53 protein-coding genes and 1 other RNA gene are annotated in these 56,705 nt (G+C 62.9%); 15 read left to right on the top strand and 39 right to left on the bottom strand.

Features of this window, described 5'->3' with window-relative positions; all coding sequences use genetic code 11:
• Positions 1-141: 141 nt before the first annotated feature.
• The 5 genes from AC788_RS10830 (at position 142) to AC788_RS10810 (ending at position 7,481) form a co-directional block, all read left to right on the top strand.
• Entirely contained in the window at positions 142-2,211 is a 2,070-nt protein-coding gene (locus tag AC788_RS10830; RefSeq protein ID WP_049860649.1) for a putative bifunctional diguanylate cyclase/phosphodiesterase, read from the top strand.
• 127 nt (positions 2,212-2,338) lie between these two features.
• Positions 2,339-3,691, top strand: a complete 1,353-nt coding sequence (locus tag AC788_RS10825) for an imelysin family protein (protein ID WP_049860648.1) — start codon at positions 2,339-2,341, stop codon at positions 3,689-3,691.
• Positions 3,692-3,851: 160 nt separating this feature from the next.
• Positions 3,852-5,279: a di-heme oxidoreductase family protein gene (locus tag AC788_RS10820; protein ID WP_049860647.1), complete on the top strand. Its 1,428-nt coding sequence runs from the start codon at positions 3,852-3,854 to the stop codon at positions 5,277-5,279.
• 25 nt (positions 5,280-5,304) lie between these two features.
• Positions 5,305-6,369, top strand: a complete 1,065-nt coding sequence (locus tag AC788_RS10815) for an imelysin family protein (RefSeq protein WP_049860646.1) — start codon at positions 5,305-5,307, stop codon at positions 6,367-6,369.
• A gap of 2 nt (positions 6,370-6,371) precedes the next feature.
• Complete coding sequence (locus AC788_RS10810) at positions 6,372-7,481, top strand: DUF1513 domain-containing protein (RefSeq protein WP_049860645.1); 1,110 nt, start codon at positions 6,372-6,374, stop codon at positions 7,479-7,481.
• 20 nt (positions 7,482-7,501) lie between these two features.
• On the opposite strand, the gene AC788_RS10805 is transcribed toward AC788_RS10810, so the two are convergent.
• From AC788_RS10805 to AC788_RS10765, 9 genes are all read right to left on the bottom strand, one after another.
• Positions 7,502-7,729: a hypothetical protein gene (locus AC788_RS10805; RefSeq protein WP_049860644.1), complete on the bottom strand. Its 228-nt coding sequence runs from the start codon at positions 7,727-7,729 to the stop codon at positions 7,502-7,504.
• Positions 7,729-8,445: a lipopolysaccharide kinase InaA family protein gene (locus tag AC788_RS10800; RefSeq protein ID WP_049860643.1), complete on the bottom strand. Its 717-nt coding sequence runs from the start codon at positions 8,443-8,445 to the stop codon at positions 7,729-7,731. The genes AC788_RS10805 and AC788_RS10800 overlap by 1 nt, the downstream gene beginning before the upstream one ends.
• A 5-nt stretch (positions 8,446-8,450) precedes the next feature.
• The gene (locus AC788_RS10795; RefSeq protein ID WP_049860642.1) at positions 8,451-9,131 is read right to left on the bottom strand and encodes a class I SAM-dependent methyltransferase; all 681 of its coding nucleotides are present in this window, start codon (positions 9,129-9,131) and stop codon (positions 8,451-8,453) included.
• A 147-nt stretch (positions 9,132-9,278) separates the two neighbouring features.
• On the bottom strand, positions 9,279-10,568 hold the full coding sequence (locus AC788_RS10790) for a sensor histidine kinase (RefSeq protein ID WP_049860641.1): 1,290 nt from the start codon (positions 10,566-10,568) through the stop codon (positions 9,279-9,281).
• Positions 10,558-11,241, bottom strand: coding sequence for a two-component system response regulator ColR (gene colR, locus AC788_RS10785; protein WP_043186890.1), 684 nt, complete (start codon positions 11,239-11,241; stop codon positions 10,558-10,560). The genes AC788_RS10790 and colR overlap by 11 nt, the downstream gene beginning before the upstream one ends.
• 134 nt (positions 11,242-11,375) lie before the next feature.
• A complete protein-coding gene (gene groL, locus AC788_RS10780) occupies positions 11,376-13,022 on the bottom strand; it encodes a chaperonin GroEL (protein ID WP_049860640.1) in 1,647 nt (548 codons plus the stop codon).
• 45 nt (positions 13,023-13,067) lie between these two features.
• Positions 13,068-13,361 carry a co-chaperone GroES gene (locus tag AC788_RS10775; protein ID WP_043186886.1) on the bottom strand — a complete coding sequence of 98 codons (294 nt, stop codon included), beginning with the start codon at positions 13,359-13,361 and terminating at the stop codon, positions 13,068-13,070.
• A 248-nt stretch (positions 13,362-13,609) separates the two neighbouring features.
• On the bottom strand, positions 13,610-14,101 hold the full coding sequence (locus tag AC788_RS10770) for an FxsA family protein (RefSeq protein WP_049860639.1): 492 nt from the start codon (positions 14,099-14,101) through the stop codon (positions 13,610-13,612).
• Positions 14,102-14,257: 156 nt separating this feature from the next.
• On the bottom strand, positions 14,258-15,265 hold the full coding sequence (locus tag AC788_RS10765; RefSeq protein ID WP_049860638.1) for a DUF481 domain-containing protein: 1,008 nt from the start codon (positions 15,263-15,265) through the stop codon (positions 14,258-14,260).
• Between the two features lie 81 nt (positions 15,266-15,346).
• On the opposite strand from AC788_RS10765, the gene AC788_RS10760 reads away from it, so the two are divergent.
• Both AC788_RS10760 and AC788_RS10755 read left to right on the top strand, forming a co-directional pair.
• Positions 15,347-15,715, top strand: a complete 369-nt coding sequence (locus AC788_RS10760) for an MGMT family protein (RefSeq protein WP_049860637.1) — start codon at positions 15,347-15,349, stop codon at positions 15,713-15,715.
• Between the two features lie 41 nt (positions 15,716-15,756).
• Entirely contained in the window at positions 15,757-17,295 is a 1,539-nt protein-coding gene (locus tag AC788_RS10755; RefSeq protein WP_049860636.1) for an AmpG family muropeptide MFS transporter, read from the top strand.
• Between the two features lie 57 nt (positions 17,296-17,352).
• On the opposite strand, the gene AC788_RS10750 is transcribed toward AC788_RS10755, so the two are convergent.
• Both AC788_RS10750 and AC788_RS10745 read right to left on the bottom strand, forming a co-directional pair.
• Positions 17,353-18,201 (bottom strand): mechanosensitive ion channel family protein, encoded by an 849-nt coding sequence (locus AC788_RS10750; protein WP_049860635.1) that lies wholly within the window; start codon positions 18,199-18,201, stop codon positions 17,353-17,355.
• Between the two features lie 100 nt (positions 18,202-18,301).
• The gene (locus AC788_RS10745; protein WP_049860634.1) at positions 18,302-18,781 is read right to left on the bottom strand and encodes a YajQ family cyclic di-GMP-binding protein; all 480 of its coding nucleotides are present in this window, start codon (positions 18,779-18,781) and stop codon (positions 18,302-18,304) included.
• Between the two features lie 203 nt (positions 18,782-18,984).
• Between AC788_RS10745 and AC788_RS10740 the strand changes: the two genes are divergently transcribed.
• The 3 genes from AC788_RS10740 (at position 18,985) to AC788_RS10730 (ending at position 22,750) form a co-directional block, all read left to right on the top strand.
• The gene (locus tag AC788_RS10740; RefSeq protein ID WP_152965739.1) at positions 18,985-19,896 is read left to right on the top strand and encodes a putative 2-dehydropantoate 2-reductase; all 912 of its coding nucleotides are present in this window, start codon (positions 18,985-18,987) and stop codon (positions 19,894-19,896) included.
• A gap of 266 nt (positions 19,897-20,162) precedes the next feature.
• The gene (locus tag AC788_RS10735) at positions 20,163-22,178 is read left to right on the top strand and encodes an ATP-binding protein (RefSeq protein WP_049860632.1); all 2,016 of its coding nucleotides are present in this window, start codon (positions 20,163-20,165) and stop codon (positions 22,176-22,178) included.
• Positions 22,179-22,180: 2 nt separating this feature from the next.
• Entirely contained in the window at positions 22,181-22,750 is a 570-nt protein-coding gene (locus tag AC788_RS10730) for a cob(I)yrinic acid a,c-diamide adenosyltransferase (protein ID WP_049860631.1), read from the top strand.
• 42 nt (positions 22,751-22,792) lie between these two features.
• Here the strand turns inward: AC788_RS10730 and AC788_RS10725 are convergent, their stop codons facing one another.
• From AC788_RS10725 to secA, 3 genes are all read right to left on the bottom strand, one after another.
• The gene (locus AC788_RS10725) at positions 22,793-23,737 is read right to left on the bottom strand and encodes a Nudix family hydrolase (RefSeq protein ID WP_049860630.1); all 945 of its coding nucleotides are present in this window, start codon (positions 23,735-23,737) and stop codon (positions 22,793-22,795) included.
• A gap of 68 nt (positions 23,738-23,805) precedes the next feature.
• Positions 23,806-25,023, bottom strand: coding sequence for a bifunctional glutamate N-acetyltransferase/amino-acid acetyltransferase ArgJ (gene argJ / locus AC788_RS10720; protein WP_049860629.1), 1,218 nt, complete (start codon positions 25,021-25,023; stop codon positions 23,806-23,808).
• A 144-nt stretch (positions 25,024-25,167) separates the two neighbouring features.
• Positions 25,168-27,909 (bottom strand): preprotein translocase subunit SecA, encoded by a 2,742-nt coding sequence (gene secA / locus AC788_RS10715; RefSeq protein WP_049860628.1) that lies wholly within the window; start codon positions 27,907-27,909, stop codon positions 25,168-25,170.
• 308 nt (positions 27,910-28,217) lie between these two features.
• Here secA and AC788_RS10710 point away from each other — a divergent pair, with 308 nt between their 5' ends.
• On the top strand, positions 28,218-28,673 hold the full coding sequence (locus tag AC788_RS10710; protein ID WP_049860627.1) for a DUF721 domain-containing protein: 456 nt from the start codon (positions 28,218-28,220) through the stop codon (positions 28,671-28,673).
• Between the two features lie 110 nt (positions 28,674-28,783).
• Here AC788_RS10710 and lpxC read toward each other — a convergent pair whose 3' ends face one another.
• The 18 genes from lpxC to rsmI all read right to left on the bottom strand — a co-directional run bounded on the left by lpxC (position 28,784) and on the right by rsmI (position 48,236).
• Positions 28,784-29,695 carry a UDP-3-O-acyl-N-acetylglucosamine deacetylase gene (gene lpxC / locus AC788_RS10705; RefSeq protein ID WP_049860626.1) on the bottom strand — a complete coding sequence of 304 codons (912 nt, stop codon included), beginning with the start codon at positions 29,693-29,695 and terminating at the stop codon, positions 28,784-28,786.
• Positions 29,696-29,807: 112 nt separating this feature from the next.
• Complete coding sequence (ftsZ, locus tag AC788_RS10700; protein ID WP_049860625.1) at positions 29,808-31,001, bottom strand: cell division protein FtsZ; 1,194 nt, start codon at positions 30,999-31,001, stop codon at positions 29,808-29,810.
• Positions 31,002-31,053: 52 nt separating this feature from the next.
• Complete coding sequence (ftsA, locus tag AC788_RS10695; protein ID WP_043186854.1) at positions 31,054-32,310, bottom strand: cell division protein FtsA; 1,257 nt, start codon at positions 32,308-32,310, stop codon at positions 31,054-31,056.
• A 14-nt stretch (positions 32,311-32,324) separates the two neighbouring features.
• Positions 32,325-33,194, bottom strand: coding sequence for a cell division protein FtsQ/DivIB (locus AC788_RS10690; RefSeq protein ID WP_049860624.1), 870 nt, complete (start codon positions 33,192-33,194; stop codon positions 32,325-32,327).
• Positions 33,195-33,198: 4 nt separating this feature from the next.
• Entirely contained in the window at positions 33,199-34,158 is a 960-nt protein-coding gene (locus tag AC788_RS10685; RefSeq protein ID WP_049860623.1) for a D-alanine--D-alanine ligase, read from the bottom strand.
• The gene (murC, locus tag AC788_RS10680; RefSeq protein WP_049860622.1) at positions 34,155-35,600 is read right to left on the bottom strand and encodes a UDP-N-acetylmuramate--L-alanine ligase; all 1,446 of its coding nucleotides are present in this window, start codon (positions 35,598-35,600) and stop codon (positions 34,155-34,157) included. Before murC ends, AC788_RS10685 begins: the two co-directional genes overlap by 4 nt.
• The gene (murG, locus tag AC788_RS10675; protein ID WP_049860621.1) at positions 35,593-36,669 is read right to left on the bottom strand and encodes an undecaprenyldiphospho-muramoylpentapeptide beta-N-acetylglucosaminyltransferase; all 1,077 of its coding nucleotides are present in this window, start codon (positions 36,667-36,669) and stop codon (positions 35,593-35,595) included. The genes murC and murG overlap by 8 nt, the downstream gene beginning before the upstream one ends.
• The gene (gene ftsW / locus AC788_RS10670; protein ID WP_049860620.1) at positions 36,659-37,873 is read right to left on the bottom strand and encodes a putative lipid II flippase FtsW; all 1,215 of its coding nucleotides are present in this window, start codon (positions 37,871-37,873) and stop codon (positions 36,659-36,661) included. Before ftsW ends, murG begins: the two co-directional genes overlap by 11 nt.
• Positions 37,870-39,216 (bottom strand): UDP-N-acetylmuramoyl-L-alanine--D-glutamate ligase, encoded by a 1,347-nt coding sequence (gene murD, locus AC788_RS10665; protein WP_049860619.1) that lies wholly within the window; start codon positions 39,214-39,216, stop codon positions 37,870-37,872. Before murD ends, ftsW begins: the two co-directional genes overlap by 4 nt.
• Positions 39,217-39,221: 5 nt before the next feature.
• Positions 39,222-40,304 (bottom strand): phospho-N-acetylmuramoyl-pentapeptide-transferase, encoded by a 1,083-nt coding sequence (mraY, locus tag AC788_RS10660; protein ID WP_043186836.1) that lies wholly within the window; start codon positions 40,302-40,304, stop codon positions 39,222-39,224.
• A complete protein-coding gene (locus AC788_RS10655; protein ID WP_049860618.1) occupies positions 40,304-41,671 on the bottom strand; it encodes a UDP-N-acetylmuramoyl-tripeptide--D-alanyl-D-alanine ligase in 1,368 nt (455 codons plus the stop codon). The genes mraY and AC788_RS10655 overlap by 1 nt, the downstream gene beginning before the upstream one ends.
• A complete protein-coding gene (locus tag AC788_RS10650; protein ID WP_049860617.1) occupies positions 41,664-43,127 on the bottom strand; it encodes a UDP-N-acetylmuramoyl-L-alanyl-D-glutamate--2,6-diaminopimelate ligase in 1,464 nt (487 codons plus the stop codon). Before AC788_RS10650 ends, AC788_RS10655 begins: the two co-directional genes overlap by 8 nt.
• On the bottom strand, positions 43,127-44,872 hold the full coding sequence (locus tag AC788_RS10645) for a peptidoglycan D,D-transpeptidase FtsI family protein (RefSeq protein WP_161804298.1): 1,746 nt from the start codon (positions 44,870-44,872) through the stop codon (positions 43,127-43,129). Before AC788_RS10645 ends, AC788_RS10650 begins: the two co-directional genes overlap by 1 nt.
• Positions 44,872-45,165, bottom strand: coding sequence for a cell division protein FtsL (ftsL, locus tag AC788_RS10640; RefSeq protein ID WP_049860615.1), 294 nt, complete (start codon positions 45,163-45,165; stop codon positions 44,872-44,874). Before ftsL ends, AC788_RS10645 begins: the two co-directional genes overlap by 1 nt.
• Positions 45,162-46,109 carry a 16S rRNA (cytosine(1402)-N(4))-methyltransferase RsmH gene (gene rsmH / locus AC788_RS10635; protein WP_049860614.1) on the bottom strand — a complete coding sequence of 316 codons (948 nt, stop codon included), beginning with the start codon at positions 46,107-46,109 and terminating at the stop codon, positions 45,162-45,164. The genes ftsL and rsmH overlap by 4 nt, the downstream gene beginning before the upstream one ends.
• Entirely contained in the window at positions 46,106-46,561 is a 456-nt protein-coding gene (gene mraZ / locus AC788_RS10630) for a division/cell wall cluster transcriptional repressor MraZ (protein ID WP_049860613.1), read from the bottom strand. Before mraZ ends, rsmH begins: the two co-directional genes overlap by 4 nt.
• Before the next feature lie 324 nt (positions 46,562-46,885).
• An RNA gene (rnpB, locus tag AC788_RS11455) (RNase P RNA component class A) lies at positions 46,886-47,258 on the bottom strand.
• Positions 47,259-47,333: 75 nt separating this feature from the next.
• Entirely contained in the window at positions 47,334-48,236 is a 903-nt protein-coding gene (gene rsmI / locus AC788_RS10625) for a 16S rRNA (cytidine(1402)-2'-O)-methyltransferase (RefSeq protein ID WP_082223640.1), read from the bottom strand.
• A 164-nt stretch (positions 48,237-48,400) separates the two neighbouring features.
• Between rsmI and AC788_RS10620 the strand changes: the two genes are divergently transcribed.
• From AC788_RS10620 to AC788_RS10605, 4 genes are all read left to right on the top strand, one after another.
• Positions 48,401-50,176 carry a penicillin-binding protein activator gene (locus tag AC788_RS10620; protein ID WP_049860612.1) on the top strand — a complete coding sequence of 592 codons (1,776 nt, stop codon included), beginning with the start codon at positions 48,401-48,403 and terminating at the stop codon, positions 50,174-50,176.
• Positions 50,176-50,547, top strand: coding sequence for a YraN family protein (locus AC788_RS10615; protein WP_049860611.1), 372 nt, complete (start codon positions 50,176-50,178; stop codon positions 50,545-50,547). Before AC788_RS10620 ends, AC788_RS10615 begins: the two co-directional genes overlap by 1 nt.
• A gap of 123 nt (positions 50,548-50,670) precedes the next feature.
• Positions 50,671-51,264 carry a phosphoheptose isomerase gene (locus AC788_RS10610; RefSeq protein WP_043186809.1) on the top strand — a complete coding sequence of 198 codons (594 nt, stop codon included), beginning with the start codon at positions 50,671-50,673 and terminating at the stop codon, positions 51,262-51,264.
• The gene (locus AC788_RS10605; RefSeq protein WP_049860610.1) at positions 51,261-51,839 is read left to right on the top strand and encodes a BON domain-containing protein; all 579 of its coding nucleotides are present in this window, start codon (positions 51,261-51,263) and stop codon (positions 51,837-51,839) included. Before AC788_RS10610 ends, AC788_RS10605 begins: the two co-directional genes overlap by 4 nt.
• Positions 51,840-51,908: 69 nt before the next feature.
• On the opposite strand, the gene AC788_RS10600 is transcribed toward AC788_RS10605, so the two are convergent.
• The 7 genes from AC788_RS10600 to rplM all read right to left on the bottom strand — a co-directional run bounded on the left by AC788_RS10600 (position 51,909) and on the right by rplM (position 56,577).
• Positions 51,909-52,343: a ClpXP protease specificity-enhancing factor gene (locus tag AC788_RS10600; RefSeq protein WP_049860609.1), complete on the bottom strand. Its 435-nt coding sequence runs from the start codon at positions 52,341-52,343 to the stop codon at positions 51,909-51,911.
• Positions 52,344-52,360: 17 nt separating this feature from the next.
• Positions 52,361-52,978: a glutathione S-transferase N-terminal domain-containing protein gene (locus AC788_RS10595; RefSeq protein ID WP_049860608.1), complete on the bottom strand. Its 618-nt coding sequence runs from the start codon at positions 52,976-52,978 to the stop codon at positions 52,361-52,363.
• Positions 52,979-53,065: 87 nt separating this feature from the next.
• Positions 53,066-53,791, bottom strand: a complete 726-nt coding sequence (locus AC788_RS10590; protein ID WP_049860607.1) for a cytochrome c1 — start codon at positions 53,789-53,791, stop codon at positions 53,066-53,068.
• The gene (locus tag AC788_RS10585) at positions 53,788-55,002 is read right to left on the bottom strand and encodes a cytochrome b (RefSeq protein ID WP_049860606.1); all 1,215 of its coding nucleotides are present in this window, start codon (positions 55,000-55,002) and stop codon (positions 53,788-53,790) included. The genes AC788_RS10590 and AC788_RS10585 overlap by 4 nt, the downstream gene beginning before the upstream one ends.
• Positions 55,002-55,610, bottom strand: coding sequence for a ubiquinol-cytochrome c reductase iron-sulfur subunit (gene petA / locus AC788_RS10580; RefSeq protein WP_049860605.1), 609 nt, complete (start codon positions 55,608-55,610; stop codon positions 55,002-55,004). The genes AC788_RS10585 and petA overlap by 1 nt, the downstream gene beginning before the upstream one ends.
• A gap of 131 nt (positions 55,611-55,741) precedes the next feature.
• Positions 55,742-56,134 carry a 30S ribosomal protein S9 gene (gene rpsI / locus AC788_RS10575; RefSeq protein WP_049860604.1) on the bottom strand — a complete coding sequence of 131 codons (393 nt, stop codon included), beginning with the start codon at positions 56,132-56,134 and terminating at the stop codon, positions 55,742-55,744.
• Between the two features lie 14 nt (positions 56,135-56,148).
• Positions 56,149-56,577 (bottom strand): 50S ribosomal protein L13, encoded by a 429-nt coding sequence (rplM, locus tag AC788_RS10570; protein WP_043186791.1) that lies wholly within the window; start codon positions 56,575-56,577, stop codon positions 56,149-56,151.
• Positions 56,578-56,705: the final 128 nt, after the last annotated feature.

The raw sequence follows: 56,705 nt of genomic DNA, 5'->3' as shown, positions 1-56,705 counted from the left end.
AGGCCGGCCGACACACTGGCGCGCCTGTCGCCATTCGAGACAATCGGTACGATTCGCGTTCATTTGTGGCTTTACGGCCCACGGTAAGTTGCCAATACTCGTGGCATCTTGATGCCAAGCGTTCGACACAAGGAATTGCCATTGAAGCTGGAAGTCAGGAACAGCTTGTCCGTCAAGTTGCTTCGCGCGGTGCTGGTGTCGGCCCTGGTCGTGGGCATGGTGCTCAGCTGTGCGCAGATCGTCTTCGATGGCTACAAGACCCGCCAGGCCATCTCCGCCGACGCCGAGCGGATCCTGGCCATGTTCCGCGACCCTTCGACCCAGGCGCTCTACAGCCTGGACCGGGAAATGGGCATGCAGGTGATCGAAGGGCTGTTTCAGGATGAAGCGGTGCGTCAAGCGTCCATCGGCCACCCCGACGAAGCCATGCTGGCCGAACGCTCGCGCCCACTGCAGAGCTTGAGCAGCCGCTGGCTGACCGATCGCATCCTGGGCCAGGAGCGCAGCTTCAGCACACGCCTGGTCGGTCGCGGCCCGTTCAGCGAATACTACGGCGACCTGCACATCACCCTGGACACCGCCACCTATGGCGAGGACTTCATCGTCAGCTCGGTGATCATCTTCATTTCCGGCACCTTGCGCGCCCTGGCCCTGGGTCTGTTGCTGTACCTGATCTATCACTGGCTGCTGACCAAGCCGCTGTCACGAATCATCGAACACCTGCTGCAGATCAATCCCGACCGGCCCGGTGAATACCAACTGCCGTTGCCACGCGGTCATGAGCACAATGAGCTGGGCCTGTGGGTCAACACGGCCAACCAGCTCCTGGCGTCCATCGAGCGCAACACCCAGCTGCGCCACGAAGCCGAAGACAGCATGTTGCACATGGCCCAGCACGACGTGCTGACCGGCCTGGCCAACCGCGTGCAACTGCAGCAACAACTGGACAAGGTCCTGCTTGACGCCCATCGCCTGCAGCGTCGGGTCGCGGTCTTGTGCGTCGGCCTGGATGACTTCAAGGGCATCAACGAGCAGTTCGGCTACCAGACGGGCGACCTCCTGCTGCGCGCCCTGGCCGACCGCCTGCGGGCCCACAGCGGCAGGTTCGGCAACCTGGCACGCCTGGGCGGCGACCAGTTCGCGCTGGTTCAGGCGGACATCGAACAGCCCTACAAGGCAGCGGAGCTGGCGCAGCGCATTCTCGACGACCTCGATGCCCCTTTCGCGCTCGACGAGCATTCAATCCGCCTGCGCGCCACCATCGGCATCACCCTGTTTCCTGAAGACGGCGACAGTACCGAGAAGCTGCTGCAGAAAGCCGAGCAGACCATGACCCTGGCCAAGGTCCGTTCGCGCAACCGCTACCAGTTCTACATCGCCAGCGTCGACACCGAGATGCGCCGACGCCGCGAGCTGGAAAAGGACCTGCGCGAGGCACTGGCGCGCAATCAACTGCACCTGGTCTACCAGCCGCAGATCAGCTACCGCGACCACAGTATCGTCGGCGTCGAGGCGCTGCTGCGCTGGCAGCACCCGGAACACGGCCTGGTTCCCCCCGATCAGTTCATCCCCCTGGCCGAGCAGAACCGCAGCATCATCGCCATCGGCGAATGGGTCCTCAATCAGGCCTGCAGCCAGTTGCGCGAGTGGCATGACCAGGGCTTCATCGGCCTGCGCATGGCAGTCAACCTGTCCACGGTGCAGTTGCACCACAACGAACTGCCCCGCGTAGTCAGCAACATCCTGCAAATGTATCGTCTGCCGCCGCGCAGCCTGGAGCTGGAGGTGACCGAAACCGGCCTCATGGAAGACATCAGCACGGCCGCGCAGCACCTGCTGAGCCTGCGCCGCTCGGGCGCACTGATTGCCATCGACGACTTCGGCACTGGCTATTCATCGCTCAGTTACCTGAAGTCGCTGCCTCTGGACAAGATCAAGATCGACAAGAGTTTTGTCCAGGACGTGCTCAGCGACGAGGATGACGCGACCATCGTGCGGGCCATCATCCAGCTGGGCAAGAGCCTGAACATGCAGGTCATCGCCGAAGGTGTCGAAACTCTGGAGCAGGAGGCCTATATCGTCGCCCAGGGTTGCCACGAAGGTCAGGGCTACCTCTACAGCAAGCCGCTGGCGGCGCGTGAGTTGACGGCCCTGCTCAAGCAATCGGAGCGCAGCCGTACCCACCTCACCTCGGCGCCGTCGCAGAGTTAGCGCAACGCGTCAGCCTGAAGCTTTTTTCACATTAGCCCTTTACAGAAAATGCATATCTTTCGCATTATGGCGCAGTTTTGCGCGCCCTCCGCGCGCCCGCTCGCCACTCTTGACGCAGGATTTCGCCATGATTCGTACGCCCCTGGCCACCGCCAGTCTGCTGGCCATCGCCATCGCTCTTGCCGGCTGCGACAGCAAGGACAAGCAAACCACCACCGCCGCCCAGACCCCAGCCCCGGCCGCCTCCGCGCCGGCGGCCCCGGCTGCGGTGCCCACGGCTTCCGGCACCCTCGACGAAGCTGCGGCCAAGGCCGTGGTCGCCCACTACGCGGACATCGTGCACGCCACGTTCGAAGATGCCCTGACAACTGCTCAGGCATTGCAGAAAGCCGTCGACGCCTTCCTTGCCGCGCCCAGCGACGCCACCTTGAAAGCTGCGCGCGATGCCTGGGTTGCCTCGCGCCCTTCGTACCTGCAGACCGAGACCTTTCGTTTCGGCAATACCTTGATCGATGACTGGGAAGGTCAGGTCAACGCCTGGCCCCTGGACGAAGGCCTGATCGACTACACCGACAAGAGCTACGAGCACGCCCTGGGCAACCCCGGCGCTACCGCCAACATCATCGCCAACAAAATCATCCAGGTCGGTGAAGACAAGGTCGACGTCAGCGACATCACGCCCGAGAAGCTCGCCAGCCTGAACGAACTCGGTGGTTCGGAAGCCAACGTCGCTACCGGCTACCACGCCATCGAATTCCTGCTCTGGGGCCAGGACCTCAACGGTACCGGCCCAGGCGCCGGCAACCGTCCAGCGTCCGACTACCTGGAAGGCGCCGGTGCCACCGGTGGCCACAACGACCGTCGTCGTGCCTACCTCAAGGCCGTCACCGACCTACTGGTCAGCGACCTCGAAGAGATGCTCGCCAACTGGAAACCCAACGTCGCCGACAACTACCGCGCCACCCTGGTGGGCGAGCCGGTCGACAGCGGCCTGCGCAAGATGCTCTTCGGCATGGGCAGCCTGTCCCTCGGCGAATTGGCCGGCGAGCGCATGAAGGTCGCCCTGGAAGCCAACTCGCCGGAAGACGAGCACGACTGCTTCAGCGACAACACGCACAACTCGGCGTTCTACAATGCCAAGGGTATCCGCAACGTCTACCTGGGCGAGTACACCCGTACCGACGGCACCAAGCTGACCGGTGCAAGCCTGTCCTCGCTGGTGGCCAAGGCCGACCCGGCCACCGATACCGCGTTGAAGGCCGACCTGGCCGACACCGAAGCCAAGATGCAGGCCATCGTCGACCGCGCCAACAAGGGCGAGCACTTCGACCAGCTGATCAGCAGCGATAACGCCGCCGGCCAGCAAGTGGTGCGCGATGCGATCGCCGCCCTGGTCAAGCAGACCGGCGCTATCGAGCAGGCCGCCGGCAAACTGGGTATCACCGATCTCAACCCGGACACCGCCGACCACGAGTTCTGATCGATCCGGGCTGCACCGACAGGCACTCGCGCGTCCGGTGCAGCCCGTTCACCCAAGGCTCGAAAGCCCGTACAGGCGAAGCGGGCGGCGAGTCCGCTGCCCGCCAGGCTTTCACAGCCCCATCGCCAAACTTTCAACCGATTCCCACAGCTTCCAGACCATGCGCACAGCCCTACCCTGCTTCGTCTCTCTGCTTCTGGCCTGCGGCCTGGGCGGGTGCGACGACGCCCCGCGCTTCACCCAGGCCGAACCTGGCGAAGCGAACAGCGCGGGCCAGGCCACGGTGCGCAAATTCGACGTCAACGCCTACTCCATGCCTTCGGCCAATCTGTCACCGGTCCGGCGCCTGGATTTCAGCGTGGGCAACAGTTTCTTCCGCAGCCCGTGGGTCATCGCGCCATCCACCACCACCGCGCGCGACGGCCTGGGGCCGCTGTTCAACACCAATGCCTGCCAGAACTGCCACATCAAGGACGGTCGCGGCCACCCGCCCGAGGACGACGCGCTGAGTGCCGTGTCCATGCTGGTACGCCTGTCGCTGCCCGACAGCCCGAACTACCTGCGCGAGATCGAGCGCCTGGGCGTGGTGCCCGAACCGGTCTATGGCACGCAATTGCAGGACATGGCCATCCCCGGTCACGCCCCTGAAGGCAAGGTGCGGGTGACCTACCAGAGCGTGCCGGTGCGCTTCGAGGACGGTACGCAGATCGAACTGCGCAAGCCGCAGCTGCAGATCAGCCAACTGGGCTACGGCGGCCTGCATCCCGATACACGCTTCTCGGCGCGGATCGCGCCACCGATGATCGGTCTGGGCCTGCTCGAAGCGATCAGCGAGCAGGACATCCTGGCCAATGCCCGCCACCAGGCCGAGAGCGCCGGCCCGATCAAGGGTCGGCCCAACCGGGTATGGGACGATGCCCAGAACCGTACCGTGCTCGGCCGCTTCGGCTGGAAAGCCGGGCAGCCCAACCTGAATCAGCAGAATGTGCATGCCTTCTCCGGCGACATGGGGCTTACCACTTCGCTGCGTCCGTTCGATGAGTGCACGGCGGCGCAAACCGCCTGCCGTGGGGCGATCAATGGCAATGGCCCGGGCGGCGAACCCGAAGTCAGTGATAACATTCTGCGCCTGGTGCTGTTCTACACCCGCAACCTGGGCGTACCGGCACGCCGCGACGTCGACTCTGCGCAGGTGCTGGCCGGCAAGAATCTGTTCTACCAGGCTGGCTGTCAGGGTTGCCATGTGGCGCAATACACCACGGCAAGCGACGCCGCGGAACCGGAGTTGCGCAACCAGACGATTCGCCCCTATACCGATCTGCTGCTGCACGACATGGGCCCAGGCTTGGCCGACGGACGCAGCGAGTTCAAGGCCGGCGCACAGGACTGGCGGACGCCGCCGCTGTGGGGCATCGGCTTGAGCGAAACGGTCAGCGGGCACAGCCAGTTCCTTCACGACGGCCGTGCGCGCAACCTGCTCGAGGCCGTGCTGTGGCATGGCGGCGAGGCCGAAGCGGCGAAACAGCAGGTATTGCAATTCGACGACCAGCAGCGCGCAGCGCTGCTGGCGTTCTTGAACTCTCTCTAGATGACTACACGTTTCAGGAGCCTACATGTTCCGTCCCAAGCTGCTCTTCACCGGCCTCGCTGCCCTGGCACTGGGCGCCTGCTCGCCCCAAGACCAGCAAGCCGTCACCAGTGCTGCCATCGCCAAGCAGGTCATCCTGCCGACTTATAGCCGTTGGGTAGAAGCCGATCGGCAACTGGCCGCCAGCGCCCTGGCATTCTGCCAAGGCTCCCAGCCACTGGACGCCGCGCGCGCTGATTTCCTCAAGGCGCAAAAAGCCTGGGCCGAGCTGCAACCCTTGCTGATCGGCCCGCTGGCCGAAGGCAACAAGGCCTGGTCGGTGCAGTTCTGGCCGGACAAGAAAAACCTGGTCGGGCGCCAGGTCGAGCAGCTCGCCAACGCCGAGCAACCCATCGATGCACAGAGCCTGGCCAAGGCCAGCGTGGTGGTGCAGGGCCTTTCGGCGTACGAGTACATCCTTTTCGACAGCAAGCCGGAAATTGCCGATGCCGCGCAGAAGGCTCGCTATTGCCCGCTGCTCACTGCCATCGGCGAGCACCAGAAAGCACTGGCCGAAGAGATTCTCGCCAGTTGGAACAGCGCCGACGGCATGCTTGCGCAGATGACCAAGTTTCCCAACCAGCGCTACGCCGATTCCCACGAGGCCATCGCCGACGTCCTACGGGCCCAGGTCACCGCACTCGACACCCTGAAGAAGAAGCTCGGCGCGCCCATGGGCCGCCTCACCAAGGGCATCGCCCAACCCTACCAGGCCGAAGCCTGGCGCAGCGCCCAGTCGATACACAGCGTGCGTGCCAGTCTGGCGGCCGCGCAGACCGTCTGGGTCGGCGTCGACAACAAGGGCCTGCGCGGCCTGCTGCCCAGCGACCAGAAAGCCTTGGCGGACAAGATCGATGCGGCCTACGCTACGTCCATGAAGCTGCTCGACAGCAACACGCGCAGCCTGGGCGACCTGCTTGGCGACGATGCCGGCAAACAGTTTCTCAACACCCTCTACGACAGCCTCAACGTGCTCCACCGCCTGCACGAAGGCGAGTTGGCCCGCGCCCTGAACATCCAGCTGGGCTTCAATGCCAACGACGGTGACTGACGATGATCGCACGCTCGGCGCAGAAGCTGACCCAAGTGCTGCTCAAGGCCCTCACCCTGGGCAATTGGACACTGTCCAGGCACGCACAGCGTGAACCGCTGTTGCTGTCAGCCCGGGACGATGCCGATGGCGGGCACTACGCCGTGGGTTATCGGCTGGACGGCCGTGAGGTGTTCGCCACCCAGGTCGGCCAACGCTGTCATGACATCGTCGACCACCCGACCTTGCCGGTGGCCCTCTTCGTCGCGCGTCGTCCCGGCACTCAGAGTTACCTGATCGACCTGCGCGATGGGGCGCTGCTGCAAACCCTGGAATCACGCCCTGACCGGCATTTCTATGGCCACGCCGTGATTCACAAGGACGGCGAATGGTTGTATGCCACCGAGAACGACACCACCGATCCAGGCCGTGGTGTGCTGGGTGTCTATCGCTTCGTCGATGGGCGCCTGGTGCACAGCGGCGAGTTGTCCACCCACGGTATCGGCCCGCATCAGGTGTCATGGATGACGGACGGCGAAACCCTGGTGGTGGCCAACGGTGGCATCCGCACCGAAGCCGAAAGCCGGGTCGAGATGAACCTGGACGCCATGCAGCCCAGCCTGGTGATGATGCGTCGCGATGGCACGCTGCTGAGCAAGGAATGTTTGGAGCAGCCGATGAACAGCGTGCGGCATCTGGCGATCAGTGCGGACGATACCGTGTTCGCCTGTCAGCAGTTCATGGGCCCGAGCCACGAGAGCGCCCCGCTGCTGGCCATCAAGCGACCGGGCCAGGCCTTTCAGGCCTTCCCCGTTTCGCTGGAACAATTGCAGTCGATGGGGCACTACACCGCCAGCGTCGCAGTGCACAGCGAGCTGCGCCTGGTGGCACTCACCGCGCCCAGGGCCAACCGTTTCTTCATCTGGGACATGGACAGCGGTGCGGTGAAACACGACGGCACCCTGCCCGATTGCGCGGGCGTCGGTGCCGTGGAAGATGGTTTCGTGGTGACCTCGGGGCAAGGCCGCTGCCGCTACTACGACTGCCGCGCTCCACAGCTGGTGGGAGCGCCGCTGCAACTGCCGTCGGGGCTTTGGGACAATCACCTGTACCTGCACCTGAACGTGGCTTGAATACAGGTGAGCTGGGTGCCTTACCCCTGAGTGCGTACGCCCTGGCTCAGGCCAAGCATGAACAGGATGAAATCCTTGTCCGGAGTGACGGCCATCTGCGCCTTCTGGGAGCGCGGCAACGGACAGTTGCCCTCCCCGTGTGCAGCGCTGAGGATGGCCGAGCGCGGTTGTTCCCACGCTGCTACCGCCGCGGTGGCCACGCCTAGCGCCGCCACCAGAAACAAACCTCGTGCGATTTCTAGTTTCATCACTGTAAACCTTTGATGGAGCTGCCGAATGCCGCCTCATAAAGGTAGATCAGCTTGCGCCAGTCCGGATCACTGAACGACGAATGGCGACGCAGCTGCTTCATGTCGTGTGAGGCGGCCTGCTGAGCGGTCATGCGTTGACGGCACTTCTCCAGGTCCAGCAGCGCCACTTCACCGCGCGCATTGCTACCTTCGCCCGTGACCCGGACGAATACGTGCTTAATGTAGATACAGCTGTGTTGCCAGCGTCCGCGGTGCATGCGCGCCAGGTTGGTCGCCAGGCTCTGCAGGACCTGTTCGTAGACTGCTTCGCCATGACGCTCGCGACCGCCGCCCTGCAACCAATGCTCGAACTCTTCGAAACCGTCCAGCGACTTCGTCACCAGCAGTGCTTGCCACTCGTTGTTCTCGTCGCGCTGGGTGCCACAGAAGATCATCTTCGGCACGGTGACGTCCAGTTGGTAGAGCGCGGTCAACGCATCGCGTTCGCGCAATACCGTGGGACGACCGAACGGGTGCAGCCAGCTGCGATAGATGTGTCCGACCTGACGTTTGACGTAGATCATCTGCCCGTCGGCCGCGAACAGGCGTTGCACGCCGCTTTCGCCGCCACGGCGCACGTTGGGCTCCTCCACCCACGCGCCCTGCTGCCGCCAGTAGTGATCGAAGCCGGCCTTGCCGCTTACCGTGCCTGCCGTCATGCCCTCAACCGCCATCCTGCTTACCCCTTACGTAGAACGTATACTCGCCACATGGCGTACATCGGCAAAAAGTCCAGGCGCTCCTGAATACGGAAACCGGCCTGGATGAACTCCGCTTCCACGGTTGCCGCAGGCAACACGAAGCGGTTCTGATACTCGTCCTGATCGTTGCGCAGACGTCGACGCTGTTCGGCCCGCTCACGCTTCCAGGCCTTGAAGTTGCCGTCGACCCACAGCGACAACACCACGCTGTCACGGGTTACCCGGTGAAACTGCCTGAGAATGGTCAGGCGGTGTTCGGCTTCACCGATGTGGTGCAGCAACCTCATGCAAAAGATGCTGTCTACCGAATTGTCCGGCAGCGCAATATCGAACGCCGAGGTCTGCAACGGCTGAACCCGCTCCACGATCTCCTTGGGTTGCGAGGCGCACGCCGTTTCGACCATCGCCGCCGAATTGTCCGCACCGATGATCACGCGGTTGTGCTTCTCGGCCAGCAGCGGCCAGAAGCGACCGGCACCACATGGCAGGTCCAGCACCAGGCCGGGCTCGCCGACCAGCGCGAGTGCCTTGCGCGCCAGTTGCTCGTCGCGCCTGTGTGACATGCGTCGAGCAAAACTGTTGCGGTGTTTATCAAAATATTTCTGCGCGTGGGCGCGGTCATACTTCTCGGAAAATTCCAACTTGACGGGATCGGACATGGGGCACGCCTCTAGGACAGATGGCGCACACCTTATTCATCCAACCGTCATGGCCAGGTCATGTCACTGTGAAAAATTTGTCAGAAATTTCCTAGGTGATACAGGATATTTCCTACAGTAATGGCACGCGGCAGCTGGAAGCAAGCATCAAGCCAATGCGTGCTTGCCCAATCCAAGTTCAATGGTGAAGCGACAGCCGTGCGGTTCGACAGGCTCCAACTGAACCTGCCAGTCCTGGTCTTCGCAGATGCGCTGAACCAGCGACAACCCCAGGCCCAGCCCCTCTCCGCGCTTTTCAGGGCCGCGCACGAACGGCTGGAACATGGCCTCTCGCTGAGCCTCGGGAATGCCCACGCCGCTGTCTTCCACATGGAAGCTGGTTGCGTCGAGCGTCAGGCGGATGAAGCCTTGGTCGGTGTAATGCAGCGCGTTGCGCAACAAGTTACCCATCACGGCGTGTAGAAAGGTACCGTTGTAGGTCTGCGCCAAAGGCGTTCCAGCAACGAACTCCAGGCTCAGGCCCTTCTTTTCGATCGCCGGTCTCCACTGCGTCATCAGGTCTTCGGCGACCTGCCCCAGGGTGGCTGGTGCCACGCGGCCGCTGTCATCGCGCTGGGCGCGCGCCAGCATCAGGAAAGTCTGCACCAGATCGCGCATGTCCTCGCAGGCGCGCGCGATGCGCTGTACCTGGGCGCGCGATCGCTCGGGCAGTGCCGGATTTTCCAGCAGCAGTTCGCAGGAACTGGCCAATACCATCAGCGGCGTGCGCAATTCATGGCTGACGTCGCTGGTGAACAGGCGCTCGCGGGTCAGTGCATCGCGCAGGCGGCCAAGGGTGGCATCGAAAGCCACGGCCAGCTCACCGACTTCGTCGGCCGTGTAGTCCGGCGCCAGGGGCGGCGCCATGCCGAGGATCTGATCACGATGGCGGACCTGACGCGCCAGGCGCACGACGGGCGCCATGACCTTGCGCGCCAGCACCCAGCCGAGAAAGATCGCCAGGGCCAGGCTGAGAACGAAACCCACCAGTACCACGGCGAACAGCACGCGCTCACGCTCTTCGAAATCGCTCTGGTCCTGCAACAGGGCGTAGCGACGGCCGTCGACCACCTGGATCATCGCGTGGTAGGACAACTTGTCGCGGAACACCTCGTGGAAGCCGACCGGCAAATGTTTCACGTCCGGCGCCAGCTCGAATTCGCCGGGACCTCCATCGTAGTAGAACAACTGGTCGGGCTCGGGACGGTGGCTCCAGTCGGCGCCGTTGTCCATCAGCAGCAGGCGCTGCAGGTCGCCGCCCAGGCCTGCGGAAATCAACCGCTCCTCGACCAGGTGCACGGTGGCCACGATACCGACCGCGAAAGCGCCCGCCACCAGGGCGCTCATCAAGGCAAAAGCGATGATGATGCGTTGTGCGAGGCTCTGCTTAAACTCCATCGCGGCCTTCGGCGAGGCGGTAACCCACGCCATGCACGGTGTGAAGCAGGGGCTTGTCGAACGGTTTGTCGATCACCTGACGCAACTGGTGGACGTGACTGCGCAAGCTGTCGCTGTCGGGGCAGTCATCGCCCCACAGAGCTTCTTCCAGCACTTCGCGGCGCAGCACATGGGGGCTCTTCTGCATCAGCACGGCGAGCAGCTTGAGGCCCACCGGGTTGAGCTTGAGCAGGCGGCCCTCGCGGGTGACTTCGAGGGTGTCGAGGTCGTAGATCAGATCGCCGACCTGCAGCGAGCGACGACCACCGCCCTGGGCACGGCGCAGGACCGCTTCGATGCGCGCCGCCAACTCGGACAGCGCGAACGGCTTGAGCAGGTAGTCGTCGGCACCTGAACGAAAGCCCTGCAGGCGGTCATCGAGCTGATCGCGTGCAGTGAGCATGATCACCGGCGTATCGCGTCGGGCATCCTCTCGCAGGCGTTTGCACAGCGTATAGCCGTCGATGCCCGGGAGCATGATGTCGAGCACGATCAGGTCGTAATGTTCGGTGGCCGCCAGGTGCAGGCCGGACAGACCGTCCTGGGCGCAGTCGACGGTGTAGCCTTTCATACCCAGGTAATCGGCCAGGTTGGCCAGGATGTCGCGGTTGTCTTCAACCAATAGGATTCGCATGGGCAGATCTCCGAGTGCTGCTGTCGCCCCGACGGGGCTCGCGCAGCTTATAGGCTGGGCGGGCATAAAAAAACCCCGGCCATGACTGGCCGGGGTTTTTCTTACCTGTAAACAAGTAGAGCGCGAGGGCTCGCTTACATCATGCCGCCCATGCCACCCATGCCGCCCATGTCTGGCATGCCGCCGCCAGCTGCGCCTTCGGCTTTCGGCTTGTCAGCAATGGCTGCTTCGGTCGTCAGGATCAGACCACCGATGGAAGCTGCAGCCTGCAATGCCGAACGGGTCACCTTGGTAGGATCCAGGATACCCATTTCGATCATGTCGCCGTAGACGCCAGTTGCAGCATTGTAACCGTAGTTACCTGCGCCGTTCTTGACTTCGTTGACCACAACGCTTGGCTCGTCGCCGGAGTTGGCAGCGATCTGGCGCAGCGGTGCTTCGACTGCGCGACGCAGTACAGCGATACCGACGTTCTGGTCGGCGTTGTCGCCGGTCAGGTTGGTCAGCGCTTCCAGAGCACGGATCAGCGCAACGCCACCGCCAGGAACCACACCTTCTTCGACGGCTGCGCGGGTTGCGTGCAGGGCGTCTTCAACGCGGGCTTTCTTCTCTTTCATTTCAACTTCGGAACCAGCGCCTACCTTGATCACTGCAACGCCGCCAGACAGCTTGGCCAGACGTTCCTGCAGTTTTTCACGGTCGTAGTCCGAGGAAGTTTCGCCAATCTGCTGACGAATCTGGTTGATACGGGACTGGATGTCGCCTTCAACGCCAGCACCGTCAACGATGATGGTGTTTTCCTTGGAGATGGTCACGCGCTTGGCGCTGCCCAGGTTCTCCAGGGTGGCACTTTCCAGGCTCAGGCCGATCTCTTCGGAGATGACGGTGCCGCCGGTCAATACGGCGATGTCCTGCAGCATGGACTTGCGACGGTCACCGAAGCCAGGCGCCTTGACGGCAGCGACTTTGACGATACCGCGCATGTTGTTCACGACCAGAGTCGCCAGGGCTTCGCCTTCGACGTCTTCGGAAACGATCAGCAGCGGACGGCCGGCCTTGGCAACGGCTTCCAGCACCGGCAGCATTTCGCGGATGTTGGAGATTTTCTTGTCGACCAGCAGGATCAGCGGGCTGTCCAGCTCGGCAACCATGGTTTCCGGCTTGTTGACGAAGTACGGCGACAGGTAGCCACGATCGAACTGCATGCCTTCTACGACCGACAGTTCGTTTTCCAGGCCAGTGCCTTCTTCAACGGTGATCACGCCTTCTTTACCGACTTTTTCCATGGCTTCGGCAATGATGTCGCCGATGGAGCTGTCGGAGTTGGCGGAGATGGTGCCGACCTGAGCGATAGCCTTGGTATCGGCACATGGCTTGGACAGGTTTTTCAGCTCAGCAACGACGGCGATGGTCGCTTTGTCGATGCCGCGCTTGAGGTCCATCGGGTTCATGCCAGCAGCGACGGCCTTGTAGCCTTCGTTGACAATGGCTTGAGCCAGAACGGTAGCGGTAGTGGTGCCGTCGCCTGCGTCATCGTTGGCACGGGAGGCAACGTCTTTGACCAGCTGCGCGCCCATGTTTTCGAAACGGTCTTCGAGCTCGATTTCCTTGGCAACGGAAACGCCGTCCTTGGTGATGGTCGGAGCGCCGAAGCTTTTCTCGATGATCACGTTACGGCCTTTCGGGCCCAGGGTCGCTTTTACCGCGTCAGCCAGGACGTTGACGCCAGTGAGCATTTTCTTGCGGGCGGAGTCGCCGAATTTAACTTCTTTAGCAGCCATGATCGATTTCCTTGAATACTGGGGAGTAACGGGCGTTCAGCGGTATCAGCCTTCGACGACGGCGAGAATCTCGTTCTCGCTCATCACCAGCAGGTCTTCACCGTCGACCTTGACGGTGTTGCTGCCCGAGTAAGGGCCGAAGACCACCTTGTCACCCACCTTGACGGCCAGCGCGCGGACTTCGCCGCTATCCAGGATCTTGCCGGTGCCCACTGCGACGATTTCGCCACGGTTGGGTTTTTCAGCGGCCGAACCTGGCAGAACGATACCGCCAGCGGTTTTGGACTCTTCTTCGCTGCGACGGATAACGACGCGGTCATGCAGAGGGCGAAGCTTCATTGTCGATCTCTCCTAATTATGGTTTTCATCGGCCGGTGTGTACCGGCGGCGTGGATCTTCCGGCGTAACCGGTCGCGTCTTGCAGTGCAAGACGCGGAAACATGTGTGGCGCTGATGCCACAAACCTTGCGGTGACCCATACATGAGGTCGGCGCGCGGGATTACAAGGGCCAGGGTGAAAAATTTCCATGCCGACGACCAAAAGAAACGGCGCCCGAAGGCGCCGTGGACAAGCTGCAAGGCACTTTTCAGCGATCGGTACGCCCTGTTTCGCGTCCGACCACTTCGCCTTCTATGACCTCGCCTTCGATCACATGGGCGCGGTAGGCCTGGGTCGAACCACCCGGGGGTGGCATGTCATCGGCGAACGCGCGCTGGCGCATGGCCTGCGCCTGGGCCCGCTCACGCACCTTGCGGATCAGGAAATGCCGGGTGAAGGGCAGCAGGCACAGCACGCCGAACACATCGGTGATGAAGCCGGGCACGATCAGCAGGACACCGCCCATTGCAGTGACCAGGCCATTGAACATCTGCTCGGCAGGCAGTTCGCCACGCTGCAGGCTGGCGCGGGTGCGCAGGACCGTGGCCAGACCGGCCACGCGCATCACCAGCACACCCAGCACCGAGCCGGCAATGATGAGCAACAGCGCGGGGAAAAACCCGATCGCGGTGCTCACCTTGAAGAAGACGTACAGTTCCAATACGGGGAACAACAGGAACAGCAATAGAAAAGCGCGCATCAAATGGTTTCCTCTACGGAAGAATGCCTTCCAGTAGACCCTAGATGACGTCAATAAATCGTTAATTCAAGGCAGGGGCGAATCGATGGCACCGCACATGTCCGCAAAACCCGCGTCACTCGCGGCCTCGCGGACATGTGTCGGCGTATTGCAGGGTTACCAGGCGACGCCGAAACCGGCCGTGTAACGGGTGCTGTCGAGGTCGGCGCCACTGGTGCCGCTGACCAGATCCTTCTCGGCCTTGAGGTTGAGCGAAGCCCACTCGGTGACCTTGTAGCGCAGGCCCACTTCGGCATCCAGGCTGTAATCGGCCACGTTGCTGATCGGCTTGCCCAGTTCGCCGTTGGTGAAGAACTCCACCGTCTTGCCGATCAGGTAGCGGTTGTAGTCCCACTTCATGGCCACGGAGTAGAAGTTGTCCTTGTCGCCGTCGGCGTATTGGAAGTCGGTGCGGTTGAACAGGCCGCCCAGCGAGAACGCCCCGAGCTCGTCATCCCAGAACTGGTAGCCAGGGCCGGTACCGATGGTGCGCTGGCGCTCCAGGTCTTCGATCTTGTCGCGCTTGTAATCCAGGCGCCCCTGCCAGAACCACTGATCGGTGAAGAAGCGGTCGAGGGAGTATTCCAAGGCGAAATTGTCGGTGGTGACAACGCTGTCCTGGGACTCGCGGTTGTACTCGCCCGAGCCGATGTGGCGCCACTTGCCGTGCCGGGCGGTGGTCTTGAAGGCGACGTTATAGTCGTCGGTATCGGTTTCGGCGCGCTTGTAGTCCAGGCCCATGTCGACATTGCCCTTGATCTGCAGGTCCGTGACCACGGGCTTGGGCTTGATGATCTGCTGGATGCTGGCCAGTTCGACGGTCTTGGGCGCCTCACCGTTCTGCAGGATGACCTTGCCATCTTCGGCGGCTTTGATCGACTTGGGCTTCTCGCCCATGTAGTCATCCTGCTTGACCAGCAGCTCCTGATCGCTCTCCATGGTCTTGATCTGTTTCCAGTCCAGCGGAATCGATCCACCGTATTCGGTCTTGATCATCAACTTGCCACCGTCGAACACGGTAATCTTGCCGGAGATGCGGTCACCGTTTTTCAGCCAGACCGTATCGGCAAAGGTCAGGGTAGACGTGGAAGCCAAGGCAAGGCACAGCAGGGTTCTAGGCAACATAGGCAGATTCTGGGGGCTCTGATGTGTAGGAAATGCGGCATTATTCGGTAGGACTACATCCGAGCAAGGACAGACCCGCAGATGACAGACGAGTTCAATTCTCAACTGCAAAATAACCGCGAACAAGCCGCGGCCGTTCGCCGCACCGCGCTGTACACCGTGCTGGCCCAGGTGCCAGAAGGCAAAGTCGTGACCTATGGGCAGCTCGCCGAACTGGCCATGCTCGGTCGCGCGGCACGTTGGGTCGGGCGAACCTTGAGCCAACTGCCGGACGGCACCCGTCTGCCCTGGCACCGCGTGGTTGCCGCCGGCGGGCGGCTGAGCCTGGAAGCGGGAACGTCCAGCGGCGCCGAACAACGGGCGCGCCTGCGCAGCGAAGGCGTACTGATCATGAAGAATCGCGTGGATATGGCACGCCATGGCTGGCGTCCGGAGCAAGCATGCGGTTAGAGTGCGCGCTTTGTTTCGCAAACTGAGGCAGATTCCAGCCCATGCCCCGTAAAACCTGGCGCGCCGCGCTCGCCGCTTATGCCAGCCCTTCCACCGTTGTGCTTCTGCTGCTCGGTTTCGCTGCCGGCCTGCCGTACATGCTGGTGTTCTCGACCCTCTCGGTGTGGTTGCGTGAAGCGGGCGTCGCCCGTGAAACCATCGGCTATGCCAGCCTCATCGGCCTGGCCTATGCCTTCAAGTGGGTGTGGTCGCCGCTGCTCGACCAATGGCGGTTGCCGCTGCTCGGCAAGCTGGGGCGACGGCGCTCCTGGCTGGTGCTGGCACAGGCACTGGTGATTCTGGGCCTGGTGGGCATGAGTTTCTGCGACCCGCAAAAACATCTGTCGTGGTTGATCGCCATCGCCGTCGTGGTCGCGTTCGCCTCGGCCACCCAGGACATCGCCGTGGATGCCTACCGCCTGGAGATCGCCGAAGATCAGCGCCAGGCTGCCCTCGCTGCCAGCTACATGGCCGGCTACCGTGTGGCCGCGCTGCTGGCCACCGCCGGTGCCCTGTATTTCGCCGAAGGCTTCGGCTCCACGGGATTTGCCTATCTGCATCAGGCCTGGGCCAACACCTACCTGCTGTTCGGCTTGTTGATGGTGCCAGCACTGATCCCCACCCTGGTCATGCGTGAACCGCCAGTGGCCCTGCGCACGCAATTGTCGGCGGCGCGCTATGGCTTCAGCCATCAATTGATGTCGGTGTTCGTGCTGATCGTGCTGCTGGTGTCGGTACCGGCCATGTTCACCCAGCTGTACAACACCGATTTCGCCAGCGTGCTGTTCGGCAGCCAGAGCCTGATCGACCTGCTGCTCGAAGACCGGGCATTTCTGCGTGCCCTGCTCTACATCATTCTGACCGCCGCGTGCCTGTCGTCGGTCGGTCGCCGCGGGCTGGCGCCGGTGCTGACCCCGGTCAACGACTTCATTCTGCGCTACCGCTGGCAAGCCTTGCTGCTGCTGGGGCTGATCGCGACCTATCGGATGTCCGATACGGTCATGGGGGTCATGGCCAACGTGTTCTACATCGACCAGGGCTTCACCAAGGACCAGATCGCCAGCGTCAGCAAGATCTTCGGCCTGATCATGACCCTGCTCGGCGCCGGCTTCGGCGGCTTGCTGATCGTGCGCTTCGGCATCTTGCCGATCCTGTTCATCGGGGGGATCACGTCGGCCGGGACCAACCTGCTGTTCCTGATGCTGGCCGACATGGGGCCGAACCTGAAGATGCTGGTGTTGACCATCTCGCTGGACAATTTCAGTTCCGGCCTGGCCACCTCGGCCTTCGTCGCCTACCTGTCGAGCCTGACCAACCTCAAGTTCTCGGCCACCCAATATGCGCTGCTGAGCTCGATCATGCTCCTGCTGCCGCGCCTGATCGGCGGTTATTCAGGGGTCATGGTCGAGAAATTCGGCTATCACAACTTCTTCCTGATCACCGCCCTGCTCGGCGTGCCGACGCTGCTGCTGATCGCCCTGCACTGGAAGCAGGAGAATGCGCGCATCGCCCGCGAGGGGCCCGACGAAGAAGCGACGTGACAAAAAAAGCCCCGGCCATGACGACCGGGGCTTTTTCGTTACGCCTCGCAAGACGGCTCAGCCTGGCTGCTTGGCTTCTTCCTGCATCACGCGGATGACCCGCTGCGGGAACGGAATATCGATACCCTCGGCGCGCAAGCGATCGCGAATCTCGCCATTGAGCATGTTGGTCACCCCACCGAAGTCGCCGGTGTTCACCCATATGCGCAGGGACACGGTGATCGAACTGTCGCCCAAGGCGGCCACCACGGCTTCGGGTGCCGGCGTCTGCAACACGCGCGGGTCCTTGGCCAGGTCCAGCAGGATCTCGCGGGCCTTCTGCAGGTCGGCGTCGTAGTCCACGCCGATGTCGAAGGTGATCTTGCGCGTGGGCTGACGGTTGGTGTTGGTGATGATGCCGTTGGACAGGTTGCCGTTGGGCAGGATCACCGTGCGGTTGTCGCCGGTGCGCAATACGGTGTGAAAGATCTGGATGGAGTCGACGGTACCGCTCACACCCTGAGCTTCGATCCAGTCACCGATGCGGAAAGGACGAAACAGCAGGATCAGCACGCCGCCAGCGAAGTTCGCCAGGCTGCCTTGCAGAGCCAGGCCGATGGCCACGGTCGCACCACCGATGGCAGCGACGAACGAAGTGGTTTCGATGCCGATGGTCGAGGCGACACTGACCAACAGCAGAATCTTCAGAACAACGTTGGCCAAGGTGCCGATGAAACGCTGCAACGCCAGGTCGATATGCCGCAACGCCAAGAGTTTCTGCAGGCTGGCGGTGACCCTGTTGATCAGCCACCACCCTACACACAGCACCACCAGCGCCAGGACGACCTTGCTGGCATATTGCATGACCATCGGAATCCAGGCTTGTGAAGCCTTTACCAGATGATCGACTTCTGCGTTCAAATCCATGAGGTTCTCCTACCACCGTAATACACGTATGCCCCCGACCACATGGGATCGCGTCCCTCGGGGGCACCTGCTCCGACGCCTCGGGCAGCCCAAGGTTTCATCAATCGCGGAAGTTGTTGAACTGCAGGGGCATGCCGAATTCCTTGGCGCGCAGGGCGGCAATCGCCTCCTGCAGGTCATCGCGCTTCTTGCCGGTGATGCGCACCTGCTCACCCTGGATGGCCGCCTGCACCTTGAGCTTGGCATCCTTGACGTGGGCGACGATCTTCTTCGCCAGTTCCTTTTCGATGCCTTCGCGCAGCACGGCTTCCTGCTTCATTTCCTTGCCCGAGGCATAGGCGTCCTTGATCTCGAGGCACTGCACGTCGATCTTGCGCTTGACCAGGGCCATCTTGAGGATCTCGATCATGGCTTCGAGCTGGAACTCGGCTTCGGCGGTCAGGGTGACCGTGAGGTCCTTGAAGGCGAAGCTGCCTTTGCCTTTGAGGTCGTAACGGCGATCCAGCTCCTTGATGGCGTTGTCGACCGCGTTGGTGACTTCGTGCTTGTCCAACTCGGACACTACGTCGAACGAGGGCATGTGTTTTCTCCGGAAAATGATCGGCGGCTCGTTGGAAGAAGGAGCGCGCCTGGCTTGACGATTGAAATGCCCGCTCATTATAAGGGAGCCGGCATTGTGAAAGGCCACCTGCGGCTTGAATTCAGGCGCGGGTCATCCATTTTTCGAGCGAGTCTGCGATGCGCGAGCAACACCCTACCCATGATCCTGCGACCGAGCAGCCAGTGGATCGGACCTGGCATGTGCTGGGCGTCGGCAGCCTGGGCGTGTTGTGGGCGTGCCGACTGGCTCGTGCCGGTGTGCCGGTGCATCTGCTGCTGCGCGATGCCGCACGGGTGCAGGCGTACCTCCAGGCCGGTGGGCTGAGCTTGACCGAAGGCGCGCAGACCCATGTTCACCTGCTACCCGCCACGAGCGTCGCCGGTGATGGACCGATCACGCGTCTGCTGCTGGCGTGCAAGGCTTACGATGCGCAGGCGGCCGTCGCCAGTGTCGCCGCGCGCCTGGTGCCGGGCGCCGAAGGGATCCTGTTGCAGAACGGCATGGGCAGTCAGCAAGCGGTAGCGCGGATGCTGCCGCACACACGCTGCATCTATGCTTCGACGACCGAAGGGGCCTATCGCGCTGGTGACTTCCAGGCGGTCTTCGCCGGGCAGGGACTGACCTGGCTGGGTGATGCCGACCCAAACTGCGCAGAGGCTCCGACGGCGCTGCTGGCCGACCTGGCTCGGGCTGGCATCGCGCATCAGTGGACAGACGCTATCGAATCGCGCCTGTGGCGCAAGCTGGCCCTCAACTGCGCGATCAATCCGCTGACCGTGTTGTATGGCTGTCGCAACGGGGCGTTGGCCGATCACCCTGACGAAGTGACCGCGCTGTGCGCCGAGCTGGCACGACTGCTGCGAGCGTGTGGCCAGGCAGACGCCGCCGACGGGCTGCATGAAGAGGTGCTAAGGGTCATCCAGGCGACGGCTGCCAACTACTCTTCGATGTATCAGGACGTCGACCAGGGTCGCCGAACCGAGGTCGACTACCTGCTGGGCTATGCCTGCGCTGCGGCGCTTGATCGGCAGTGCGAGGTGCCGGGTCTACACACATTGCAGGCACGACTGATCAAGGCCCTGCACAAGCCCTGAAGCCGCGTTGCCTCTTTCGCGGCCGCAGACCGCTCCTACAGGAGGCTCGCACGTCCGGTAAGAGCGGTCATCGGCTGGGAAACACGGAAACGGCTCCCGCAGGTACGCTCTCTGTAGGAGCGGTCATCGGCCGCGAAACGGGCGACACGATGTGTCAGGCAAATCACAGTACCTGCTCCCCGGCCAATAAGCGCTCTCACGGTGCCTGCAGCACACTTTGCTACACTGCGGCTCTGCCCTGCACTGCCTTGGAAGCGATCACACCCATGCCCCTGCGCCAGAGACTCGAGAACCTGCCGGTTGGCCAGAAACTGCTGGCCGCCCTGCTGGTGCTGTTGACCACCGTGCTGCTGGTCGCCAACCTGACGTTCATCAGCGCGGCCTATTGGATCTCCCAGGAGAGCATGGCACCCCAGGCCCTGCAAACCATTGGCCGGCTGCTGGCCAACCCCAGCCTCGCGCAGCGGGCGGTGGGCTCGCCGCAGGAAGCCGAGGCCCTGCTCGAAGAACTCAATGGCTATTCGCCACTGCGCGCCGCCGCCATCTACGATGCCCAGGGCGAGCGCCTGGCCCAGTTGCAGCACGGCGATCGATTGAAGATGCCCGCGCGCTTCGACAGCATCGAAAGCTGGCGTTCCACCGAATTCCGCAGCACCCAGTTGGTGCCACTGCCCAACGCCGGCCATCTGTTGCTGGTGGCCAGCAGCGAGCTGCCCGTGGCGTTCTACACCGGCACCCTCACTGCGAGCCTCGGCATCCTGGTGTTCAGCGTGCTGTTGTGGCTGGTCATCGCCCGGCAGATCAAGCGCCTGATCACCCAGCCCATCTATCGCCTCGAAGAACTGTCGCGCCAGGTCACCCGCGAGGAGAACTACGCCCTGCGCGCAGGCCGCGGCAACCATGACGAGATCGGCAGTCTGGCGGAAGCCTTCAACACCATGCTTTCGCGCATCGAGGCGCGCGAACAGCAGCTCAAGCGAGCCCGCGACGAGTCTCAGGCGGCCTACGACCAGGCCCAGGGACTGGCCGAGGAAACCCGCCACACCAACCGCAAGCTCGAACTTGAAGTCCAGGTGCGCAGCAAGATCGAAAAGAAGCTCACCGGTTTCCAGAACTACCTCAACAGCATCATCGACTCCATGCCGTCGGCACTCATCGCCCTCGACGAGCAACTGTACGTCACCCAATGGAACCAGGAGGCCAGCGCCCTTTCCGGCACGCCGCTGGACGAGGCGCTGAACCAGCCGATCTTTCTCGCGTTCGCCCCACTCAAGCCGTTCCTGCCGCAACTCAAGACCACCGTCGAACAGCACACGGTGGCCAAGATCGAGCGGGTGACCTGGGTCAAGGACGACACGCCCCGCCATTACGCGCTGACCTTCTACCCGCTGATGGGCGGTGCCGGCCGCGGGGTGGTGATTCGCATCGACGACATCACCCAGCGCCTGTCGCTGGAAGAAATGATGGTGCAGTCGGAAAAGATGCTTTCGGTCGGCGGCCTCGCAGCGGGGATGGCCCACGAGATCAACAACCCCCTGGGCGCGATCCTGCACAACGTGCAGAACGTCAGGCGGCGGCTTTCGGCCGACCTGCCGAAGAACCTCGAACAAGCCAGCGACGCCGGTATCGATCTGGCCGCGGTGAACGCCTACCTGCAAGGACGAGAAATTCCGCAGCTGCTCGACGGCATCCAGCAGGCTGGCGCACGGGCCGCGAAGATCGTCACCCACATGCTCAGCTTCAGCCGCCGCAGCACTCGGGAAATGGCGCCCTGCGAGCTGCCGGCGCTGATCGATCAAGCCGTGGAAATCGCCGGCAACGACTTCGACCTGGCGATCGGCTTCGACTTCAAGGGGCAGAACATCGTGCGCCAGTTCGACCCGGCGCTGGGTCCGGTGCCTGGCACGGCCAACGAACTGGAACAGGTGCTGCTCAACCTGCTGAAGAATGCCGCCCAGGCCATTCATCAACGCAGCGACGAACAGGAACCGGGACGCATCACCCTGCGCACGCGACTGAACCCGCCATGGGCTGAAATCCAGGTCGAAGACAACGGCGTGGGGATGCCCGAGAGCGTGCGCAAGCGCATCTTCGAACCGTTCTTCACCACCAAGGAGATCGGCCAGGGCACCGGGCTGGGTCTGTCGGTGTCGTATTTCATCATCACCAACAACCACAAGGGCCAGATGGAAGTGCAATCCAGCCCCGGCCAGGGCACCTGCTTCACGCTGCGCCTGCCATTGGCCGGCAATCCGCTGCCCCTCACCACCACGGAGATATGAACATGGGCTTTCGCCTGTCGAAGATTTACACGCGCACTGGAGACCAAGGTGAAACCGGGCTCGGCGACGGACGTCGGGTGCCCAAGGACCATCCCCGCGTGGAGGCCATCGGCGAAGTCGACAGCCTGAACAGCCAGTTGGGCGTGCTGCTGGCAGGGCTGGCCGGCGATTCGCGGCTGAACGAGGTCAGCGAGGTGCTCGCGCCCTGTCAGCATCGGCTGTTCGATCTGGGTGGGGAGTTGGCCATGCCTGCGTATCAGGCGCTGGATGCAGCTGAGGTAGAGCGCCTGGAGGCTGCCATCGATACCTGGAACGACGAGCTGGGCCCGCTGGAAAATTTCATTCTGCCGGGAGGCTCGCTGCTGATTGCCCAGGCCCATGTATGCCGCAGCCTGGCGCGTACAGCCGAGCGTCGCTGTCAGCAGCTCAACGCGGTGGAGCCGTTATCGGCGGTGAGCCTGGCGTACATCAACCGGATGTCCGATCTGCTGTTCGTGGCTGCGCGGATCATCGCCCGGCGTGAAAGTATTCCCGAGATTCTCTGGCAGCCAGCCAAATCGAGTGACCGCTGACGCGGCTTGCGCCGCTGCTACAGGGGGTGCGCGGAGCGGTTGTCAGGGAGAGGGCCAGAAGGCGCGGATGCCCGCGACACCTTGTGCACCGATCTCCCAGGCTTTCGCCTGATCCTGCGGCCCCAGCCCGCCCAGCAGGAACACCGGCTGGTTGAAGCCCTCGATCAAACCACGCGCCTGATCCCAGCCCAGTGGCTGCGCATCGGGATGGGTCAGGGTCGGTTGCACGGGCGACAGGGTGACGAAATCCACACCCATCTGCTGCGCCAACGCCAGCTCTTCGGCATCGTGACAGGACGCGGCCAGCCAACGCTCGGCGGGAAACGGCCGACCTTTGCTGGCGTATTTGCGCAACTGCGCCGAGGTCAGGTGCCACCCGGCCGAAGGGAAATCGCCCAGCCACTCCAATGGCCCCTTGAGCATCAACTGGGCCTTGCCTGCACACAACCCGACCGCATCCACCGCCAAGTCGCGGTACTGCGGATCGTAGCCATTGGGTGCGCGCAGTTGCAGCAGCTTGATGCCACCGGCGATCGCCTTCTGCATGCCGCGCAGCAGGGTCGAGTTGTCCAGCCCGTCCGGGGCGATCAGGTATTCGCCCGGCAGACTGGCCGCCGCAACGATCGGCCGATTGGCCTCGGGAAACGCGTAGCCAGGCAGCTCGCGCGCCTTGACCCATGCCAACGGCTGGCCTTCGACGCCATGGGGTTCACCCGTGAACGCGGTGACTTCCCAGACGTCCAGCAGGACCTGCTTGTCGGCATAGTCGTGATGCACCTTGATCAACGGCCGCGCCAGGCTGACCTCGATCCCCAACTCCTCGCGCAACTCGCGCGCCAGCGCCGCCTGCACCGTCTCGCCGGGCTCGACCTTGCCACCGGGAAACTCCCACAGACCGCCCTGGTGCTGGGTATCGCCGCGACGGGCAATCAGAATGCGCTGGTCCGCGCCACGGATCACCGCGGCGGCTACATGTATTCGTTTCACTCGATCTCCAGACCGCCCTGAGCTGCCAATGCCCGGATGCCCCTGCAAGGCGCAGCCGGGCACGCCAGTCAGGTGCGGTATTCGGCGTTGATCTTCACGTACTCGTGGGACAGGTCGGTGGTCCAGATGGTCTCGCTGCACTCGCCGCGACCCAGCTCGATCCGAATGCCGATCTCTTCCTGCGCCATCACCGCCGAGCCCTGCTCCTCGGTATAGCTGGCAGCACGGGCGCCACGGCTGGCGATGCACACATCGCCCAGGAACACGTCGATCTTGCTGACATCCAGCTCCGGCACACCGGCCCTGCCCACAGCGGCCAGGATGCGCCCCCAGTTCGGATCGGAAGCGAACAGCGCCGTCTTGATCAGCGGCGAATGGGCGACGGTGTAGGCCACGTCCAGACACTCCTGATGGTTGCCGCCGCCGTTGACCTGAACCGTGACGAACTTGGTCGCCCCCTCGCCGTCGCGCACGATGGCCTGGGCCACTTCCATGCACACCTCGAGAACCGCCTGCTTGAGCGCTGCGAACAGCGGCCCGCTGGCCTCGCTGATTTCCGGCAACGCCGCCTGCCCGGTGGCGACCAGCATGCAGCAGTCGTTGGTCGAGGTGTCGCCGTCGATGGTGATGCGGTTGAACGACTTGTTGGCACCGTCGCGCAGCAGATCCTGCAGCACACCCGGCGCGACCTTGGCGTCGGTGGCGATGTAGCCCAGCATGGTCGCCATGTTCGGGCGGATCATGCCGGCGCCTTTGCTGATACCAGTCACGGTGACGGTGACGCCCTCGTGCTGGAACTGGCGACTGGCGCCCTTGGGCAGAGTGTCCGTGGTCATGATGCCGGTGGCCGCAGCCGCCCAGTTGTCGATCGACAGATCATCGAGCGCGGCCTGCAAGGCCCCTTCGATCTTCTCGACGGGCAGTGGCTCGCCGATCACCCCGGTGGAGAACGGCAGCACGGCACTGGCGTCCACGCCCGCCAGTTCGGCCAGACGCGCCGTGGTGCGCTCGGCCGCAGCCAGACCCGGCTCGCCGGTCCCGGCGTTGGCGTTGCCGGTATTGGTCAACAGATAACGCACGGGGCCACCCACGCGCTGCTTGGACACGATGACCGGTGCCGCGCAGAACGCATTCAGGGTGAACACGCCGGCGACGCTGGAACCCTCGGCGCAACGCATGACCACAACGTCCTTGCGTCCGGGGCGTTTGATACCGGCGCTGGAGATGCCCAGCTCGAAACCCGGAACCGGATGCAGCGTGGGCAAGGGACCAAGACCAACAGCCATGTGAGCACTCCTTTGAGGAATCTGCGGCGTATCGTCGACGCCGCCAGTAGAGGGACGAACGCCGCGATCCGTACGCGGGCACCCATCCTGGGAACCAGCGTCAGTCGCGGCGCGATGTTGCTGCAAAAGCCTGTCGGAGCGCGATCAGTCGATCTTGCCGTGGCAATGCTTGAATTTCTTGCCCGAACCGCACCAGCACAACTCGTTACGGCCCAGCTTCTGGTCATTGCGCACTGGCTCCGACACGGTGGCGGCAACGACTTCGGCGTCTTCGGCCAACACTTCGGGCTGATCCAGGCCAGGCGCCGGAGCGTGTTCGAACTGCATGCGCGCCGCCAATTCCTCGGCATCGCGACGCAGACGCGCTTCTTCCTCGACCGGATCTTCGCGGCGCACCTGCACATGCGACAGCACACGGATGGTGTCGCGCTTGATCGAATCGAGCAGCTCCTGGAACAGGCTGAACGACTCGCGCTTGTACTCCTGCTTCGGGTTCTTCTGGGCGTAGCCGCGCAGGTGAATACCGTGACGCAGGTGGTCCATGGTCGACAGGTGATCTTTCCACAGGTCGTCGAGAACGCGCAGCAGGATCTGCTTCTCGAAGGTGCGCAGGGCATCGGCGCTGGCCTGATCTTCCTTCTCGGTGTAGGCCGCCAGCAGCTCGACCATGACCTTCTCGCGCAGGGTCTCTTCGTACAGCTTGTCGTCCGCATCCAGCCACTGCTGGATCGGCAGGCTCACGCCGAAATCGGTCTGCAAGGCCGCTTCCAGGCCTGGAACATCCCACTGCTCGGGCAGCGACTGTGGCGGAATGTGCTGGGAGAACAGCTGACCAAGGACTTCCTGACGGAAGTCGGCAATGGTGTCACCGACGTTGTCGGACGCCAGCAGGCTGTTGCGCATGTGGTAGATGACCTTGCGCTGCTCGTTGGCGACGTCGTCGAACTCCAGCAATTGCTTGCGGATGTCGAAGTTGCGGCCTTCGACCTTGCGCTGGGCCTTTTCGATCGCATTGGTGACCATGCGATGCTCGATGGCTTCGCCAGACTGCATGCCCAGCGCCTTCATGAAGTTCTTCACCCGGTCGGAGGCAAAGATGCGCATCAGGCTGTCTTCCAGCGACAGGTAGAAGCGGCTGGAACCGGCGTCACCCTGACGACCGGCACGGCCACGCAGTTGATTGTCGATACGGCGCGACTCGTGACGCTCGGAAGCGATCACGTGCAGACCACCGGATTCGAGCACCTGCTGATGACGCTTCTGCCAGTCGGCCTTGATCTGTGCGATCTGCTCTTCGCTCGGGTTTTCCAGGGAAGCGACTTCGACTTCCCAGTTGCCGCCCAGCAGGATGTCGGTACCGCGACCGGCCATGTTGGTGGCGATGGTCAGCGCGCCGGGGCGACCCGCCTGGGCGATGATCTCCGCTTCCTTCTCGTGGAACTTGGCGTTGAGCACCTTGTGCTCGATGCCTTCCTGGTTGAGCAGGCGCGACATGTGCTCGGAGGTTTCGATGGTTGCAGTACCGACCAGCACCGGACGGCCCTGGGCCATGCTTTCCTTGATGTCGGTAACGATGGCGGCGTACTTCTCGTCCGCAGTCAGATAGACCAGGTCGTTGAAGTCCTTGCGCGCCAGCGGCTTGTTCGGCGGGATCACCATCACGTTGAGCTGGTAGATCTGGGCGAACTCGAACGCTTCGGTGTCGGCCGTACCGGTCATGCCCGAGAGCTTGTTGTACAGGCGGAAGTAGTTCTGGAACGTGGTCGAGGCGAGGGTCTGGCTCTCGGCCTGGATGTTCAGGTTTTCCTTGGCCTCGATAGCCTGATGCAGGCCTTCGGACAGGCGACGGCCCGGCATGGTACGACCGGTGTGCTCGTCGACCAGCAGGATCTGCCCGTCCTGGACGATGTACTCGACGTTGCGGTTGAACAGCTTGTGCGCGCGCAGGCCGGCGTACACATGGGTCAGCAGGCCCAGGTTGTGTGCCGAGTAGAGGCTTTCGCCCTCGGCCAGCAGGCCGGCGCGGGTGAGCATTTCCTCGATGTACTGGTGACCGGCTTCGTTGAGTTCGACCTGACGAGTCTTCTCGTCGATGCTGTAGTGACCTTCCTTGGTGACCTGGCCCTCGACTTCCTCGATGTGCTGCTCGAGTTGCGGGATCAAGCGGTTGATCTCGGTGTACAGCTTGGAGCTGTCTTCGGCCTGGCCGGAGATGATCAGCGGCGTACGGGCTTCGTCGATCAGGATGGAGTCGACTTCGTCGATCACGGCGAAATTCAGCTCGCGCTGGAATTTCTCTTCCATGCTGAACGCCATGTTGTCGCGCAGGTAGTCGAAACCGAATTCGTTGTTGGTGCCGTAGGTGATGTCGGCGGCATAGGCCAGACGCTTCTCTTCCGGCGGCGCGAACGGCGTGACCACGCCGACGGTAAGGCCCAGGTATTCGTACAGCGGACGCATCCAGTTGGCATCGCGACGCGCCAGGTAGTCGTTGACCGTGACCACGTGCACGCCCTTGCCGGACAGTGCGTTGAGGTACACGCCCAGGGTCGCTACCAGGGTCTTGCCTTCACCGGTGCGCATTTCGGCGATCATGCCTTCGTGCAGGGTGATACCACCGATCAGCTGGACATCGAAGTGCCGCATACCCATGACGCGCTTGCCGGCTTCGCGGCAGACGGCGAAGGCTTCGGGCAGCAGCTGGTCGAGGGTCTCGCCTTTTGCCAGGCGGGCCTTGAACTCTGCGGTCTTGGCGCGCAGCTGCTCGTCCGAAAGGGCCACCATCTGCTCTTCGAAGGCATTGACGGCTTGTACCGTCTTGAGCATGCGTCGTACTTCACGCTCGTTCTTGCTTCCAAAAAGTTTCTTTAACAAAGGCGCAAACATATTGGCAGGATCTTCCACACATAGGGATGGAGGGCGGCCCCGTGAGTCGCCCGTGCAGCCCTCATGGCCGCATGCGAACGAGCATTCTACCCGGAAACGATGGAGAGGAAAGTGGCGCGATGTCCACGATGCTGGCACAGCGTTGTAATGGGGCGGCTTTACAATAAGGGCTTTTTCGCCAACTTCAACCCGCAAGGTGCAGATGTCATCCATTCAAACGCCGAGAGCTGGCCTGTGTCGTCCATGTGAAACGGTGTGAGCGAGGGATTCTGTTAAGATGCCGACTCTGTAACTTCAGGTGTATCCCCATGGTCTTTCGCCCCCTGCCCGCTCGGGCACCGGCAGTCCTGCTGCGCGAAGCCAAACCGCTCAAGGCCCTGTTCAGCCAGGCCCAGCGCCTGTCGCATCTGCAGCGCCTGTTCGAGAGCCAACTGCAGCCGGCGGCGCGCGAGCATTGCTACGTCGCCTCGTGGCGCGAGGGCAGCCTGTTGCTGATCGTCACCGACGGCCACTGGGCCACGCGCCTGCGCTACCAGCAGAAGCGCCTGCAACGCGATCTGCAGGCGCTGGAGGAATTCAGCAGCCTGACGCGCATCCTGTTCAAGGTGCAGCCGCCCACCGTGCAGAGCAAGGCCGGCGCGCGCAGCATCGACCTGTCGATCAGCGCGGGCGAGAACATCCAGGCGACCGCCGAGGGCATCAGCGATCCCAATCTGCGCGCGGCGCTGGAACGTCTGGCAGCTCACGCCAAGCGGCCACGCTAAGCGCTTGCCACGCCCCAACCGTCCCCCCGCCCCGCCCCAAAAAACAACACCCAAAAAAAAGCCACCCAATGGGTGGCCTATAAATGTGAAACCAGAAAAGAGAGGTTGTATCAACCCAACGCAGCTGGCCGCATGTAAGAGATCGGTACCGTGCTGGCATCTTCGAACGTAACCACTTCCCAGGCGTCATCCTGCTCGAGCAGACGACGAAGAAGCTGGTTGTTCAGTGCGTGGCCCGACTTGTAGCCACGGAATTCGCCAATCAGGCTGTTACCCAGCTGATAGAGATCGCCGATTGCATCGAGAATCTTGTGTTTGACGAATTCGTCTTCGTAGCGAAGACCGTCCTCATTCATGACGCCTGCCTCGTCCACCACGATAGCGTTTTCAACGCTGCCGCCCAGTGCACGATTGTGCTTGCGCAGGTATTCAAGGTCGCTCATGAAACCGAACGTGCGCGCCCGACTGACTTCCTTCACGAAGGACGTGCTGGAAAAGTCGACGCTGGCGGTCTGAGTGCGATCCTTGAAGACAGGATGATCGAAATCTATTTCGAAGCTCACCTTGAACCCTTCGAAAGGCAGGAAGGTGGCGCGCTTGTCGCCCTCCGTCACTGTCACTTCGCGCAGGATCCGGATGAATTTCTTCGGCGCGTCCTGTTCTTCCAGGCCAGCCGATTGAATCAGGAATACGAAGGGTCCGGCACTGCCATCCATGATCGGCACTTCGGACGCGGAGAGCTCGACGTAGGCGTTATCGATTCCCAGGCCCGCCATGGCCGACAGTAGATGCTCTACGGTATCGACCTTGACATCGCCATTGACCAAAGTGGTGGACATCGTGGTGGCGCCGACATTGTGGGCACGCGCAGGGATCTGCACGACCGGATCGAGGTCGACACGGCAGAACACGATGCCGGTATCCACGGGCGCGGGCTTCAAGGTCAGGTAGACCTTCTCACCGGAGTGCAAGCCGACGCCTGTGGCACGGATAATATTCTTCAGGGTGCGTTGTTTAATCATGGCATTGGCCGCTTCAGCGCAAATTGCGAACTGGTATCAACAAAGGCTGGCGATGATAGCAGACCGAACCTTTGCTGAACACCAATCACCCTAATACCCCTGATAAATTGCATCAATCGGCCTGACGACGCAGGAAGGCCGGGATGTCCAGATAATCCAGGTCATCCTGTGGGTTCAGCTTGGCGGCAGCGGCAGCGCCGGCGTGAGCCTGGTTGCGCATCACGGTCGGGCGGTCCAGGTCGCGATAGTTCACCGATGGAGCGTCCTGACGAGCAGGCTGCTGCGAAGGTGGAGGCGTCTGGGCTGCAGTCTGCATGGTGTTGTCGATGACCTTCACAGGCTTCTCGATCTTCGCGCCCAGGCCGGTGGCCACGACGGTAACGTGCAGTTCATCGCGCATGTCCGGATCGATCACGGTACCGACTTTGACCATCGCGTGGTCGGAGGCGAACGCTTCGATGATGCTACCCACGTCGGAGTATTCACCCAGCGACAGGTCGGGACCTGCGGTGATGTTGACCAGGATGCCGCGAGCGCCCTGCAGGTTGACGTCTTCGAGCAGCGGGTTGCGAATGGCCGCCTCGGTGGCCTCGCGAGCGCGGTTCGGACCGCTGGCGCAGCCGGTACCCATCATCGCCATGCCCATTTCGCTCATCACGGTACGCACGTCGGCGAAGTCGACGTTGATCATGCCCGGACGCTTGATGATGTCGGAGATACCGCGAACGGCACCGGCCAGCACGTCGTCAGCCTTGGCGAACGCCGACAGCAGGCTGGCGTCCTTGCCCAGGATGGTCAGCAGCTTCTCGTTGGGAATGGTGATCAACGAGTCGACGCTTTCGGACAGCATACGGATGCCTTCATCGGCGATCTGCATGCGTTTGCGGCCTTCGAACGGGAACGGACGGGTCACGACCGCAACGGTCAGGATGCCCATTTCCTTGGCCACTTCGGCGATGATCGGTGCAGCACCGGTACCGGTACCGCCACCCATGCCGGTGGTGATGAAGACCATGTTGGTGCCTTGCAGCACTTCGGCGATGCGCTCGCGGTCTTCCATCGCGGCCTGACGGCCGACTTCGGGGTTGGCGCCAGCGCCCAGGCCCTTGGTGACGCCGGTACCCAGTTGCAGGATCGTGCGTGCGCCGATGTTCTTGAGTGCCTGAGCATCGGTGTTGGCGCAGATGAATTCAACGCCTTCGATGTTGCTCTTGACCATGTGGTTGACGGCGTTGCCGCCGCCACCGCCGACACCGATAACTTTGATTACCGGGCTTTGCGGGATGTTGTCTACGAGTTCGAACATGTGCCCTCTCCTTTCTCTATTTGTGTGCGCCTACCGCTACTGCCGTTTTGAATCAGAAATTGCCTTGCACCCAACGCTTCAGCCGTTCCAGCACCGGAGCCTTGGTGTCATCGCTATAACTGCTGCTGTTGCTGATACCTGACAGGTTCAAGCCATCGGACTGCTTCTGCAGGCCGTACATCAGCAGGCCCACGCCGGTGGAATAGATCGGGTTGCTGATGACGTCACTCAGCCCCCGTACGCTATGCGGCACGCCCAGGCGCACCGGCATGTGGAAGATTTCTTCGGCCAGCTCGACCGCGCCTTCCATTTTTGCCGTACCACCGGTCAGCACGATGCCGGCCGGGATGAGGTCTTCGTAGCCGCTGCGACGCAGCTCGGCCTGGATCAGGGTGAACAGTTCGTCGTAGCGTGGCTCGACGACTTCGGCCAGCGCCTGGCGCGACAGCTCGCGCGGCGGACGGTCACCGACACTGGGCACCTTGATGGTTTCGCCGGCACCGGCCAGCTTGGCCAGGGCGCAGGCGTAACGGATCTTGATCTCTTCGGCGTACTGCGTGGGGGTCCGCAGGGCCATGGCGATGTCGTTGGTGACCTGATCGCCCGCAATGGGGATGACTGCGGTGTGACGGATGGCGCCTTCGGTGAAGATGGCGATATCCGTAGTGCCGCCGCCGATGTCGACCAGGCACACGCCCAGCTCTTTCTCGTCATCGGTCAGCACCGAGTAGGCCGAAGCCAACTGCTCGAGGATGATGTCGTCGATTTCCAGACCGCAGCGGCGAACGCACTTCTCGATGTTCTGAGCCGCGTTGACGGCGCAGGTCACCACGTGAACCTTGGCTTCCAGACGCACACCGGACATGCCCAGGGGCTCGCGCACGCCTTCCTGGTTGTCGATCACGTAATCCTGCGGCAGGGTGTGCAGCACGCGCTGGTCGGCCGGGATCGCCACGGCCTGGGCCGCGTCCAGAACGCGTTCCAGGTCGGCCGTGCTGACCTCACGGTCGCGAATGGCCACGATCCCGTGAGAGTTCAGGCTGCGAATGTGGTTACCGGCAACGCCGACGAACGCCGAGTGAATGCGGCAACCGGCCATCAGTTGGGCTTCTTCGACCGCACGCTGGATCGACGCCACGGTCGACTCGATGTTCACCACCACGCCCTTCTTCAGGCCGCGCGAAGGATGGGTGCCGATCCCCACGATGTCCAGCGTACCGTCGGCCGCGACTTCGCCCACCAGCGCCACCACCTTGGAGGTACCGATGTCCAGCCCGACGATCATTTTGCCGCTTTGCACGTTTGCCATGGTCCTGCCTCTTGTCAATTCTTCGCGACGGCGGGCTTGTCCGCCGTCGGGGCGCTCGTTTCACGCCAGCCCACGGCCAGGCCGTTGGCATAGCGCAGGTCGATACGCGCGATATTCGTGATCTGGTCTTTGAGTGTCTTGTCGTAAATGGCGATAAAGCGGCGCATTTTTTCCATCAAGTGGTCACGTCCCAGCAACAGCTCGATGCCTGGGCCGGCGCTTCCTGCGCCTGTGGTGAGAAACCAGCTGCCGCGTTCGGTCAGTTCCAGCCGGGCTACCGAATAGCCCAGCGGACGCAACATCTGACTCAGCACCTGGTATTGCTGCATCACCTGCTGTTGGGCCCGTGCCGGGCCGAACAACTGCGGCAAGTGTTCGTAGTTGCCCAGTTCGCGAGGCGCGAACGCCTGGCCCTGGTTGTTGAGCAGTGACTCGTTGCCCCAGCGCGCGACCGGCAGTTGCTCTTCCAGGCGAATCACCACCTGGTCGGGCCATACACGGCGCACTTCGGCGTGGGCGATCCAGGGCATGGTCTCCAGCTCGGTGCGCATGCGGGTCAGGTCGATGCTGAAGAACGTGCTGCCGACATAAGGCTGGATACGCTCCTGCACCGACTGCTGGTTGATGTAGGCCAGGTCGCCCTGCACCGATACCTTGGTGATCGGGCGGTCGGCGTAGGGCATCAGGTACTGGGCGCCTTCATAGGTGCCAAAACCCAGACCCACCAGCAGCACCGGCCACATCAGCTTCTTGAAGATGCTGAAGTTGGCCTTGGGCAAACGCACCGACAGTGGCTCCTTGGCCACCATGCGGCTTGCACCTCGCGGCACCGGCTTGTTGCGACCGATGGCAGGAGACTGATGGCGAATCATTGGGCCGTGCATGGTCTTACCCTCGCGCCTTGCAACTGGCGGCAAGAATCGCCAGCACCAACTGCTGGAAATCCAGGCCAGCCGCTTTCGCCGCCATGGGCACCAGGCTGTGATCGGTCATGCCTGGAGCGGTGTTGACTTCCAGCAGCCAGAAACGGCCCTGCTGGTCCTGCATCACGTCCACGCGCCCCCAGCCCTGAATGCCGATGGCATCGCAGGCGCGCGCGCAGAGGTCGATGAGTTCCTGCTCCTTGGCGGGCGCAAGGCCACAGGGAACGCGGTACTGGGTATCGTTGGCGACGTATTTGGCGTCGTAGTCGTAGAACGTGTGGGGTGTGCCCAGCGCGATGGCAGGCAGCATCTGGCCACGCAGCGTCGCGACAGTGAACTCAGGGCCCTGGACCCATTGTTCGACCAGCACTTGTGAGTCGTAGGTGCTGGCGGCTTTCCAGGCGTCGACCAGTTCGTCGACGCTGTTCACCTTGGCCATCCCGATGCTTGAACCTTCATGGGCGGGTTTGACGATCAAAGGGAAGCCCAGTTCCCCGGCCGCGAAAATACAATCCTGTTCGCTCGCCAGCACGGCATGCGCCGGGGTCGGCAAGCCGAGGCTCTGCCACACCTGCTTGGTGCGCAGTTTGTCCATCGCCAGGGCGCTGGCGAGGATGCCGCTGCCGGTGTAGGGAATGTCCAGGCACTCGAGCAGGCCCTGCATGCTGCCGTCTTCGCCGCCGCGGCCGTGCAGGATGATGAAGGCATGGTCGATCTTCTGCGCTTGCAGACGTGCCAGCAGGTCATCGCCAACGTCGATACCGAACGCGTCCACGCCAGCGCTCTGCAAGGCCTCCAGGCACGCGGCGCCCGATTTCAGCGACACCTCGCGCTCGGCGCTCTTGCCGCCGTAGAGCACGGCCACGCGACCGAAGTCACTGGGCATGATCTGCGAACGCAGGGTGTTGAGATCCAGAATGTTCATTGCGATTTCTCCGAGGCCTGCGCGAACAGCGGGCTTTTGAGCAACTGCGGGGCAAGGCCGCCGATGTCGCCGGCACCTTGGCAGAGCAGGATGTCACCGGCGCGCAGCAACGGCTTGACCAGTGGCGCCAGCTCGACGCCGCGTTCGATATAGATGGGGTCCAACTGGCCGCGCTGGCGGATGCTATGGCACAACTGACGGCTGTCGGCGCCCGGGATCGGCTCTTCGCCTGCCGGGTAGACCTCCATCAGCAGCAACACATTGGCGTCGGCGAGCACTTGTACGAAATCGTCGTACAAGTCGCGCGTGCGGCTGAAGCGGTGGGGCTGATATACCATCACCAGACGTTTATCGGGCCAGCCGCCGCGCACCGCGGCGATCACGGCCGCCACTTCGCGGGGGTGATGGCCGTAGTCGTCGACCAGCATCACGCTGCCGCCTTCGACCGGCAGTTCGCCGTACACCTGGAAGCGCCGGCCGACGCCCTGGAATCCGGACAGGCCCTGAACGATGGCGCTGTCACTGATGCCTTCGTCGGTGGCGATGGCGATCGTTGCCAGGGCATTGAGCACGTTGTGGTTGCCTGGCATGTTGACCGACACGTTGAGCGGCTCGCGGTCGCGGCGCAGCACCGTGAAGTGGGTCAGCATGCCTTGCTGGCGCACGTTGATGGCGCGCACGTCGGCTTCTTCGCTGATGCCGTAGGTCAGGGTCGGACGGGCGATCTGCGGGAGGATCTCGCGCACCACCGGGTCATCCAGGCAGACCACAGCCAGGCCGTAGAACGGCAGGTTGTGCAGGAACTCGACGAAGGTCTTCTTCAATACGTTGAAGTCGCCGCCGTAGGTCGCCATGTGATCGGCGTCGATGTTGGTGACCACGGCCACCAGCGGCTGCAGGTGCAGGAAGCTGGCATCGGACTCGTCGGCTTCGGCGATCAGATAGCGACTGGTGCCCAGCTGGGCATTGGTGCCAGCCGCATTCAGACGACCGCCGATGACGAACGTGGGGTCTAGGCCACCGGCCGCGAACACCGAGGCGATCAGGCTGGTGGTGGTGGTCTTGCCATGGGTCCCGGCCACGGCGATGCCGTGCCGATAGCGCATCAGCTCGGCGAGCATCTCGGCGCGCGGCACCACTGGAATCCGGCGCTCCAGTGCAGTGGCGACTTCCGGGTTGCTGGTGTTGACGGCACTGGAGACCACCAGCACGTCGGCGCTGGCGGCGTTTTCGGCACGGTGGCCGATGAAGATCTGCGCGCCGAACGACGTCAGTCGCTCGGTCACCGGTGAAGCCTTGAGGTCGGAACCCGAGACGTCGTAGCCCAGGTTCAGCAGTACCTCGGCGATGCCGCACATGCCAACGCCGCCGATGCCGACGAAATGGATACGACGGATGCGGCGCATTTCCGGTTGCGGAATGGCTTTCTGGTTCTCAACCATGGGCCACCTCCAGGCAGACGTCGACCACATTGCGCGTGGCATCGGGTTTGGCCAGGCGGCGGGCAGTGCTCGCCATGCTCAGGAGTTTTTCAGGTTGCATCAAAACCTCTTTCAGGCGCTCGGCGAGTTGCGCCGCGCCGGTTGTCGCTTGTGGCATGAGGAAGGCAGCGCCTTCGCGGGCCAGATAATCGGCATTGCGTGTCTGGTGGTCGTCGATCGCGTGGGGCAAAGGCACCAACAGCGACGGCAGGCCGGCGGCGGCCAGCTCGCTGATGGTCAACGCGCCCGCGCGGCAGACCACCAGGTCGGCCCAGCCGTAGGCTTGGGCCATGTCCTTGATGAACGGGGCAACCTGCGCCTCGACACCGGCGGTGCGATAGCGCTCGGCGGTGATTTCATCGTGCTTCTTGCCAGCCTGGTGAAACACCTCCGGCCGGTACTGTGCAGGAACCTGCGCCAGGGCTTCGGGCAACAGCTTGTTCAACGGCTCGGCGCCCAGGCTGCCGCCCAGGACCAGCAGCCGTGGCTGGCGCCCGATCAGGGCCTGGCGCGGGGTTTCCATGAACAACTCGCTGCGCACCGGATTTCCGGTGGTCCGGCGCTTGGCCGAAGCGGCGAAGGTGTCGGGGAAAGCTTCGCAGACTCGGCTGGCGAAAGGCACCAACAGGCGATTGGCGGTACCGGCCACGGCATTCTGCTCATGGACGATCACCGGTACACCGGCCAGCCGCGCGGCCACGCCGCCAGGGCCGGTCAGGTAACCACCGAAGCCGACCACGCACACCGGTCGCAGTTGGGCAATGATGCGGCGCGCCTGAACCACGGCCTTGCAGATGGCGAACGGCGCCTTGAGCAGGGCCAGTCGGCTCTTGCCACGCACACCGCTGACATCGATCAGATGCAACGGCAGGCCGTTGGCCGGCACCAGCTCGTTCTCGATACCGCGCGGCGTACCCAGCCAGTGCACGCTGAAACCGCGCGCCTGGAACTCGCGCGCACAGGCCAGGGCCGGGAACACGTGTCCGCCGGTGCCGCCAGCCATGATCAGCACATTGCCTTTACCGGCCATGGGGCGTCTCCTCGGCGAAATCGCTCTCGCTGAATTCCACCTCTTCGCTACCCAGGTGCGAGCGGCTTTCCCACTCGATGCGCAGCAACAGCCCCAGACAGGCGCAGCAGATGACCAGCGAGCTGCCGCCGTAGCTGAGAAACGGCAGGGTCAGACCCTTGGTCGGCAGCAGGCCGACGTTCACGCCGATGTTGATCAGGAACTGGCCGATCCACAGGAACGACAGGCCATAGGCCACGTAGGCGGCAAAGTACTGCTTGGCCCGCTCGGCCCAGAAACCGATGTACATACCGCGGATACAGACGAACACGAACAGCGCCACGGTGCACAGCGAACCCACCACGCCCAGCTCTTCGGCGAGCACCGAGAACACGAAGTCGGTGTGGGCTTCGGGCAGGTAGAACTGCTTCTGCACGCTGTTGCCCAGCCCAACGCCGAACCACTGGCCACGACCGAAGGCGATCAGCGCCTGGGTCAATTGATAACCGGAGCCGAACTGGTCGCTCCACGGGTCGGTGAAGGTGATCAGACGTGCCATGCGGTACGGTTGGGCCTGAACCAGCACGAACACCGCACCCACCGCCAAGGCCACCATCAGGGCGAAACGGAAAAGGCCCACACCACCCAGGAACAGCATTGCGGCTGCGGCACCCATCATCACCACCGTGGCGCCGAAGTCAGGCTCCATCAGCAGCAGTCCAGCCATCGGCAGCAACACGAAGAACGGCTTGAAGAAGCCCATCCAGCTGTCGCGCACTTCCTGCTGACGACGCACCAGATAGCCTGCCAGGAAGATCACCACGAACACCTTGGCAATTTCCGAAGGCTGGACGTTGAACATGCCGAAGCCGATCCAGCGCATGGACCCGTTCACTTCGCGACCGATGCCGGGCAGCAGCACCATCACGAGCAAGCCGAATGCCGCGATCAGCAGCGTGCCGCCTATGCGCTGCCAGGTGGCAATGGGCACCATCATGGTGACGATGCAGGTGCCGATACCGATCACCAAGTACACAAGGTGGCGAATCATCATCGACAACGAGTTGCCCGAGTTGACCGCCGCCACTTCCGAAGAAGCCGAGGTGATCATGACCAGACCGAGGCCCAGCAGCGCCAGGCAACCGGCCAGCATGGCGAAGTCGATATCGATCCCGCGGCCGCTGATCAGCGGCGAGGGAAATGGCTTGATGACACCGAAGATCATGACAAGCCCTCTACGGCATGGGCGAACAGGCGCCCGCGCTCTTCATAATTCTTGAACATGTCCAGACTCGCGCAGGCCGGTGAGAGCAGCACGGCATCGCCGGGCCGGGCCAGTTCGGCGCAGCGCTGAACCGCTTCCTCGATCGAGGCGACGTTGACCTGGGTAACGCTTGGCCCGACAACGGCCGCAATACGGCCGGCGTCGCGACCCAGCAGTACCAGAGCACGGCAATGACGCTGGATAGGCTGGCCGAGCGCGGTGAAATCGGCGCCCTTGCCGTCGCCGCCTGCGATCAGCACAAGCTGGCCTTCGATGTCGGCGCCCAACCCTTCGATGGCGGCAATCGCAGCACCGACGTTGGTCGCCTTGGAATCGTCGTACCAGGCCACGCCATCGCGCTCGCGCAGCCACTGGCAGCGGTGCGTGAGCCCGGTGAATTCACGCAGGCTGGCCAGCATGGCGTCGAACGGCAGACCCACCGCGTGTCCCAGGGCGAGCGCAGCCAGGGCATTGGCCTGGTTGTGCGCGCCACGCACCTTGAGTTCGCTGACCGGCATCAGGTTCTCGAACTCGTAGGCCAGGTACTTCTGCCCGCCTTCCTCGCGCAGGCCGAAAGCCTTGAAGTCCGGCTTGTTCAAGCCGAACGTCCAGCACGGCATGCCCTCGCCGATCAGCGGCCGGCTCAGGGCATCCTGACGATTGAACACGACCTTGCGGGCGCCGCGGAAAATCCGATGCTTGGCCAAGTGATAGGCCGGCAGCCCGCTGTAGCGATCCATGTGGTCTTCGCTGACGTTGAGCACCGTAGCCACTTCGGCATTGAGCTGATGGGTGGTTTCCAGCTGAAAGCTCGACAGTTCCAGCACGTACAGCTCGACGTCGTCATCGAGCAGATCGAGCGCTGGCTGTCCCAGGTTGCCGCCCACCGCCACACGCTTGCCGGCCGCAGCGGCCATTTCGCCCACCAGCGTGGTCACGGTGCTTTTGGCGTTGGAGCCGGTGATCGCCACGATCGGGGCCTTGGCATGACGGGCAAACAGGTCGATATCGCCGGACAGGTGCACGCCTCGCGCCGCTGCCTGCTGCAGGGCGTGAGTCGCCAGTGCCAGACCGGGGCTCACATAGAGCTCATCGGCGCGGCAAAGGAATTCCACGTCCAGCTCACCGCAACGGACTTCCACCTGCGGATAGTCGCGACGCAGCGTCGCCAGTTCCGGCGGCGCTGCGCGTGTATCGGCCACGGCAAACGCCACGCCCTGACGCGCGAGGAAGCGCACCAGGGACATGCCGCTCTTGCCGAGGCCGACAACGATGCGGAAGTGGGAAGAAGCGATCAGAGACACTCGTTCTACCTCAGCTTCAGGGTGGCAAGGCCGATCAGCACCAGAATCACGGTGATGATCCAGAAGCGTACGATGACCCGCGGTTCGGGCCAGCCCTTGAGTTCGAAATGGTGGTGAATCGGCGCCATGCGGAACACACGGCGACCGGTGAGCTTGAACGAGGCGACCTGGATCACCACCGACAGCGTCTCGACGACGAAGATGCCGCCCATGATGAACAGGACGATCTCCTGACGCACGATCACCGCGATGGTGCCCAGGGCTGCGCCCAGCGCCAGCGCGCCGACGTCACCCATGAACACCTGGGCCGGGTAGGTGTTGAACCACAGAAAGCCTAAGCCGGCGCCGATCAGGGCGCCGCAGAAGACGATCAGCTCACCTGCACCTGGCACATAGGGAATCAACAGGTATTCGGCGAATTTAACGTTGCCCGACAGGTAGCAGAAAATCCCCAGGGCGCCGCCGACCATCACCGTCGGCAGGATCGCCAGGCCGTCGAGGCCGTCGGTGAGGTTGACCGCGTTGCTGGAGCCGACGATGACGAAGTAGGTCAGCACGATGAACCCGGCACCCAGCGGAATACTGGCGTCCTTGAGCATCGGGATGATCAGGGTGGTTTCCACCGGGCTGTTGGCGGTCATGAACAGGAACACCGCAGCCCCCAGGCCAAACACCGACTGCCAGAAATATTTCCAGCGGCTGGGCAGGCCGCGGGAGTTCTTCTCGATCACCTTGCGGTAGTCGTCCACCCAGCCGATGCCGCCGAACAGCAGGGTGACGATGAGCACGACCCAGACATAGCGGTTGGACAGGTCAGCCCACAGCAGCGTGCTGATGGCGATGGCCGAGAGAATCAGCGCGCCGCCCATGGTCGGTGTGCCTGACTTGGACAGGTGCGATTGCGGACCGTCGTTGCGTACCGCCTGGCCGATCTGACGAATCTGCAGGGTGCGAATCATCCAGGGGCCCAGCCAGAGAGCCAGCGACAGCGCGGTCAGCACACCCAGAATCCCGCGCAGGGTCAGGTACTGAAAGACCGCGAAGCCTTTATAGAACTGTTGCAGAAATTCTGCCAGCAGCAGCAACATCAGTGTTTCTCCCCGCCAGAACCGCACAACGCCACCACGATGTTTTCCATCGCCGCGCTGCGTGATCCCTTGATCAAAATAGTGGTATTGGAACCCTGCTCGGCGGCCAGCGCCGCGATCAGGTCTGCCTGATTGGCGAAGTGTTGCCCCTGAGCACCGAACGCGGTCACTGCGTGGCGCATCAATGGACCGACCGCGTACAGCGCGTCGACCTTGCCGACGGCATATTCACCTACCTGGCGATGGCCGGCTTCGGCCCAAGCGCCCAGTTCGCCGATATCTCCGAGGACCAGGACGGTGCGCCCGGAAAAGCCGGCGAGTATATCGATTGCCGCGCACATCGAGGTGGGATTTGCGTTGTAGGTGTCGTCGATGACCCGCGCGCCGTTGAGGGCGAGCTGCGCGACCGTGCGGCCCTTGACCGGCTGCACCGCATTCAAGCCCGTCTGAATGCCGGCCAGCGTCACGCCCAGAGCCTGCGCAGCCGCCGCTGCCGCCAGGGCGTTGAGCACGTTGTGGGTGCCGAGCAAATTGAGCTGGACGAACACTTCGCCTTCCGGCCCGTGCAGGGTGAAGGACGGGCAACCACGGGCATCACTGTGCCGGGCACTGGAATGAAAATCCGCCACGGCGTTGTCCAGCGAGAACGTCAGCACGGCATGCTGACCGGCGCGTGCCTGCCAGATCGGGAAAGCCTTGTCGTCGAGGTTGAGCACGGCCTTGCCACCCTCGCCCAGGCCTTCGAGGATCTCGCCCTTGGCCTCGACGATCTTGTCCGGACCGCCGAACTCGCCCACATGGGCGGTGCCGGCGTTGGTGATGAGCGCCACGTGTGGACGGGTCAGACCAACGGTGTAAGCGATTTCGCCTACCCGCGATGCACCCAGCTCGATCACTGCCGCAGTGTGCTGCGGCGCCAGTTCGAGCAAGGTCAGCGGTGCGCCCAGGTCATTGTTCAGATTGCCACGGGTGGCCAGCACCGGGCCTTGAGTACGCAGAATGCTGGCAAGCATTTCCTTGACCGTGGTCTTGCCGCTCGAACCGGTGATGGCAGCCACGGGGCGAGTGAACGCGGCGCGGTTCAGTGCGCCGAGCTGGCCCAGCGCCAGGCGAGTGTCGGCCACGACCAACTGCGGCAGTGTGGAGCCTGGAACTTCGCGCTGCACCAGCGCGGCTACCGCACCCTTGGCGGCGACGTCGTCGAGGTAGTCGTGACCATCGAAACGAGGGCCGACCAATGCGACGAACAGATCGCCTGCAGCGATGGCCCGACTGTCGATACTGACACCGTCGAAGCGCGCGTCGTCACCCGGCACACGGCCGTGCAGAGTGTCTGCCAGTTGGCTGAGCGTCATGGCGTCAAGCATCGGCCGCCCCCCATGCAGCCAGAGCCTGCTCGGCCTGCTGCAGGTCGGAGAACGCATGACGCTCGCCGTTGATCTCCTGATAGTCTTCATGGCCCTTGCCAGCCAACACGATGACATCGTCGACCGAAGCCGAATCGATCAGTTGAGCAATGGCGGCTGCCCGGCCCGCCACGAAGGTCGCGTTGGCCGCACTGGAAAAGCCGGCACGAATGTCGTCGAAGATGCGCAGTGGATCTTCGCTGCGAGGGTTGTCGTCGGTGACCAGCACGCGGTCGGCCAGGCGCTCGGCAACTTCGGCCATCAACGGACGCTTGCCACTGTCGCGGTCGCCGCCACAGCCGAAAAGACACAGCAACTGGCCCTTGGCGTGGGGCCGCAAGGCCTGCAGGACCTGGTCCAGGGCATCGGGCGTGTGCGCGTAGTCGACCACCACCAGGGGCTTGTCGCCGCCGCCCAGACGCTGCATGCGGCCTTGCGGTCCCTGCACCTGGCGCATCACCTTGAGCACGTCGTCCAGCGGGTATTCCATGCCCATCAGGGCACCGACTGCAGCCAGTACGTTGCTCAGATTGAAGCGCCCGAGCAGGCTGCTGCGCAGGCTGTATTCACCGTGTGAGGTCACCAGCGTGGCGCGCACACCGTGGTCATCGAATTGCGCGTCGCGGCAGTACAGGGTCGCGCTGCTGTCGCTGAGGCTGTAGGTGATCAGCCGCGACTCGTGATCCTGCTCGGCCAACTCGCGACCGAACGCATCGTCCAGATTCAGCACGCGGCACTTCAGGCTCGGCCAGGCGAACAGTCGGGCCTTGGCTTCTGCGTAGGCCTGCATGCTGCCGTGGTAATCCAGATGGTCACGGGACAGGTTGCTCAGTACGGCGATGTCGAAATCCAGCGCGGCTACGCGGCCCTGATCCAGTGCGTGCGAAGACACTTCCATGGCCACGGCGTGAGCGCCGCCCTTTTTAAGATCGTACAGTGTGGACTGCACGGCGATCGGGTCGGGAGTGGTCAATCGGCCGCTCTGCAAGGCACCGTAGAAACCGGTGCCCAGAGTACCGATCAGGCCGCAGTGCTCGCCCAGGGCGTCGAGCGCCTGAGCCACCAACTGGGTGATGCTGGTCTTGCCATTGGTACCGGTGACGCCAACCATATTCACCGAGCGGCTCGGCTCGCCGTAGAAACGCCCGGCGATGCTCGACAACTGCGCGATCAGCCCCTTTACCGGAATCAGGGGCACGTCGGTGAGCGGCAGTACGGTGGCGCCTTCCACTTCATAGGCCACGGCGGCGGCGCCCAGCTTGAGGGCATCGGCGATGTGCGCTCGGCCATCGACCTTGCTGCCTGGTACGGCCAGAAACAGATCGCCCGGACGCACGTTGCGGCTGTCCAGGGTCAGCTCGCGAATCATCGGATCGCGGCTGGCTTCGGAAAAAAGCTTGCTCAGGGGCATGGTCATCAGCCGCGCCCTCCTTTTATCAATGGGGTCGCCGGTGCGGCGTTGACCTGCTGCTGCGGCACCGGCGGCGGCAGGTTGTCAGGTTGCACGTTCATCAGGCGCAGCGTGCCGGACATCACCTTGCTGAAGACCGGGGCGCTGACCAGGCCACCGTAGTAGCCGCCCTTGCTCGGTTCGTCGATGACCACAACGATCGCGTAGCGTGGGTCGCTCATCGGGCCGAAGCCTGCGAACAGCGAGCGGTAGGCATTCTCGGTGTAGCCGCGCGAGCCGATGGTGGCCTTGCGCGCGGTACCCGACTTGCCCGCCACGTGATACGAAGGCACCCGCGCGCGATACACGCCGCGGGTGTCTTCGATGACTTGCTGGAGCATGCCCTGCACGGTCTTGGCGACCTTCTCGGGAATCACCTGCGCCGCGGTCGGCGGCTGGTCGCTCTTGAGAATGGTCAGAGGCACGATACGGCCGTTGTTGGCGATGGCCGCATAGGCGTGCACCAATTGCAGCGCCGTCACCGACAGGCCGTAGCCGTAGGACAGCGTGGCGGTCTCGGCCTTGCGCCATTCACGGTGATTGGGCAGGTTGCCGACGCGCTCGCCTGGGAAGCCCAGGCCGGTGTACTGACCCAGGCCGACCGCGGACATGACGCGATAGATGCTCTCGCCGCCAATGTCGAAGGCCACCTTGCTCATGCCCACGTTACTGGAGTTGATCAGAATCCCGGTCAGGTCAAGCACCGGACCTTCGGTCTTGGTCACGTCCTTGATGGTGTAGCGACCGATCTGCAGCGTGCCTGGGTACACGTCGACCTTGTCGCTGGGCTTCCAGCGACCGGTTTCCAACGCCGCGCTCATGGAGATCGGCTTCATGGTCGAGCCCGGCTCGAAGACGTCGATGATCGCACGGTTACGCATGGCCGCCGGCAGCATGGTGCGGCGGTTGTTGGGGTTGTAGGTCGGCTGGTTGACCATGGCCAGCACTTCACCGGTTTTCACGTCCATGATGACCATGCTGCCGGCCTTGGCTTCGTTCTCGGTGATAGCGTTGCGCAGCTCGCGGCTGGCCAGATACTGCAGACGCAGGTCGATGGACAACGCCAAGGTCTTGCCGGCCTTGGCGTTCTTGGTGACCTGGACGTCCTTGATCAGCCGACCACGGCGGTCCTTGATGACCTGACGCTTGCCGGGTACGCCGGCGAGCCACTCGTCATAGGCCAGCTCGACGCCTTCACGGCCGTGATCGTCGAGGTCGGTGAAGCCGACCATGTGCGCGGTCACGTCGCCCGCCGGGTAGAAACGACGGAATTCCTCGATGCCGTAGACACCGGGGGTTTTCAGGTCGAGTACCGACGCGCCTTGTTCGGGGGTCAGGCCGCGGACCAGGTAGATGAATTCCTTGCTCGCCTGAGCTTCCAGACGCTCGGCCAGAGCCTTGGGGTCTTGCCCGAGCGCGCGTGCGAGCGCAGGCCACTTGTCCTTGGCCAGCTGCATTTCCTTGGGGTTGGCCCACAGGGTGGTCACCGGCGTACTCACGGCCAGAGGCTCGCCATTACGGTCGGTGATCAGGCCGCGGTGCGCGGGAATGGGGATGTGCCGCATGCTGCGCGCGTCGCCCTGACCGATCAGGAAGTCACGGTTGATCACCTGCAGGTAGACGATCTGCGCAACGATGCCGCCGACCAGCAGCAGGAGCAGACCGACCATCAGGCGGAACCGCCACGGGAACAGTGCCCCGTCGAGCTTCATCATGGCGACACCATGCGAATTTCAGTGGCATCCGGGATGCGCATCTTCAACTGTTCGGTGGCCAGGGATTCGATACGGCTGTGTGCGGTCCAGGTGCTTTGTTCCAGGATCAGGCGACCCCATTCGGCCTGCGCCTTGTCGCGCTCGCTCAGCTCGCCGTACAGCGTGTTGAGCAACTGCCGATTGATGTGCGCGCTGTAGGAAACGCCAATGGCCGACACCAGCACGGCGACGAACAGCAGCAGCATGAGGAAACTGCCGCCCGGTAGCGGCTTGTTGAGCAGCTTGCTCATCGCAGCTTCTCCGCGACACGCATGACGGCACTGCGCGAGCGCGGGTTGGCCTTGAGCTCGGCTTCGGAAGCGAATTGCGCCTTGCCATGCAGCTTGACCTTGGGCACGAAGGCTTCGAACCGCACCGGCAGGTTGCGCGGCAGGTTGTCGGCTTCGCCCTTGGTGAGCTTGCGCATGAACAGTTTGACGATGCGGTCTTCCAGGGAATGGAAGCTGATCACCACCAGGCGACCACCGATTTCCAGAGCATCAAGGGCAGCCTCCAGGCCCGCCTCGAGGTCGGCCAGCTCATTGTTGACGTGGATACGCAGTCCCTGGAACGCGCGAGTTGCAGGGTTCTTGCCCTTCTCCCACGCCGGGTTGGCGACCTTGAGCACTTCGGCCAGGTCGGCGGTGCGCTCGAACGGCTGCACTTCGCGGCGCTCCACTACCGCACGGGCCATGCGACGAGCGAACCGCTCTTCGCCGTATTCCTTGAACACGCGGGCGATTTCCTCCTCGGCGGCGGTCGCGATGAACTGCGCCGCACTCACGCCACGCGAGGGGTCCATGCGCATGTCCAACGGGCCGTCGTGAAGGAAACTGAAGCCGCGCTCGGCATCGTCGAGTTGCGGCGAGGAAACGCCCAGGTCGAGCAGGATGCCACTGACCTTGCCATGCATGCCGCGCTCGCGCACTTCGGCACCGAGCTCGGCAAAGCTGCGCTGTACAATGACAAAGCGGCCGTCTTCGGCCGCCAGCGCTTGCCCGGTGGCAATCGCTTGAGGGTCCTTGTCGAACCCCAACAGGCGGCCATCGGGCCCCAGGTGCTGCAGGATCAGGCGGCTGTGGCCACCCCGGCCGAAAGTGCCGTCCAGATAGCAACCATCGTCGCGCACGGCCAGAGCCTCGACAGCTTCGTCGAGCAGCACGGTGATGTGATTGAAGCCGCTATCAATAGTCACAAGATCAAATCACGCAATTCTTCGGGCATGGCGCCCGGTTGTTGTATAGCTGCAAGGTCTGCCGCACTTACGGCATTCCACGCACCCTCGTCCCACAATTGAAACTTGTTCAGTTGGCCGACCAGCATCGCGTGCTTGTCCAGCCGGGCGTACTCGCGAAGACGCGGGGGCACCAGAAAACGTCCACTGCCATCGAGCTCGAGGTCGACGGCATTGCCGATGAGCAGGCGTTGCAGACGGCGATTGCTTTCCACCAACGATGGCAAGGCCCGCAGCTTGGCCTCGATGAGTTCCCATTCATCCAGCGGATAGACACACAGGCAAGGGTCGACGGTATCGACCGTGATGATCAGCTGACCGGAGCATTTGGAATCCAACTCGTCACGATACCGACTCGGCATGGCGAGCCGTCCCTTGGCATCGAGGTTGATCGGATTAGCTCCACGAAACACGTCGCGTTTCCCCTGAACTCAGATTTTTAAGCTCGAAAAACCCACTTTTCGCCACTTCCCGCCACTCGCGCACACTATAGGAACCCCCCTACCACACCGTCAAGGCGCGTCTGTAGGGAAAAGCCTTATAGATCGGAGATTTAGAACGCAAAAGGAAGGGAAAGCGGTATTTGAGACACACAAGGGAGGGATAAAGCCTTTAGAGTTCAAGCATCTGCGCCTTGAACTTAAAGTAGAGTCTCAAGACTAAGAATTTTTCGACATTACCAGAGGGGATTTGGTTGCCTTTTTTTGCGGGGAATACAGCAGGACGCGAAGTAAAAGGTGGAGAGTCGATCTGTAAGCCGGGTTTTGTCGAGGACAGTCATTCCTCTACGATGGCCATCGCTGGACACCTCTAGCAACCTACCCGGTTCCAACGCGGGCCGCGCCATATGGAACCCTATTTGGTCTTGCTCCGAGTGGGGTTTACCTAGCCACGAACTGTTGCCAGACGTGCGGTGCGCTCTTACCGCACCTTTTCACCCTTACCGGCGCTTGCGCGCTTAGGCGGTTATTTTCTGTGGCACTTTCCGTAGGCTCGCGCCTCCCAGGCATTACCTGGCACTCCGCCCTATGGAGCCCGGACTTTCCTCCCCCCGCTTGCCCAGCAACGAGTTGCGGAACAAAAACGGGCAGCGACTGTCCGATCGACTCTCCGGCGCGCAGGTTAACGACATGCACCGGCCAGGACAAGCTTTAATCGCACCAATGGGTCATACCTGGGCCGGAATCACGTCTTCTGCTTTTCCAGCGCCACTTGATAGAGCAGATTCTTGCGCACGCCAGTGATCTCTGCCGCCACGGCAGCGGCGCGCTTGAGCGGCATTTCCGCCAGCAGCACATCCAGAATGCGCATGACCTCAGTGCTGACCGCCTCATCACTGACCGGCGCGGTCCAGCCTGCCACCAATACCACGCACTCGCCCCGCTGCTGGTTGCTGTCGGCTTCCACGAATGCACGCAGCTCTGCCAGCGGCAAACCCTTGAGGGTTTCGAAGGTTTTCGTCAGTTCGCGCGCCAGTAATGCCGGACGCTCGCCGCCGAAGACCTTTTCCATGTCCTGCAGGCATTCGAGTATCCGATGGGGCGCCTCGTAGAAGATCAAGGTGCGCGGCTCCTCCCTGACCTGCTCGAGGCGCGCGCAGCGACCGGCAGTCTTGGCCGGCAGAAAACCTTCGAAGATGAAACGGTCCGATGGCAATCCTGCAGCCGACAGGGCTGCGATCAGCGCGCAGGGACCGGGCACCGGCACCACTTGCACACCCGCGGCACGCGCCTGACGCACGAGGTGATAACCGGGATCGGAAATCAGCGGCGTACCCGCATCGGAAATCAGCGCCACGTCATCGCCGGCCAACAATCGCTGGATGAAACGGCTGCCTTCGTCCCGCTCGTTGTGTTCGTGGCAGGCGGCCAGCGGCGTATTCAATCCGAAGTGCTGCATCAGGCGCACCGAATGACGTGTGTCCTCGGCTGCAATCAGCGCCACCTCGCCCAGGATCTTCAGCGCACGTGCGCTCATGTCGTCCAGATTGCCGATGGGCGTGGCCACTACATAAAGTGTGCCCGGGGTGGAATTAGAAGCGCTTGAAGCAGTCACAGCACACACCTTGTCGTTCGGCCAAACCCGCATTGTACAGGCTCTACGCCACCCAGTGCTTGCCCAGCGATCCGGCGCAGTCGACGTGAAACATTTGCTCGTCCTATATAAGGACGGACTAGCCTTCTTCGTCGCACCCTGGCCGATGCTTGGGTACACTTGCCCGTCTATTGATCGAGTAAATCAGGAAGATATCCATGACAGCCTGCCTGCGGCTTCTATCTGCCCTATGCCTCGCCGCCTTGCTGGCTGCGTGCGCCAGTTCGCCTTCATCCAATCTCGGTGAGCTGCCCCGCACACCGGACGCCACCGTGGAACAGTTGCTCGAACGCGCCAGCGCCAGCAAGTCGCCGGAAGAGGCGGCGGTCCTGCGCCTGAGCGCGGCGGATCAGGCCGCTCGCCAGGGCGACTCGGCCCGCGCTACCCAGATCCTGCAGCAGGTGCGTATCGAACTGCTCAAGCCGGGCCTGCAGATACTGGCCAGCACCTTAAGCGCGGAGCTGGCACTGACGCGCAATGACGCCAAGGCAGCGCTGGCCGCGCTCGATCATCCGAGCCTGCAGCGCCTGGGCGAGTTGCCCGCCGACCAGCAGGTGCGTACCCACCTGGTTCGTGCTCGCGCACTGGAAGCCGATGGCCAGATCCTGGCTGCCGCACGCGAGCGGGTGTTCATCGCGCCCCTGCTCAGTGGTGACGCCGCGGCCCAGAACCATGAGGCCATCTGGGCCTTGGTGGGCTCGCTGCCCGTCGAGCAACTACAGAATCAAGGCACCGACGACTTCGCCGGCTGGTTGAGCCTGGCCCTGGCGGTCAAATCTGCCGGCACCCTGGAACAGCAGCAGGCAGCCATCGATACCTGGGTAGCCCAACACGCCGCCCATCCGGCCGCGCGACAGCTGCCTGCGCCTTTGGTCAAACTCAAGGCCCTGGCCAGCCAGCCCCTGACTCGCATCGCCCTGCTGCTGCCGCAGGATGGGCAGCTCGCAGGCGTGGCTCGCGCCCTGCGCGAAGGCTTCATGGCGGCCTACTATCAGGCCCAGCAAGCCGGTCAGAAGCCGCCGGTGATCGACGTGATCGACAGTTCGCGCCTGACTTCGCTCGACGATTTCTACCGCCAGGCTCAGGCCCAAGGCGTGCAACTGGTGATCGGCCCGCTGGAAAAGCCACTGGTCAAACAGCTGGCCGCACGTTCGCAACTTCCCCTCCCGACCCTGGCACTGAACTACAGCGACACCAACCAGGTGGGGCCGCCCCAGCTGTTCCAGTTCGGTCTGGCCGCCGAAGATGAAGCCCGCGAAGTGTCGCGCCGTGCCCGCGCCGATGGCTTGCACAGCGCTGCTGCGATGATCCCCAAGGGTGACTGGGGTGACCGCGTGCTCAACGCCTTCCGCCAGGACTGGGAAGCCAACGGCGGTACCCTGGTCGCAGCCCAGCGCGTTGACCAACCGGTGCAGCTGGCGCAGCAGATCGCCGACATGCTGAACGTGCGCAATGCCGGCAGCGGTGAACAAGCCTCGCGCCGCCAGGACATCGACTTCATCTTCCTGGCCGCCACGCCTCAGCAGGCCCAGCAGATCAAGCCGACGCTGAACTTCCAGTACGCCGGTGATCTTCCGGTCTACGCCACCTCGCACGTGTTCAGCGCCAGTGGCGACCAGGCTCAGTACAACGACATGACCGGCATTCGCTTCTGCGAAACGCCCTGGCTGCTCGACGCCAGCAATCCACTGCGTCAGCAGGTCACTCGGCAGTGGCCACAGGCCAACGGCAGCATGGGCCGGCTGTACGCCATGGGCGTGGACGCCTACACCCTGGCCGCCCGTCTGGGCCAGCTCAAGGCCTTGCCTGACAGCCGCGTCGAAGGCTTGTCCGGCAACTTGGGCATGGGCGCCAACCAACGCATCGAACGCCAACTGCCATGGGCGCAGTTTGTCGGTGGCCAAGTCCAGCGCCTGCCCAACACCACGCCGTAATGTCGCTGAGCCCTCGCCAGAAGGCGGGTCGCGAGGCCGAGCAGCAGGCCCTGGAGCACTTGTGCGCACAGGGCCTGGAGCTGCTGGCGCAGAACTGGCTGTGCAAACGAGGCGAGCTTGATCTGGTCATGCTAGAGGGCGATACAGTAGTATTCATCGAAGTCCGCTATCGCCTGCACGCACAATGGGGTGGAGCATTGGCCAGCATCGATGCCCGCAAGCGCGAAAAGCTGGTGTTGGCCGCGCAGTATTTCCTCCTCAGGGAAACACGCTGGGCCCAGCACCCGTGCCGTTTCGACGTGATCGCCCTGGAAGGCACCGGTACCCAGGCCACGCGCCTGAACTGGATACGCAATGCCTTCGACAGCTGATACCTGACACCCCAGCCACGCGTTCTCGCTCTTTGCTTTGCGGGCTGCACATTCTTGTTGTGCCGGGAACCGCCGCCGCGTTGCGGTCTTGCCCGACCAGCCGCTTTACTTAAGGTCACCTTGATGGACATGCAATCCCGAATTCGCCAGCTTTTCCAGGCCAGTATCGATACCAAGCAACAGGCGATGGAAGTCCTTGCACCGTACATCGAACAAGCCAGCCAGGTCATGGTCGGCGCCCTGCTCAGCGACGGCAAGATGCTTTCCTGCGGCAACGGCGGCTCGGCCGGCGATGCCCAGCACTTCTCATCCGAGCTGCTCAACCGCTTCGAACGGGAACGCCCCAGCCTGCCCGCTATCGCCCTGACCACCGACAGCTCGACGATTACCTCGATCGCCAACGACTACAGCTACAACGAGGTATTCTCCAAGCAGATCCGCGCGCTGGGACAGCCCGGCGACGTGTTGCTGGCCATCTCCACCAGCGGCAACTCGGCCAACATCATCCAGGCCATCCAGGCCGCCCACGACCGTGACATGGTGGTGGTTGCCCTGACCGGCCGCGACGGGGGTGGCATGGCCTCCCTGCTGCTGCCTGAAGACGTCGAGATCCGCGTGCCTGCCAACGTCACGGCACGCATTCAGGAAGTTCACCTGCTGGCGATCCACTGCCTCTGCGACTTGATCGACAGCCAACTGTTCGGGAGTGAAGAATGAAGCGTACCCGCCTTGCCCTAGTGGCCCTGAGCCTGGCCTTGAGCGTCACCGGCTGCAGCTCGGTCCTGACTGCTACCCGCGATAACCCGATCGACGATGACCGCGGTACCCGCACCCTGGGCAGCAAGATCGACGACTCGCTGATCGAAACCAAGGTGTCGGTGAATATCGCCAAGGCCAATGTCGATCTGGACAAGAATTCCCACATCGTCGTGACCAGCTACAACGGTGTGGTCCTGCTCGCCGGACAGACCCCGCGCGCCGACCTCAAGACCCTCGCCGAGCAGGCGGCCAGCGAAGTACAGCGGGTCAAGAAAGTCCACAACGAAATCCAGGTGCTGGCGCCCTCCTCGCTGCTGGCGCGCAACAACGATGCCTGGCTGACCACCAAGATCAAGACCCAGATGCTGGCCGACAGCGCCATCCCCGGCTCGCGCATCAAGGTAGTGACCGAGAACGGCATCGTCTACCTGCTCGGTCTGCTGACCCAGGCCGAGGCTACCCGGGCCACCAACCTGGTGCAGGGCGTTTCCGGCGTACAGAAGATCGTGAAGCTGTTCGAATACATCGACTGACCATCGATGCCGCCCCTGCCGGGCGGTACGAGCGCAACAAAAAAGGCGATCCTTGCGGATCGCCTTTTTTCATTTCACCACTTTCAGGCTTGGACGCCCGGTAGGCCGTGGCGGGGGGTTTCCGGGTGGAGGGACATCGTCGTCTGATTCGACGATGTCCTCGAATTCGGCGTCGTCCTCCTCGTCCAACTCCGGCGACTCCAGGTCGAAGACCATGCCCTGGCCGTTCTCGCGGGCATAGATGCCAAGGATGGCGCCCGTAGGCACGAACAGCGTGTGCGATACGCCACCGAAACGACCGTCGAAACTGACCGCTTCGTTATCCATATGCAGGTTGCGTACGGCGCTGGGCGACACGTTCAATACGATCTGGCCATCGCTGGCAAAACCTTGCGGGACCCGTACCGAGGGATACTCGGCATTGACCAGCATGTGGGGGGTGCAGTCATTGTCGACGATCCACTCGTACAGCGCGCGGATCAGATAGGGACGACTGGAGTTCATCAACGGCTCCTCAAAACCTAGCGCATTTCACGTTCAGCGGCAGACAGACTGGCCTTGAAGGCCTCCCGTGCGAACTGACGTTCCATATAGTCGAGCAGCGGCTTGGCGGGCCGCGGCAGTTCGATACCCATGATCGGCAAGCGCCAGAGTATCGGCAGTAGACAGCAGTCGACCAGACTTTGCTCATCGCTGAGGAAGCAGGGCTTGTCAGCGAACAGAGCCGACACGCCGGTCAGGCTTTCGCGCAGCTCCTTGCGCGCCTGGACGCGGGCGGCTTCCTTGCTGCGCGGATCCAGGATCAGATCGGCCAGGCCGCACCAGTCCCGCTGGATGCGGTGGATCAGCAGTCGGCTGTTGGCGCGCGCCACCGGATACACCGGCAACAGCGGCGGATGGGGATAGCGTTCGTCGAGGTATTCCATCACCACGGTCGATTCGAACAGGGCCAGGTCCCGGTCGACCAGCGTCGGCGTGCTGCCGTAGGGGTTCACTTCGATCAGCCGGGGTGGCAGACGACCGCCTTCCACGTTGATGATCTCTGCGCTGACGCCTTTCTCGGCGAGAACGATGCGCACCCGATGAGAATAGTGGTCGGCGGGGTCGGAGTAACAGGCCAACCGATTGGTCACGCCCATGGCGGTCCTCCTCGCGTATAGAGTATGAATGCAAAAACGAGCGACCCCAGCAGGGGGCGCAAGCAAGCCGCGAAGTTTACCGCACTTTCAACCCACGTCCTTCCAGTATTCGCGTTTCAGCAAGTAAGCGAGGAGGATCAGCACCGCCAGGTACAGTAATACGTACAAGCCAATCTGCCGGCTTTTGGTCTGTACCGGGTCGGCCGAGTAGGCCAGGAACGCCACCAGGTTCCTGACCTTGTCGTCGAATTGCCGAGCGTCGAGGCTGCCGGTACCGGGTATGACGCGTAGACGCGTGCACGGCTGCACCGCTGGCTCGGGGCAGTCGAGCACCTGACGCCCCTGCAGGCTTTCCAGCACATTGGGCATGCCGACGTTGGGGTAGACGATGTTGTTCACGCCCCAGGGCCGCGCAGGGTCGGCGTGAAAGCCCTGCAGGTAGGCGTACAGCCAGTCGGTACCCCTCACGCGAGCGATCAGGGTCAGGTCGGGCACCTCGGTGCCGAACCATGCCTTGGCATCGGCTGGCAGCAAACGTGTCTGCATGTGATCGGCAATGCTCGCCCCTGCAGGTGCCAGGGTCTGCAACACCTGCTCATAGGGTATGCCCAGGTCGTCAGCCACCGTCTGGTATCGCTGAAATTGCGCGCCATGGCAGCCCATGCAATAGCCGACAAAGGTGTTCGCACCGTCGCGCAAGGCGGCCTTGTCGGTCACGTCGATCACCACAGGCTGCACACCTGAAGCGACGGGTGCCGCCCAGACCATCAGCGGCGACAGCGACAGCAGCACAAACGCAATCAGCACTCTCATCGGCTTGGAATCCGATCAGGCACCGGCCGTGTCACTTCCCGACGCGTATACAGCGGCATTGCCAGGAAGTAACCGAAGTACAGCAGCATGCACACCCGCGCCGCCCAGATCGTGGCGGTCGTGGCCGGTTGCGTACCCAGGTAGCCCAGCGCCACGAACGCCAGGCAGAACAACGCCAATGCAGCGCGGCTGAACCCTCCCTTGTAGCGCATCGACTTCACCGGACTGCGGTCCAGCCAGGGCAGCACGAACACAATGGCGATCGCCAGGCCCATGGCGCATACGCCCATGAGCTTGTCGGGCACTGCGCGCAGAATCGCGTAGAACGGGGTGAAGTACCAGACGGGGGCAATGTGCTCTGGCGTCTTGAGCACGTTCGCGGGCTCGAAATTGGCTGGTTCCAGAAAGTACCCGCCCATCTGCGGAAAGAAAAACACCACGGTACTGAACACGAACAGAAACACCGCCACCCCGAGCAGATCCTTGACCGTGTAGTAGGGATGAAAGGCAATGCCGTCCAGCGGCTTGCCGTCCGCGTCGCGCAGGCGCTTGATGTCGATGCCGTCGGGGTTGTTCGAGCCCACCTCGTGCAGCGCCAGAATGTGCAGCACCACCAGCGCCACGATCAGCAGCGGCAAGGCCACCACATGCAAGGCAAAGAAACGGTTCAAGGTCACGCCCGAGACCAGGTAGTCACCGCGGATCCACTGGGCCAGATCGGCGCCCACGATAGGGATGGCACCAAACAACGAGATGATCACTTGCGCGCCCCAGTACGACATCTGCCCCCACGGCAACAGGTACCCCATGAAGGCCTCCGCCATCAGCAGCAGGTAGATCGACATGCCGAACACCCACACCAGCTCGCGCGGTTTCTGATAGGAGCCATACAGCAGGCTGCGGAACATGTGCAGGTAGATCACGATGAAGAACGCCGAAGCACCGGTGGAATGCAGGTAGCGCAGCAGCCAGCCATATTCGACGTCGCGCATGATGTACTCGATGGACGCGAAAGCTCCCTCGGCCGTGGGCGTGTAGTTCATGGTCAGCCAGATGCCGGTGAGCAACTGATTGAGCAGCATCAGCAGCGCCAGAGATCCGAAAATGTAGAAAACATTCAGATTCTTCGGGACGTAGTACTGGCTCAGGTGGTTGCGCCACACCCTGCCCACCGGCAGGCGCGCTTCGATCCACTGCAACAGGCCTCGCATCAGGCGCTCTCCCCATCGATGCCCAGCACGAGCACATCGGCACTTTCGTAGTAATGCGGTGGCACGGCGAGGTTCAAGGGTGCGGGCTGTGCCTTGTAGACACGCCCAGCCAGATCGTAGTGCGAGCCATGACAGGGGCAGAAATACCCGCCCTGCCAGTCCGGCCCCAGGTCGGCTGGCGCCACCTCGGGCCGGAAGGTGGGCGAGCAACCCAGGTGGGTGCAGATGCCGACCACCACCAGCACCTCGGGCCGGATGGCGCGCAACGCGGCGTCGACATACGTTGGCTGGTCCGAATCGCGCGATTCGGGATCGGCCAGATGGTCGATGTCGTGGGCAAGATTGTCGAGTACCTGCGGCGTGCGTCGGCAGATGAAAACGGGTTGGCCGCGCCAGCGAGCGACCACCTGCTGCCCGGGCTCGATCTTGGCGATGTTCACCTTGACCGGCGCAGCGGCGGCGCGAGCTTTGGCGCTGGGTTGCCATGAAGCCACGAACGGCACCGCTGCGCCGACCGCACCGGCAGCGCCCACCAGCGCCGTGGTTCTGACCAGAAAGCGACGGCGACCCTGGTCGATGTCACAAACCCCGCCCTGCTCGTCCGCCATCCACTACCTTAGCCTGCTGCAACAGGCATCTGCATTGTCCAGCGCGCAGTGTACCAGTGCCTCTCACGGATTGACGGGCGAAAAAAAACCCGGCTCGCGAGAACCGGGTTTTTCTGGAACGAAGACGCGAATTAACGCTTCGAGTACTGCGGACGCTTACGCGCTTTACGCAGACCGACTTTCTTACGTTCAACTTCACGAGCATCGCGAGTCACGAAGCCTGCTTTACGCAGGGCCGGACGCAGTGCTTCGTCGTAGTCCATCAGTGCACGGGTGATACCGTGACGGATCGCACCGGCCTGACCGCTGACACCACCACCGATGACGGTGACGTAGATGTCGAACTTCTCGGTGTTCTCGGTCAGCTCCAGCGGCTGGCGAACTACCATGCGGGCAGTTTCGCGACCGAAGAAGGTGTCCAGAGTGCGATTGTTGATGGAGATGTTACCGGTGCCCGGACGCAGGAAAACGCGAGCGGTTGCGGTCTTGCGACGGCCAGTGCCGTAATTTTGAGTCGCCGACATAATGAACTATTCCGTTAAAACTTCAGTTCTTGGGGCTGCTGAGCAGTATGAGGGTGAGCAGCGCCCGCATAGACTTTCAGCTTACGGTACATGTCGCGACCCAGCGGGTTCTTGGGCAGCATGCCCTTAACCGCGGTCTCGAGCACGCGCTCTGGCGCCTTGGCGATCAGCTTTTCGAAGTTGATCGACTTGATACCGCCCGGGAAACCGGAGTGGGAGTAGTAGATCTTGTCAGTGGTTTTGGCACCAGTGACACGCACCTGCTCGGCGTTGATGACGACGATGTAGTCGCCGGTGTCAACGTGAGGAGTGTACTCAGGCTTGTGCTTGCCACGCAGACGGCTCGCGATTTCTGTAGCCAGACGACCCAGGGTCTGACCAGCAGCATCAACGACGAACCAGTCGCGCTTTACTGTTTCCGGTTTAGCAGTAAAAGTTTTCATTCTTTATAGCCTCAGGGGCCGCCCAGCAAAAAGAGACGGCGGATCTTACTGAATAGTGCTTACTTTGACAAGTCAAAGGCAGCCGGGCACGGGACACTTTTGGGGGGCTCGGGTCTTCGCGTCACATA

The organism is Pseudomonas sp. RIT-PI-a, from assembly GCF_001187875.1.
Lineage (GTDB): Bacteria > Pseudomonadota > Gammaproteobacteria > Pseudomonadales > Pseudomonadaceae > Aquipseudomonas > Aquipseudomonas coleopterorum.
The sequence above is the reverse complement of the archived record's forward strand: the minus strand, read 5'-3'. Positions and strand labels throughout refer to the sequence as shown.

Excerpts from the sequence above, each read along its gene's own strand:
- AC788_RS10825 (WP_049860648.1), top strand. The coding sequence starts at position 2,339 with ATGATTCGTACGCCCCTGGCCACCGCCAGTCTGCTGGCCATCGCCATC.
- AC788_RS10820 (WP_049860647.1), top strand. The coding sequence starts at position 3,852 with ATGCGCACAGCCCTACCCTGCTTCGTCTCTCTGCTTCTGGCCTGCGGC.
- AC788_RS10815 (WP_049860646.1), top strand. The coding sequence starts at position 5,305 with ATGTTCCGTCCCAAGCTGCTCTTCACCGGCCTCGCTGCCCTGGCACTG.
- AC788_RS10810 (WP_049860645.1), top strand. The coding sequence starts at position 6,372 with ATGATCGCACGCTCGGCGCAGAAGCTGACCCAAGTGCTGCTCAAGGCC.
- AC788_RS10805 (WP_049860644.1), bottom strand. The coding sequence starts at position 7,729 with ATGAAACTAGAAATCGCACGAGGTTTGTTTCTGGTGGCGGCGCTAGGC.
- AC788_RS10800 (WP_049860643.1), bottom strand. The coding sequence starts at position 8,445 with ATGGCGGTTGAGGGCATGACGGCAGGCACGGTAAGCGGCAAGGCCGGC.
- AC788_RS10795 (WP_049860642.1), bottom strand. The coding sequence starts at position 9,131 with ATGTCCGATCCCGTCAAGTTGGAATTTTCCGAGAAGTATGACCGCGCC.
- AC788_RS10790 (WP_049860641.1), bottom strand. The coding sequence starts at position 10,568 with ATGGAGTTTAAGCAGAGCCTCGCACAACGCATCATCATCGCTTTTGCC.
- colR (WP_043186890.1), bottom strand. The coding sequence starts at position 11,241 with ATGCGAATCCTATTGGTTGAAGACAACCGCGACATCCTGGCCAACCTG.
- groL (WP_049860640.1), bottom strand. The coding sequence starts at position 13,022 with ATGGCTGCTAAAGAAGTTAAATTCGGCGACTCCGCCCGCAAGAAAATG.
- AC788_RS10775 (WP_043186886.1), bottom strand. The coding sequence starts at position 13,361 with ATGAAGCTTCGCCCTCTGCATGACCGCGTCGTTATCCGTCGCAGCGAA.
- AC788_RS10770 (WP_049860639.1), bottom strand. The coding sequence starts at position 14,101 with ATGCGCGCTTTTCTATTGCTGTTCCTGTTGTTCCCCGTATTGGAACTG.
- AC788_RS10765 (WP_049860638.1), bottom strand. The coding sequence starts at position 15,265 with ATGTTGCCTAGAACCCTGCTGTGCCTTGCCTTGGCTTCCACGTCTACC.
- AC788_RS10760 (WP_049860637.1), top strand. The coding sequence starts at position 15,347 with ATGACAGACGAGTTCAATTCTCAACTGCAAAATAACCGCGAACAAGCC.
- AC788_RS10755 (WP_049860636.1), top strand. The coding sequence starts at position 15,757 with ATGCCCCGTAAAACCTGGCGCGCCGCGCTCGCCGCTTATGCCAGCCCT.
- AC788_RS10750 (WP_049860635.1), bottom strand. The coding sequence starts at position 18,201 with ATGGATTTGAACGCAGAAGTCGATCATCTGGTAAAGGCTTCACAAGCC.
- AC788_RS10745 (WP_049860634.1), bottom strand. The coding sequence starts at position 18,781 with ATGCCCTCGTTCGACGTAGTGTCCGAGTTGGACAAGCACGAAGTCACC.
- AC788_RS10735 (WP_049860632.1), top strand. The coding sequence starts at position 20,163 with ATGCCCCTGCGCCAGAGACTCGAGAACCTGCCGGTTGGCCAGAAACTG.
- AC788_RS10730 (WP_049860631.1), top strand. The coding sequence starts at position 22,181 with ATGGGCTTTCGCCTGTCGAAGATTTACACGCGCACTGGAGACCAAGGT.
- argJ (WP_049860629.1), bottom strand. The coding sequence starts at position 25,023 with ATGGCTGTTGGTCTTGGTCCCTTGCCCACGCTGCATCCGGTTCCGGGT.
- secA (WP_049860628.1), bottom strand. The coding sequence starts at position 27,909 with ATGTTTGCGCCTTTGTTAAAGAAACTTTTTGGAAGCAAGAACGAGCGT.
- AC788_RS10710 (WP_049860627.1), top strand. The coding sequence starts at position 28,218 with ATGGTCTTTCGCCCCCTGCCCGCTCGGGCACCGGCAGTCCTGCTGCGC.
- lpxC (WP_049860626.1), bottom strand. The coding sequence starts at position 29,695 with ATGATTAAACAACGCACCCTGAAGAATATTATCCGTGCCACAGGCGTC.
- ftsZ (WP_049860625.1), bottom strand. The coding sequence starts at position 31,001 with ATGTTCGAACTCGTAGACAACATCCCGCAAAGCCCGGTAATCAAAGTT.
- ftsA (WP_043186854.1), bottom strand. The coding sequence starts at position 32,310 with ATGGCAAACGTGCAAAGCGGCAAAATGATCGTCGGGCTGGACATCGGT.
- AC788_RS10690 (WP_049860624.1), bottom strand. The coding sequence starts at position 33,194 with ATGCACGGCCCAATGATTCGCCATCAGTCTCCTGCCATCGGTCGCAAC.
- AC788_RS10685 (WP_049860623.1), bottom strand. The coding sequence starts at position 34,158 with ATGAACATTCTGGATCTCAACACCCTGCGTTCGCAGATCATGCCCAGT.
- murC (WP_049860622.1), bottom strand. The coding sequence starts at position 35,600 with ATGGTTGAGAACCAGAAAGCCATTCCGCAACCGGAAATGCGCCGCATC.
- murG (WP_049860621.1), bottom strand. The coding sequence starts at position 36,669 with ATGGCCGGTAAAGGCAATGTGCTGATCATGGCTGGCGGCACCGGCGGA.
- ftsW (WP_049860620.1), bottom strand. The coding sequence starts at position 37,873 with ATGATCTTCGGTGTCATCAAGCCATTTCCCTCGCCGCTGATCAGCGGC.
- mraY (WP_043186836.1), bottom strand. The coding sequence starts at position 40,304 with ATGTTGCTGCTGCTGGCAGAATTTCTGCAACAGTTCTATAAAGGCTTC.
- AC788_RS10655 (WP_049860618.1), bottom strand. The coding sequence starts at position 41,671 with ATGCTTGACGCCATGACGCTCAGCCAACTGGCAGACACTCTGCACGGC.
- AC788_RS10650 (WP_049860617.1), bottom strand. The coding sequence starts at position 43,127 with ATGACCATGCCCCTGAGCAAGCTTTTTTCCGAAGCCAGCCGCGATCCG.
- AC788_RS10645 (WP_161804298.1), bottom strand. The coding sequence starts at position 44,872 with ATGAAGCTCGACGGGGCACTGTTCCCGTGGCGGTTCCGCCTGATGGTC.
- ftsL (WP_049860615.1), bottom strand. The coding sequence starts at position 45,165 with ATGAGCAAGCTGCTCAACAAGCCGCTACCGGGCGGCAGTTTCCTCATG.
- rsmI (WP_082223640.1), bottom strand. The coding sequence starts at position 48,236 with ATGCGGGTTTGGCCGAACGACAAGGTGTGTGCTGTGACTGCTTCAAGC.
- AC788_RS10620 (WP_049860612.1), top strand. The coding sequence starts at position 48,401 with ATGACAGCCTGCCTGCGGCTTCTATCTGCCCTATGCCTCGCCGCCTTG.
- AC788_RS10615 (WP_049860611.1), top strand. The coding sequence starts at position 50,176 with ATGTCGCTGAGCCCTCGCCAGAAGGCGGGTCGCGAGGCCGAGCAGCAG.
- AC788_RS10610 (WP_043186809.1), top strand. The coding sequence starts at position 50,671 with ATGGACATGCAATCCCGAATTCGCCAGCTTTTCCAGGCCAGTATCGAT.
- AC788_RS10605 (WP_049860610.1), top strand. The coding sequence starts at position 51,261 with ATGAAGCGTACCCGCCTTGCCCTAGTGGCCCTGAGCCTGGCCTTGAGC.
- AC788_RS10600 (WP_049860609.1), bottom strand. The coding sequence starts at position 52,343 with ATGAACTCCAGTCGTCCCTATCTGATCCGCGCGCTGTACGAGTGGATC.
- AC788_RS10595 (WP_049860608.1), bottom strand. The coding sequence starts at position 52,978 with ATGGGCGTGACCAATCGGTTGGCCTGTTACTCCGACCCCGCCGACCAC.
- AC788_RS10590 (WP_049860607.1), bottom strand. The coding sequence starts at position 53,791 with ATGAGAGTGCTGATTGCGTTTGTGCTGCTGTCGCTGTCGCCGCTGATG.
- AC788_RS10585 (WP_049860606.1), bottom strand. The coding sequence starts at position 55,002 with ATGCGAGGCCTGTTGCAGTGGATCGAAGCGCGCCTGCCGGTGGGCAGG.
- petA (WP_049860605.1), bottom strand. The coding sequence starts at position 55,610 with ATGGCGGACGAGCAGGGCGGGGTTTGTGACATCGACCAGGGTCGCCGT.
- rpsI (WP_049860604.1), bottom strand. The coding sequence starts at position 56,134 with ATGTCGGCGACTCAAAATTACGGCACTGGCCGTCGCAAGACCGCAACC.
- rplM (WP_043186791.1), bottom strand. The coding sequence starts at position 56,577 with ATGAAAACTTTTACTGCTAAACCGGAAACAGTAAAGCGCGACTGGTTC.